55 protein-coding genes and 1 tRNA gene (2 of these 56 cut by a window edge) are annotated in these 55,589 nt (G+C 65.6%); 38 read left to right on the top strand and 18 right to left on the bottom strand.

Annotated features, from left to right (window positions below; all coding sequences use genetic code 11):
• Together F3I62_RS05775 and F3I62_RS05770 are read right to left on the bottom strand one after the other, a co-directional pair.
• Nucleotides 1–809 carry the 5' portion of an AmpG family muropeptide MFS transporter gene (locus F3I62_RS05775; RefSeq protein ID WP_160488726.1) on the bottom strand. The gene continues 802 nt to the left of window position 1, outside the view, so only the first 809 of its 1,611 coding nucleotides appear in the window; its start codon is at nt 807–809; its stop codon lies beyond the left edge, outside the window.
• Nucleotides 810–847: 38 nt separating this feature from the next.
• Nucleotides 848–1,240 carry an MGMT family protein gene (locus tag F3I62_RS05770; RefSeq protein WP_160488725.1) on the bottom strand — a complete coding sequence of 131 codons (393 nt, stop codon included), beginning with the start codon at nt 1,238–1,240 and terminating at the stop codon, nt 848–850.
• On the opposite strand from F3I62_RS05770, the gene F3I62_RS05765 reads away from it, so the two are divergent.
• On the top strand, nt 1,239–2,234 hold the full coding sequence (locus F3I62_RS05765) for a DUF481 domain-containing protein (RefSeq protein ID WP_160488724.1): 996 nt from the start codon (nt 1,239–1,241) through the stop codon (nt 2,232–2,234). The genes F3I62_RS05770 and F3I62_RS05765 overlap by 2 nt on opposite strands.
• A gap of 124 nt (nt 2,235–2,358) precedes the next feature.
• Nucleotides 2,359–3,366: a DUF481 domain-containing protein gene (locus F3I62_RS05760; RefSeq protein WP_256667654.1), complete on the top strand. Its 1,008-nt coding sequence runs from the start codon at nt 2,359–2,361 to the stop codon at nt 3,364–3,366.
• 181 nt (nt 3,367–3,547) lie between these two features.
• Here F3I62_RS05760 and F3I62_RS05755 read toward each other — a convergent pair whose 3' ends face one another.
• Nucleotides 3,548–4,306 carry an SDR family oxidoreductase gene (locus F3I62_RS05755; RefSeq protein ID WP_160488722.1) on the bottom strand — a complete coding sequence of 253 codons (759 nt, stop codon included), beginning with the start codon at nt 4,304–4,306 and terminating at the stop codon, nt 3,548–3,550.
• 108 nt (nt 4,307–4,414) lie between these two features.
• Between F3I62_RS05755 and F3I62_RS05750 the strand changes: the two genes are divergently transcribed.
• The 4 genes from F3I62_RS05750 (at nt 4,415) to groL (ending at nt 7,921) form a co-directional block, all read left to right on the top strand.
• A complete protein-coding gene (locus F3I62_RS05750; protein WP_160488721.1) occupies nt 4,415–5,146 on the top strand; it encodes a HugZ family protein in 732 nt (243 codons plus the stop codon).
• 63 nt (nt 5,147–5,209) lie between these two features.
• Entirely contained in the window at nt 5,210–5,659 is a 450-nt protein-coding gene (locus tag F3I62_RS05745; protein ID WP_160488720.1) for an FxsA family protein, read from the top strand.
• A 281-nt stretch (nt 5,660–5,940) separates the two neighbouring features.
• Complete coding sequence (locus F3I62_RS05740; RefSeq protein WP_160082334.1) at nt 5,941–6,234, top strand: co-chaperone GroES; 294 nt, start codon at nt 5,941–5,943, stop codon at nt 6,232–6,234.
• Nucleotides 6,235–6,280: 46 nt separating this feature from the next.
• Nucleotides 6,281–7,921 (top strand): chaperonin GroEL, encoded by a 1,641-nt coding sequence (gene groL / locus F3I62_RS05735; protein WP_160488719.1) that lies wholly within the window; start codon nt 6,281–6,283, stop codon nt 7,919–7,921.
• Between the two features lie 66 nt (nt 7,922–7,987).
• Here groL and F3I62_RS05730 read toward each other — a convergent pair whose 3' ends face one another.
• Nucleotides 7,988–8,713 (bottom strand): phosphatase PAP2 family protein, encoded by a 726-nt coding sequence (locus F3I62_RS05730; RefSeq protein ID WP_160488718.1) that lies wholly within the window; start codon nt 8,711–8,713, stop codon nt 7,988–7,990.
• A gap of 8 nt (nt 8,714–8,721) precedes the next feature.
• Nucleotides 8,722–10,668, bottom strand: a complete 1,947-nt coding sequence (locus tag F3I62_RS05725; RefSeq protein WP_160488717.1) for an LTA synthase family protein — start codon at nt 10,666–10,668, stop codon at nt 8,722–8,724.
• A 161-nt stretch (nt 10,669–10,829) separates the two neighbouring features.
• On the opposite strand from F3I62_RS05725, the gene F3I62_RS05720 reads away from it, so the two are divergent.
• The 3 genes from F3I62_RS05720 to F3I62_RS05710 all read left to right on the top strand — a co-directional run bounded on the left by F3I62_RS05720 (nt 10,830) and on the right by F3I62_RS05710 (nt 13,224).
• A complete protein-coding gene (locus F3I62_RS05720; protein ID WP_160488716.1) occupies nt 10,830–11,513 on the top strand; it encodes a response regulator transcription factor in 684 nt (227 codons plus the stop codon).
• Nucleotides 11,503–12,810, top strand: a complete 1,308-nt coding sequence (locus F3I62_RS05715) for a HAMP domain-containing sensor histidine kinase (protein ID WP_160488715.1) — start codon at nt 11,503–11,505, stop codon at nt 12,808–12,810. The genes F3I62_RS05720 and F3I62_RS05715 overlap by 11 nt, the downstream gene beginning before the upstream one ends.
• Nucleotides 12,811–12,984: 174 nt before the next feature.
• Nucleotides 12,985–13,224 (top strand): hypothetical protein, encoded by a 240-nt coding sequence (locus tag F3I62_RS05710; RefSeq protein ID WP_160488714.1) that lies wholly within the window; start codon nt 12,985–12,987, stop codon nt 13,222–13,224.
• A gap of 58 nt (nt 13,225–13,282) precedes the next feature.
• Here the strand turns inward: F3I62_RS05710 and F3I62_RS05705 are convergent, their stop codons facing one another.
• The 7 genes from F3I62_RS05705 to F3I62_RS05675 all read right to left on the bottom strand — a co-directional run bounded on the left by F3I62_RS05705 (nt 13,283) and on the right by F3I62_RS05675 (nt 24,653).
• Nucleotides 13,283–16,336 (bottom strand): multidrug efflux RND transporter permease subunit, encoded by a 3,054-nt coding sequence (locus tag F3I62_RS05705; protein ID WP_160488713.1) that lies wholly within the window; start codon nt 16,334–16,336, stop codon nt 13,283–13,285.
• A 23-nt stretch (nt 16,337–16,359) separates the two neighbouring features.
• A complete protein-coding gene (locus tag F3I62_RS05700) occupies nt 16,360–17,514 on the bottom strand; it encodes an efflux RND transporter periplasmic adaptor subunit (protein WP_160488712.1) in 1,155 nt (384 codons plus the stop codon).
• Nucleotides 17,515–17,702: 188 nt separating this feature from the next.
• Nucleotides 17,703–19,325 (bottom strand): methyl-accepting chemotaxis protein, encoded by a 1,623-nt coding sequence (locus F3I62_RS05695; RefSeq protein WP_160488711.1) that lies wholly within the window; start codon nt 19,323–19,325, stop codon nt 17,703–17,705.
• 180 nt (nt 19,326–19,505) lie between these two features.
• Nucleotides 19,506–20,600, bottom strand: coding sequence for a DUF1513 domain-containing protein (locus F3I62_RS05690; RefSeq protein WP_160488710.1), 1,095 nt, complete (start codon nt 20,598–20,600; stop codon nt 19,506–19,508).
• A complete protein-coding gene (locus F3I62_RS05685) occupies nt 20,601–21,662 on the bottom strand; it encodes an imelysin family protein (protein ID WP_160488709.1) in 1,062 nt (353 codons plus the stop codon).
• 10 nt (nt 21,663–21,672) lie between these two features.
• Complete coding sequence (locus F3I62_RS05680) at nt 21,673–23,088, bottom strand: di-heme oxidoredictase family protein (RefSeq protein ID WP_160488708.1); 1,416 nt, start codon at nt 23,086–23,088, stop codon at nt 21,673–21,675.
• Between the two features lie 236 nt (nt 23,089–23,324).
• Nucleotides 23,325–24,653: an imelysin family protein gene (locus F3I62_RS05675; RefSeq protein WP_160488707.1), complete on the bottom strand. Its 1,329-nt coding sequence runs from the start codon at nt 24,651–24,653 to the stop codon at nt 23,325–23,327.
• A 182-nt stretch (nt 24,654–24,835) separates the two neighbouring features.
• On the opposite strand from F3I62_RS05675, the gene F3I62_RS05670 reads away from it, so the two are divergent.
• Together F3I62_RS05670 and F3I62_RS05665 are read left to right on the top strand one after the other, a co-directional pair.
• Nucleotides 24,836–25,408 (top strand): LemA family protein, encoded by a 573-nt coding sequence (locus tag F3I62_RS05670; RefSeq protein ID WP_160488706.1) that lies wholly within the window; start codon nt 24,836–24,838, stop codon nt 25,406–25,408.
• 2 nt (nt 25,409–25,410) lie between these two features.
• Nucleotides 25,411–26,325, top strand: a complete 915-nt coding sequence (locus tag F3I62_RS05665; protein ID WP_160488705.1) for a GIDE domain-containing protein — start codon at nt 25,411–25,413, stop codon at nt 26,323–26,325.
• A 27-nt stretch (nt 26,326–26,352) separates the two neighbouring features.
• Here the strand turns inward: F3I62_RS05665 and F3I62_RS05660 are convergent, their stop codons facing one another.
• The 3 genes from F3I62_RS05660 to F3I62_RS05650 all read right to left on the bottom strand — a co-directional run bounded on the left by F3I62_RS05660 (nt 26,353) and on the right by F3I62_RS05650 (nt 27,550).
• Nucleotides 26,353–26,859, bottom strand: coding sequence for an RDD family protein (locus tag F3I62_RS05660; protein ID WP_160488704.1), 507 nt, complete (start codon nt 26,857–26,859; stop codon nt 26,353–26,355).
• 104 nt (nt 26,860–26,963) lie between these two features.
• Nucleotides 26,964–27,176, bottom strand: coding sequence for a cold-shock protein (locus F3I62_RS05655; protein ID WP_160082300.1), 213 nt, complete (start codon nt 27,174–27,176; stop codon nt 26,964–26,966).
• Between the two features lie 290 nt (nt 27,177–27,466).
• Nucleotides 27,467–27,550 (bottom strand) — tRNA-Leu (locus tag F3I62_RS05650).
• A gap of 109 nt (nt 27,551–27,659) precedes the next feature.
• Here F3I62_RS05650 and queA point away from each other — a divergent pair.
• From queA to F3I62_RS05620, 6 genes are all read left to right on the top strand, one after another.
• Nucleotides 27,660–28,709 (top strand): tRNA preQ1(34) S-adenosylmethionine ribosyltransferase-isomerase QueA, encoded by a 1,050-nt coding sequence (queA, locus tag F3I62_RS05645; protein ID WP_160488703.1) that lies wholly within the window; start codon nt 27,660–27,662, stop codon nt 28,707–28,709.
• Between the two features lie 5 nt (nt 28,710–28,714).
• Entirely contained in the window at nt 28,715–29,833 is a 1,119-nt protein-coding gene (tgt, locus tag F3I62_RS05640; protein ID WP_160489031.1) for a tRNA guanosine(34) transglycosylase Tgt, read from the top strand.
• Between the two features lie 166 nt (nt 29,834–29,999).
• Nucleotides 30,000–30,341, top strand: coding sequence for a preprotein translocase subunit YajC (yajC, locus tag F3I62_RS05635; protein ID WP_160082296.1), 342 nt, complete (start codon nt 30,000–30,002; stop codon nt 30,339–30,341).
• A 61-nt stretch (nt 30,342–30,402) separates the two neighbouring features.
• The gene (secD, locus tag F3I62_RS05630) at nt 30,403–32,271 is read left to right on the top strand and encodes a protein translocase subunit SecD (protein ID WP_160488702.1); all 1,869 of its coding nucleotides are present in this window, start codon (nt 30,403–30,405) and stop codon (nt 32,269–32,271) included.
• A gap of 9 nt (nt 32,272–32,280) precedes the next feature.
• Nucleotides 32,281–33,189, top strand: coding sequence for a protein translocase subunit SecF (gene secF, locus F3I62_RS05625; protein WP_160488701.1), 909 nt, complete (start codon nt 32,281–32,283; stop codon nt 33,187–33,189).
• Between the two features lie 178 nt (nt 33,190–33,367).
• Complete coding sequence (locus tag F3I62_RS05620) at nt 33,368–33,916, top strand: glycine zipper 2TM domain-containing protein (protein WP_160488700.1); 549 nt, start codon at nt 33,368–33,370, stop codon at nt 33,914–33,916.
• A gap of 62 nt (nt 33,917–33,978) precedes the next feature.
• Here the strand turns inward: F3I62_RS05620 and suhB are convergent, their stop codons facing one another.
• Nucleotides 33,979–34,794, bottom strand: coding sequence for an inositol-phosphate phosphatase (gene suhB, locus F3I62_RS05615; protein WP_160488699.1), 816 nt, complete (start codon nt 34,792–34,794; stop codon nt 33,979–33,981).
• Nucleotides 34,795–34,939: 145 nt separating this feature from the next.
• Between suhB and trmJ the strand changes: the two genes are divergently transcribed.
• The 21 genes from trmJ to F3I62_RS05510 all read left to right on the top strand — a co-directional run bounded on the left by trmJ (nt 34,940) and on the right by F3I62_RS05510 (nt 53,652).
• Entirely contained in the window at nt 34,940–35,719 is a 780-nt protein-coding gene (trmJ, locus tag F3I62_RS05610) for a tRNA (cytosine(32)/uridine(32)-2'-O)-methyltransferase TrmJ (protein WP_160488698.1), read from the top strand.
• On the top strand, nt 35,712–36,491 hold the full coding sequence (gene cysE / locus F3I62_RS05605; RefSeq protein WP_160489030.1) for a serine O-acetyltransferase: 780 nt from the start codon (nt 35,712–35,714) through the stop codon (nt 36,489–36,491). Before trmJ ends, cysE begins: the two co-directional genes overlap by 8 nt.
• Before the next feature lie 139 nt (nt 36,492–36,630).
• On the top strand, nt 36,631–37,122 hold the full coding sequence (gene iscR / locus F3I62_RS05600) for a Fe-S cluster assembly transcriptional regulator IscR (RefSeq protein WP_160082284.1): 492 nt from the start codon (nt 36,631–36,633) through the stop codon (nt 37,120–37,122).
• A gap of 32 nt (nt 37,123–37,154) precedes the next feature.
• Nucleotides 37,155–38,369, top strand: a complete 1,215-nt coding sequence (locus tag F3I62_RS05595; RefSeq protein ID WP_160488697.1) for an IscS subfamily cysteine desulfurase — start codon at nt 37,155–37,157, stop codon at nt 38,367–38,369.
• A gap of 49 nt (nt 38,370–38,418) precedes the next feature.
• Entirely contained in the window at nt 38,419–38,805 is a 387-nt protein-coding gene (iscU, locus tag F3I62_RS05590) for a Fe-S cluster assembly scaffold IscU (RefSeq protein WP_160082280.1), read from the top strand.
• Nucleotides 38,806–38,831: 26 nt separating this feature from the next.
• Nucleotides 38,832–39,155, top strand: coding sequence for an iron-sulfur cluster assembly protein IscA (gene iscA / locus F3I62_RS05585; RefSeq protein WP_160488696.1), 324 nt, complete (start codon nt 38,832–38,834; stop codon nt 39,153–39,155).
• 8 nt (nt 39,156–39,163) lie between these two features.
• On the top strand, nt 39,164–39,685 hold the full coding sequence (gene hscB / locus F3I62_RS05580) for a co-chaperone HscB (protein ID WP_160488695.1): 522 nt from the start codon (nt 39,164–39,166) through the stop codon (nt 39,683–39,685).
• A gap of 42 nt (nt 39,686–39,727) precedes the next feature.
• Nucleotides 39,728–41,593, top strand: a complete 1,866-nt coding sequence (gene hscA, locus F3I62_RS05575) for a Fe-S protein assembly chaperone HscA (RefSeq protein ID WP_160488694.1) — start codon at nt 39,728–39,730, stop codon at nt 41,591–41,593.
• Nucleotides 41,594–41,599: 6 nt separating this feature from the next.
• Nucleotides 41,600–41,938, top strand: a complete 339-nt coding sequence (fdx, locus tag F3I62_RS05570) for an ISC system 2Fe-2S type ferredoxin (RefSeq protein WP_160082271.1) — start codon at nt 41,600–41,602, stop codon at nt 41,936–41,938.
• 12 nt (nt 41,939–41,950) lie between these two features.
• Nucleotides 41,951–42,151: a Fe-S cluster assembly protein IscX gene (gene iscX / locus F3I62_RS05565; RefSeq protein WP_160488693.1), complete on the top strand. Its 201-nt coding sequence runs from the start codon at nt 41,951–41,953 to the stop codon at nt 42,149–42,151.
• A 94-nt stretch (nt 42,152–42,245) separates the two neighbouring features.
• Complete coding sequence (gene ndk / locus F3I62_RS05560; protein WP_090442892.1) at nt 42,246–42,677, top strand: nucleoside-diphosphate kinase; 432 nt, start codon at nt 42,246–42,248, stop codon at nt 42,675–42,677.
• Nucleotides 42,678–42,701: 24 nt separating this feature from the next.
• Nucleotides 42,702–43,847, top strand: a complete 1,146-nt coding sequence (gene rlmN / locus F3I62_RS05555) for a 23S rRNA (adenine(2503)-C(2))-methyltransferase RlmN (protein ID WP_160488692.1) — start codon at nt 42,702–42,704, stop codon at nt 43,845–43,847.
• A 12-nt stretch (nt 43,848–43,859) separates the two neighbouring features.
• On the top strand, nt 43,860–44,621 hold the full coding sequence (gene pilW / locus F3I62_RS05550) for a type IV pilus biogenesis/stability protein PilW (RefSeq protein WP_160489029.1): 762 nt from the start codon (nt 43,860–43,862) through the stop codon (nt 44,619–44,621).
• On the top strand, nt 44,621–45,742 hold the full coding sequence (locus F3I62_RS05545; protein WP_160488691.1) for a RodZ domain-containing protein: 1,122 nt from the start codon (nt 44,621–44,623) through the stop codon (nt 45,740–45,742). The genes pilW and F3I62_RS05545 overlap by 1 nt, the downstream gene beginning before the upstream one ends.
• A gap of 2 nt (nt 45,743–45,744) precedes the next feature.
• Complete coding sequence (gene ispG / locus F3I62_RS05540) at nt 45,745–46,857, top strand: flavodoxin-dependent (E)-4-hydroxy-3-methylbut-2-enyl-diphosphate synthase (protein WP_160488690.1); 1,113 nt, start codon at nt 45,745–45,747, stop codon at nt 46,855–46,857.
• A gap of 18 nt (nt 46,858–46,875) precedes the next feature.
• On the top strand, nt 46,876–48,165 hold the full coding sequence (gene hisS, locus F3I62_RS05535; protein ID WP_160488689.1) for a histidine--tRNA ligase: 1,290 nt from the start codon (nt 46,876–46,878) through the stop codon (nt 48,163–48,165).
• 35 nt (nt 48,166–48,200) lie between these two features.
• Entirely contained in the window at nt 48,201–48,833 is a 633-nt protein-coding gene (locus F3I62_RS05530) for a tetratricopeptide repeat protein (RefSeq protein WP_160488688.1), read from the top strand.
• Nucleotides 48,826–49,977, top strand: coding sequence for an outer membrane protein assembly factor BamB (bamB, locus tag F3I62_RS05525; protein ID WP_160488687.1), 1,152 nt, complete (start codon nt 48,826–48,828; stop codon nt 49,975–49,977). The genes F3I62_RS05530 and bamB overlap by 8 nt, the downstream gene beginning before the upstream one ends.
• A gap of 78 nt (nt 49,978–50,055) precedes the next feature.
• Entirely contained in the window at nt 50,056–51,519 is a 1,464-nt protein-coding gene (gene der / locus F3I62_RS05520; RefSeq protein ID WP_160488686.1) for a ribosome biogenesis GTPase Der, read from the top strand.
• Nucleotides 51,520–51,678: 159 nt separating this feature from the next.
• Nucleotides 51,679–52,827 carry a pyridoxal phosphate-dependent aminotransferase gene (locus tag F3I62_RS05515; protein WP_160488685.1) on the top strand — a complete coding sequence of 383 codons (1,149 nt, stop codon included), beginning with the start codon at nt 51,679–51,681 and terminating at the stop codon, nt 52,825–52,827.
• A gap of 36 nt (nt 52,828–52,863) precedes the next feature.
• Complete coding sequence (locus F3I62_RS05510; RefSeq protein ID WP_160488684.1) at nt 52,864–53,652, top strand: amidohydrolase; 789 nt, start codon at nt 52,864–52,866, stop codon at nt 53,650–53,652.
• 13 nt (nt 53,653–53,665) lie between these two features.
• On the opposite strand, the gene F3I62_RS05505 is transcribed toward F3I62_RS05510, so the two are convergent.
• Together F3I62_RS05505 and leuA are read right to left on the bottom strand one after the other, a co-directional pair.
• A complete protein-coding gene (locus tag F3I62_RS05505; RefSeq protein WP_160488683.1) occupies nt 53,666–54,421 on the bottom strand; it encodes an ABC transporter substrate-binding protein in 756 nt (251 codons plus the stop codon).
• 163 nt (nt 54,422–54,584) lie between these two features.
• A protein-coding gene (gene leuA, locus F3I62_RS05500; RefSeq protein WP_160488682.1) for a 2-isopropylmalate synthase crosses the window boundary here: on the bottom strand, nt 54,585–55,589 show its 3' portion. 666 nt of this gene lie beyond the right edge of the window; only the last 1,005 of its 1,671 coding nucleotides appear in the window; its start codon lies off the right edge, out of view; it ends in the stop codon at nt 54,585–54,587.

The raw sequence follows: 55,589 nt of genomic DNA, 5'->3' as shown, positions 1-55,589 counted from the left end.
AGCTCGGTCAGGCCCAGCTCGCCGCGCAGCATCGGCAGGATGTCGCTGTTGTAGAACTGGGTGAACATGGCCGGCACCGAGACCAGCAGCACGATCAGCACCAGCACCGAGGCCAGCTGGCGGTACAGGCCGTAGCGCGCCGCGGCGATCTGGGTCTGCAGCGGCACCGCCGGCTCGCGCATCCACAGGGTGGTGATCAGCCCCGGCAGCATGATCATGGCGAACAGCAGGTAGGTGCTGGCCCAGGCGCCATGCTGGTAGCCGGCGTCGGCGTTGCCGAACCAGCCGGCGAAGTACAGCGCGCCGGCCGTGCTGAGCAGCACGGCGACCCGGTAGCCGGCCATGTAGCTGGCGGCCAGGGCGGCCTGGCGGGTGTCGTCGACGATTTCCAGGCGGTAGGCGTCCACCGCGATGTCCTGGGTGGCGGAGGCGAAGGCCACCACCACCGCCACGCCGATCAGCCAGGCCAGGTGCTGCTGGGGGTCGCACAGGGCCATGCCGATCAGGCCGAAGACCACCAGCCCCTGCGACAGCACCAGCCAGGAACGGCGCCGGCCCAGGCGGCCGAGCAGCGGCAGGCGCCACTGGTCGAGCATCGGCGCCCAGACCCACTTGAAGGCATAGGCCAGGCCGATCAGGCTGGCGTAGCCGATGGTCTGCAGGGCCACGCCGGCCTCGCGCAGCCACACCGACAGGGTGGCGAACACCAGCATGTACGGCAGGCCGGCGGCGAAGCCGAGCAGCAGGAGGGCGAGGGCGGCCGGGTGGGCGTAGGTGGCGAGGGCGGCGCGCCAGGATTTACGGGGCATGGGCGTGGTCTGGGGATGAGCGAAACAAAGGGCGCACTCTAACCGCTGAACTCCATCGGGCGCCAGCCGTGGCGGCGCATATCCACGCGGTTGTTGCGGATGGTCAGGCCCTCTTCGCGCAGGCGCGCGCGCTGCTCGTCGCCGCTCGGGCTGCCGGCCGGCAGGCTCAGGCGGCCGCCGGCGCCGAGCACGCGGTGCCAGGGCAGGCGGGTGTCCGCAGGCAACTGGCTGAGGGTTCGTCCGACCCAGCGAGCGGCGCGGCCGAGGCCGGCCAGGGCGGCCAGTTCGCCATAGCTGGTCACCTTGCCGGCAGGGATCTGCGACAGCAGCAGGTACAGGGCGGCGCGCCGGCCCTCGGCGCTTGCCGGCGGCTCGGGGGCGGGGGCATGCTCTGCACCGATGCCCTGTCCTGCTGGTGGTTTCTGTCTCATGCTGCGCTTCCTGCTCTCGACTGTTCTCTTGGCTGCCGCGGCCTGTGCCCAGGCGGATACCGTGTGGCTGAACAACGGCGACCGCCTGACCGGCAAGATCCTCCTGCTCGACGGCGGCAAGCTGGCGCTGAAGACCCAGTATGCCGGGCGCGTGCTGATCGACTGGAAGGATATCGACACCCTGCGTTCGGACAAACCCCTGCTGCTGCGGCGCAACGGGCTGGACAGCCAGCACAGCCAGCAGTTGCAGGCCGCCGGCGCGGGCCTGGTGACGGTGGTTGACGGCGGCCGCGAGACGCTGCCGCTGGCCAGCATCACTCGCCTGGTGCCTCCGCGCCCGCTGCTGCAGGACCGCCTGTGGGAAGGCAACCTGGACGCCAAGCTCGACCTGGAGCGCAACGAGGACCGTACCGACGAGTTCAAGCTCAAGGGCGATACGCGGGTCGAGCACGGGCGCTGGCGCCATGTGTTGCACGGCCAGCTGGAGCACGAGACCAAGAACGACGAGAAGAAGGAAGACAACTGGGAACTGGAGTACGACCTCGACCGCTTCTTCACCGACCACTGGTTCTGGCGGGCCGGTTATGAGCAGGAGGAGGACCAGTTCGAGGACATCAATCGCCAGCGCATTCTCGGCAGCGGCCCCGGCTACCGCTTCTGGGAAGACGAGCTGGGGCGCTTCGACCTGATCGGCCAGTTCAACCGGGTGCGGCTGGATTCGCAGGGGGGCGAGCTGGCCTTCAACACCTGGTCGCTGGAATGGGACTACAAGCGCCTGTTGTGGGGCACGCGCCTGGAGTTCTACAGCAGCGCCGAGCTGCAGGTGCCGCAGATCGACGAGATCGACTACGTGCTCGACAGCGAGGCCGGCCTGCGTTACCGCCTGAACGACTGGGCCCGGCTGTCGCTGCTGTACGAGCTGGACCAGTTGCGCGGCCTGGGCAACACCTACTCGGAGCGGCGCTACCTGATCGGCTTGGGGGTCGGCTGGTAGCCGTCTGCGCCGGGGCAAAGAGGCTTTTCTGAACTCGCGCGGCGATTGCCAGTCTGTGCTTGCTCTGCCGGCGCGTACGCGGATAATGCCGGCCTTTTTGCCCACCCGAGCCGATTGTTTGCCGATGACTGTTTCCCGCTCCCTGCTGTGCCTGGCGCTGAGCGCCATCTCCTCCCCCCTGCTGGCCGATACCGTGTGGCTGAAGAACGGTGACAAGCTCACCGGCAGCATCGAACTGGTCGACGGCGGCAAGCTGCTGCTGAAGACCGACTACGCCGGCTCGATCACCCTCGATCTGCACAAGGTCGCTACCCTGGAAAGCGAGCGCGAGCTGCTGGTCAAGCAGGACGATTTCACCGGCGAGCGGGCCAAGTCGCTGAAGCCGGCGGGGGAGGGCCAGGTCGAGCTGGTCAACGGCGAGGCGCCGAAAGTGGTGGCGCTGAGTTCCATCGCCCAGATCCTGCCACCCAAGCCGCTGGTCCAGGACCTGCGCTGGAGCGGCAACATCGATTTCTCCGCCGACTACAAGCAGGCCGAGAGCGACGTGAAGGACTACGACATCGACCTCGCCACCCAGGCCCGCCACGGCGCCTGGCGCCATAGCTTCGGCGTCGAGTACGACCACGAACTCAAGGATGACGAGAAGAAGACCGACCGCACCGAGTTGGACTACGACCTCGACCGCTTCCTCACCAGGCAGTTCTTCTGGCAGGGCCAGCTCAAGTACACCCACGACCGCATGGAGGATCTGCGCATCCAGCGCACCGTCGGTACCGGCCCCGGCTACCAGTTCTGGGACGACACCCTCGGTGCCTTCTCCGTGGCCGGCTTGCTCAACCGCAACGACTTCGTCTTCGACAACGGCGAGAGCGAACACTTCAACTCGGCGGCTATGGAGTGGGACTACAAGCGCAAGCTGATCGGCCAGAACGTCGAGCTGTACAGCCAGGGCGAACTGGGTGCGCCCTTCATCGACGAGATCGACTACATCATCGATACCGAGGCCGGCGTGCGCTACAAGCTCAACAGCTGGGCGGCCCTGAGTCTCAAGGCCGAGTGGGACAAGGTCGCCAGCGAGAACGGCGATACCGACGAGCGCCGCTACATGCTCGGCCTGGGCGTCGGCTGGTAAGCCACCCACCCACAAAAAAGCCCCGCAAATGCGGGGCTTTTTATGAGGCCAAGTCTCGACTCTGCGAGCTAGAGCCAGGCAAGGCGAAATTGGGCGAGGGCGCGGAGTTTACAAGCCGTAAATGAGCAGCCCGAGCCCAATTTCAACGCAGTCTGGCCGACGCGCAGCAAGTCGAAACAGATCAGAGGCGCAGGCCGCCGTCCAGCTCCAGGATCCGACCGGTGTAGTAGTCGTTTTCCAGGATGTAGGCCACCGAGTGGGCGATCTCGGCCGGCTTGCCCATGCGCTTGAGCGGGATGCCGGAGCACATCTTCTCCAGGGCTTCCGGCTTCATGCTGCCGGTCATCTCTGTTTCGATGAAGCCCGGAGCGACGCCGGCGACACGGATGCCGTAGCGCGCCAGTTCCTTGGCCCAGACCACGGTGTCGGCGGCAACGCCGGCCTTGGCCGCGGAGTAGTTGGCCTGGCCGACGTTGCCGGCGCGGGAGATGGAGGAGATGTTGATGATCGCGCCCTGGTTCTTCAGCTCGATCATCTTCGCCGCGACTTCGCGGGTGCAGAGGAACACGCCGGTCAGGTTGACGTCGATCACCGACTGCCACTGGGCCAGGCTCAGCTTGGTCATCTCGCCGTCCTTGACCTTGATGGTCAGGCCGTCGCGCAGGATGCCGGCGTTGTTGACCAGGCCGTTGATCGCACCGAAGTCGTCGGCGATCTGCGCCACGGTGTGGGTGACCTGCTCTTCGTTGGCCACGTTGCAGAGGTAGGCGCGGGCGTCACCACCGGCGGCCTTGCAGGCGGTCACGGTTTCGTCGAGCTTTTCCTGATTCAGGTCGACCAGGGCCAGCTTGGCACCCTTGCCAGCCAGGTATTCGGCCATGGAGCGACCGAGGCCCTGGCCACCGCCGGTGATGATGATGACTTTGTCTTTGAGTTCCATAACACTACCCCTCTAAAGGTCTACAGGTGGCCTCGCTGGCGCTGCAAAGAGTTCTGCCGGGCGCCTGTCCGTTTTGTTTTCGACGGATTCTTAACGAGGAGTCATAAGTTGAGCGTGACAGCCGGCAAGCATGCCCGAGAATTGCTCCTCAAGGAATACCGCGGCGTGCTTTCGACCCACTCCAAGGCCATGCCGGGTTTCCCTTTCGGATCAGTGGTGCCCTACTGCCTGGACGAGCGGGGCTGCCCGCTGCTCCTGATCAGCCGCATCGCCCAGCACACCCACAATCTGCAGCAGGACGGCAAATGTTCGCTGCTGGTCGGCGAGCGCGGTGCCGAGGACGTGCAGGCGGTCGGGCGCCTGACCCTGCTGGCCGAGGCCGAGAAACTGGCAGAACCGCCGCAGATCGACGCCGCTGCCGCACGTTACTACCGCTATTTCCCCGAATCGCGCGATTACCACCGGGTGCACGATTTCGACTTCTGGCGCCTGCAGCCGGTGCGCTGGCGCTATATCGGCGGCTTCGGCGCGATCCACTGGCTGGACCAGGTCAACCTGGCCAACCCCTTCGCCGGCGAGAGCGAGCTGGGCATGCTCGAACACATGAACGCCGACCATGCCGCGGCCATCGCCCATTACGTCGAACTGGCCGGGCTGCCCGCCCACGAGCCGGCGCAGCTGGTCGGCATCGACAGCGAAGGCTTCCACCTGCGCATCGGCAAGAGCCTGCACTGGCTGGCCTTCCCAACATCCTGTAACAGTCCCGGCGCAGTGCGCCAGGCCCTGGTACAGCTGGCTCGCGCCGCAAGCTGGCCGACCGCCGGGCAGGTTTCAGCTTGAATTAAGCGCCACGCCCCATACTTCATCGGTATCGGAAGCCGTTCTTCCGCCAAGGAAATCCTGATGCGCGCTTTTCTCTTTCTGTTTCTGCTGTTCCCGCTGATCGAACTGGCCGTGCTGATCCAGGTCGGCAGTGCCATCGGCGTCCTGCCGACCCTGTTGCTGGTGATCGGCACGGCGATTCTCGGCAGCGTGCTGCTGCGCGTGGCCGGCCTGGCCACCGCCTGGCGCGCCCGCGAGAAGCTGGCCCGCGGCGAGATGCCCGAGCAGGAGATGTTCGAGGGCCTGCTGATCGCCGTCGGCGGCGGCCTGCTGCTGTTGCCGGGCTTCATCAGCGACGCGTTCGGCCTGCTCTGCCTGATCCCCTTCACCCGCCGCTGGATGATCGGCGGCCTGCGCCGGCGTGCCGCCGAGCAGGCCTTGCGCCAGCGTGCCTTCTTCGACGACCCCCAGGCCCGCTCCGGGCAGACACGGCCCAATGTGCTGGAAGGCGAATACCAGCGCCGCGACTGAGGCTGTGTGCAAAAAATTGCCGGGAGCAATGTGTAACGTCGCGCAGCGACGGCCCGAAGGGTGGCCGCCAGGGATGGCAGGCCATAAAAAAAATCACACCACAGCCCTTGAAATGCCCTTGATCGCCCCTATCTAGCTAGCACCGCAAGGTGTCTGCCGGTTTCGGCAGAACAGACTTCCGCGGCCCGCCCAGGCGTGCCGCGCCCGGCTCCGCCGGACTTTGCTAACCCGCCGGTGCAGTCACCGGCCTGCTTACAACAACTATCGGGAGAGATCGACCAATGAAGCTTCGTCCTCTGCATGACCGCGTCGTTATCCGCCGCAGCGAAGAAGAATCGAAAACCGCTGGTGGCATCGTGCTGCCGGGCTCCGCTGCCGAGAAGCCGAACCAGGGCGTGATCGTCGCCGTCGGTGCCGGCAAGACCCTGGACAACGGTGAAGTGCGTGCCCTGGCCGTCAAAGTCGGTGACAAGGTGGTATTTGGCCCGTACTCCGGCAGCAACACCGTCAAAGTCGACGGCGAAGACCTGCTGGTGATGAGCGAGAACGAAATCCTCGCCGTCCTCGAAGCCTGATTCCCGCGAATCTCCGTTCAACTCAAGAATTTAAGGAACAACCACCATGGCTGCTAAAGAAGTCAAATTCGGCGATTCCGCTCGCAAGAAGATGCTGGTCGGCGTTAACGTCCTGGCCGATGCCGTCAAAGCCACCCTCGGCCCGAAAGGCCGCAACGTGGTGCTCGAGCGCAGCTTCGGCGCGCCGCTGATCACCAAGGACGGCGTGTCCGTTGCCAAGGAAATCGAGCTGAAAGACCGCTTCGAGAACATGGGCGCCCAGCTGGTCAAGGACGTTGCGTCCAAGGCCAACGACGCGGCCGGTGACGGCACCACCACCGCCACCGTACTGGCTCAGGCCATCGTCAACGAAGGCCTGAAAGCCGTCGCTGCCGGCATGAACCCGATGGACCTCAAGCGCGGCATCGACAAGGCCACCATCGCCATCGTCGCCGAGCTGAAGAAGCTGTCCAAGCCGTGCACCGACACCAAGGCCATTGCCCAGGTCGGCACCATCTCCGCCAACTCCGACAACTCCATCGGCGACATCATTGCCGAAGCCATGGAAAAAGTCGGTAAAGAAGGCGTGATCACCGTTGAAGAAGGCTCGGGCCTGGAAAACGAACTGTCGGTCGTCGAAGGCATGCAGTTCGACCGTGGCTACCTGTCGCCGTACTTCATCAACAAGCCGGACACCATGGTCGCCGAGCTCGACGGCCCGCTGATCCTGCTGGTCGACAAGAAGATCTCCAACATCCGCGAACTGCTGCCGGTTCTCGAAGCCGTGGCCAAGTCCGGCCGTCCGCTGCTGATCGTGGCCGAAGACGTCGAAGGCGAAGCCCTGGCGACCCTGGTGGTCAACAACATGCGTGGCATCGTCAAAGTCGCGGCCGTCAAGGCTCCGGGCTTCGGCGACCGTCGCAAGGCCATGCTGCAGGACATCGCCATCCTCACCGGCGGTACCGTGATTTCCGAAGAAGTCGGCCTGAGCCTGGAAAGCGCCACCCTGGAACACCTGGGTAACGCCAAGCGCGTTCAGCTGAGCAAGGAAAACACCACCATCATCGACGGTGCCGGCCAGCAGGCTGATATCGAAGCCCGCGTGGCGCAGATCCGCAAGCAGGTCGAAGACACCACCTCCGACTACGACAAAGAGAAGCTGCAAGAGCGTCTGGCCAAGCTGGCTGGCGGTGTTGCCGTGATCAAGGTCGGTGCCGGTACCGAAGTGGAAATGAAAGAGAAGAAGGCCCGTGTCGAAGACGCCCTGCACGCCACCCGCGCAGCCGTCGAAGAAGGCGTGGTACCTGGCGGCGGTGTCGCCCTGGTGCGTGCCCTGCAGGCCATCAGCGAGCTGAAAGGCGACAACGACGACCAGAACGTCGGTATCGCTCTGCTGCGTCGCGCCGTTGAAGCGCCGCTGCGTCAGATCGTTTCCAACGCCGGTGGCGAGCCGAGCGTAGTGGTCGACAAGGTCAAGCAGGGTTCGGGCAACTACGGCTTCAACGCCGCGACCGACACCTACGGCGACATGATCGAGATGGGTATTCTCGATCCGGCCAAAGTCACCCGTTCCGCCCTGCAGGCCGCCGCTTCCATCGGCAGCCTGATGATCACCACCGAAGCCATGATCGCCGACATCGTCGACGACAAGGCCGCTCCGGCCATGCCGGACATGGGTGGCATGGGTGGCATGGGCGGCATGATGTAAGCCGACCGGCACCCAGCTGCAATAAAAAGCCCCGCCTAGTGCGGGGCTTTTTATTGCGTGGCTGTTTTAGTGGATCAGCTCAGCGTTGTTTGCCAAATGCGGCTGCGTCAGCGGGCGGTACAGCAGCAGGTCGTACAGGCCCAGGCAGATCAGCCAGCTGAGCAGGGCCGTCCACAGGTTGTGCGAGAGAAAGTGCGCGCCCTGGGCCATGCGTACCAGGGAAAACAGGCAGCCCAGGCCGATGGCGAAGACCAGCGCGCCATTGGCCAGGCGCGGGTAACGGTCGCGCCAGACGAAGAACAGCGCGAGCAGGGCAAACCCGGCCGCGGCATGCCCGCCTGGCCAGCACTTGCCGGCCTTCTCCACCGGCTGCGCGCGCGGCTCCAGCAGCCCGGAGAAATGCTCGACCCCGCCGTACTGCTCCAGGCTCCACGGGCAGTGCATCTGGGTGAGCTTCTTCAGCGGGGTGACGAAGCTGGTGGACAGGCCCATGGCCAGCACCAGGTAGCCGAGCTGGCGGCGCAACGGACGCAGGCGGGTTGGCAGCAGGCTGAGCAGGAAGCCACCAATGGCCAGCGCGCCGATGACGATGGTCAGCTGTTTGGCGCGGTCGTGCAGGACATCCTCGAGGAAGTCGTTGTGCCGGCCGATGAAGCCCTGGCCCTGGATGTAGAACAGGTCGGCCAGGGCGAAGTCCAGGCGGGTGGGTTCGACCAGCAGCATCAGCGCCAGGAGGGCGAGCGGTAGGCCGTACCACCAGCGGCGGTCGAAGGTGGGGGAATGGCTGGGCATGGCGGCGTTCATCTCGTGCTGAGTTGCAGGTCGGGTTGTGGGTTGCCCTTCCAGGCCAGCAGATGCTCCTTGAAGGCATGACTGGCGGCCTGGTAGTAGGCGATATCGCGCTGCAGCAGCGGGTCCTGGCTGTCGCTGCGGGTTTCGCGGCTGGCGCCGAGGGCATCGTCATGCCGGCGCATGTGCCGCTGTGGGCTGAGGATGGCCAGGTCCCGGCCGTCGAACAGGCCGAGGTGCTGGTAGTTGCCGAGCAGCACCCGGCGCGGTGCCGGATTGTCCTGCAGCAGGTTGCGGCCGAAGAAGGTCGACTGGTAGTCGAGATTGAGCAGGCCGAGCAGGGTCGGCGCCAGGTCGATCTGGCTGGCCAGCTGGTTGTCCTCGCGTGGCGCGACCAGCCCCGGCGCGTAGATGAACAGCGGGATGTGGTAGTTGGCCACCGGCAGGTCCTGGGCCCCGGCGCTGCCGGCGCAGTGGTCGGCGACGAAGACGAACAGGGTGTTGGCGAACCAGGGCTTGTGCCGCGCGGCGGCGAGGAACTGGCCGATGGCATGGTCGGTGTACTTCACCGCGCCTTCGCGGCCGTCGCCCGAGGCGATGTCGATGCGTCCGTCCGGGTAGGTGTAGGGGCGGTGGTTGGAGGTGGTCATCAGCTGCAGCAGGAACGGCTTGCCGGCGGCATGGTCGGCATCGGCGAGCCTGAGGGTCTGGGCGTAGAGGTCCTCGTCGGCCATGCCCCAGGCGTTCTTGAAGTGGATATCGGCCTCGGCCACGCTGCTCTGGTCGACCACCCGGTAGCCGTTGCCGCCGAAGAAGGCGTTCATGTTGTCGAAGTAGCCGCGCCCGCCATAGACGAACACGCTGTCGTAGCCCTGCGCGCTGAGCTGCTGGCCGAGGCTGGCATAGCCGCTCTCGCGGCCGACGCGCTTGACGATGGAGCGTCCCGGCGTCGGCGGCACCGACAGGGTGATGGCCTCCAGGCCACGGTCGGTACGGGTGCCGGTGGCGTAGAAGTTGTTGAAGAACAGGCTCTGCCGGCGCAGCGCATCGAGGTTGGGGGTCAGCCCGCGGCTGTCGCCGAAGCTGCCGAGGTACTTGGCCGACAGGCTCTCGATGGTGACCAGGACGATATTCAGCTGGCGCGGCTGGCCGGGGTTGTCGACCTGCCGGCGGATATCCAGCGGGTCGCTGCCGATGAAGCGGCTGCCCGGCTCGTTCAGTTCCGCGCGCAGGCGGGGGGCGACCTGGGCGTCGGGCAGGGTGGCGTAGAACTGCGGGTAGTCCAGCTCGTTGTTACGGAAGGCGGCGAAGAACTGGTAGGGCCCGTTGCTCGCCAGCTCGTGCTGGTAGGCATTGCCGCCCAGGCCGCGCGGGCTGTCCTGATCCAGCGCCAGCAGGCTCAGCGCGCTACAGGCCAGCAGCCCGGCGAGCGCGCCCAGGCGTGCCGAGCGACTCGGCAGGGGCGCCTGCAGGGCGGCTTGCAGCGGCCGCTGCAGAGCCAGGCCGAGCAGGGCGGCGAGGCCGGCCAGGGCGCCGAGCAGCAGGCCAAGCGGGTAGGACTCCAGCAGGTTGTTGAGCACCTCGTCGGAGTACACCAGGTAGTCCACGGCGATGAAGTTGAAGCGCACGCCGAACTCGTCCCAGAACAGCCATTCGGCCGTGGCGACGAACAGCATGGCGAACAGGCTGACCAGCAGCAGGGCGCGCAGCAGCCAGCGCTGCCCGGGCCGGCGCCACAGCCCGGGCGGGCAGAGCAGCAGGTACAGGCCCAGCGGCAGGGCGGCGTAGGCGAGGAAGCCGAGGTCGTAGAGCAGGCCGATGGCGAAGATCGCCAGCGGGTTGCCGGCCTCGTGCAGATGGTCGAACAGCAGCACGCCGCGGGTCAGCAGGAAGATCGCCAGCCAGCTGGCGAGCAGGAGCAGCAGGTAGCGCAGGGGCGCGCTGCGAAGCAGGGACATGGGTGCGGTTCCAGGCGGGGGAAATGCGCGGCAGTCTGCTCCCGGCTTTGTTGGCGGCCGGTGAATTCGCCGTGAAAAATGCGTCAAAGCGGCCGCAACGGCAGGGCGGCCGGGTTATCGTGAGCGCATCGAAAACGGCACAAGCCGAAGAGGAACAGACCATGCGCATCCTCCTGGTCGAGGACAACCGCGACATCCTGGCCAACATGGCCGACTACCTGGGGATCAAGGGCTACACGGTGGATTGTGCCCAGGACGGCCTGTCCGGCCTGCACCTGGCGGCCACCGAGCATTACGACCTGATCGTGCTGGACATCATGCTGCCCGGCATCGACGGCTACACCCTGTGCCAGCGCCTGCGCGAGGAGGCGCGCCGCGATACCCCGGTGATCATGCTCACCGCCCGCGACCAGCTGGACGACCGCCTCAAGGGCTTCAAGGCCGGCGCCGACGATTACCTGATCAAGCCGTTCGCCCTCTCCGAGCTGGCCGCGCGCATCGAGGCGGTGCTGCGCCGCAGCCTCGGCGGCGGCAAGCGCAGCCTGCAGGTCGGCGCGTTGAGCTATGACCTCGATACCCTGGAAGTCAGCCGTGACGGGCGCCCGCTCAAGCTCAACCCGGTGGGGCTCAAGCTGCTGGCCCTGCTGATGCAGAAGAGCCCGCATGTGGTGCGCCGCGAGGCACTGGAAGAGGCGCTGTGGGGCGATGACTGCCCGGACAGCGACAGCCTGCGCAGCCACGTGCACCAGTTGCGCCAGGTCATCGACAAGCCCTTCGCCCAGGCGCTGCTGCATACGGTGCATGGCGTCGGCTACCGCCTGGCGGAGCTGCACGATGGCGTTTAGGCACGGCCTGTTCAGGCAGAGCCTGTCGCGGCGCATCGTCATCGCCTTCATGCTGATGACCCTGCTGGTCGGCGGCACCTTCGCCATCGGTATCGTCGAGACCGTGCACCTGGTCGAGGAGCGGCTGATCTCCACCGAACTGGGCGGCGATCTCGGCCGCCTGCTGAAGATGGAGAGCAGCGAGGATTGGCGGCACAACCCCGAGCCAGGCCAGCGGTTCCATTTCAGCAACGGCCCCGGCGACTTTGCCATGCCGGCAGACCTGCAGGCGCTGCCACCCGGCTTCAGCGAGCTGTACCGGGGCGAGCGCTCCTACCACGCCTTCGTCCAGCTGGTGGATGGCCGCCGCTATGTGCTGCTGGAAGACCAGAGCGAGTTCGAGGACCGCGAGCAGCTGCTGTTCGCCGTGGTGCTCACCGGCTTCCTGATCAGCCTGGCGCTGTCCGGGCTGCTCGGCTGGCTGCTGGCGCGCAAGGTGATCGAGCCGGTGGTGCGCCTGTCCAGGCAGGTGCGTCACCCGGACCAGCTGCTCGACCGCGCGCCGTCGCTGGCGCCGGACTATGCCGGCGACGAGGTTGGCCAGCTGGCGGCCTCCTTCGACACCACCCTGGGCCTGCTGCGCCGCGCGCTGACCCGCGAGCGCCTGTTCACCAGCGACGTCAGCCATGAGCTGCGCACCCCGCTGATGGTGCTGGCCAGCTCCTGCGAGCTGTTGCTGGACAACCCGGCCCTGGACCCGCGTGCCCGCGGCCAGGTGCAGCGCATCGCCCGCGCCAGCGAGGAGATGCGCGACCTGGTGCAGACCTTCCTGCTGCTGGCGCGCTCGCGCAACGACGAGCCCGGCATGACGCCCCTGGCCAGCCTGGCCGAGGTGGCCGATGGTCTGGTGGAGCAATGGCGCCCGGCGATCGAGGCCAAGGGCCTGACCTTCCACTACCAGCGCGGTAGCGGCACCCTCATGCATTACAACGCGCCCCTGCTGCGTTCGGTAATGGGCAACCTGCTGCGCAACGCCCTGCACTACACCGAGCGCGGCGGCATCCACCTGTCCCTGCAGGTGCAGGGCTTCGTCGTCGAGGACAGCGGCGTGGGCATCCCGGAGAGCGAGCGCGAGGCGATGTTCCAGCCGTTCGTGCGTGGCGGCCAGGCCCGGGGCGAAGGCCTGGGCCTGGGCCTGTCGCTGGTGCAGCGGATCTGCGAGAGCCAGGGCTGGAGCGTCAACCTGAGCGGCGTCGAGCCGCAGGGCTGTCGTTTCGAGGTCAGTCTGGGCCAGCACGACGAGCTGCACGGGGCATGACGCTTTTTTCACAAGGCCGCCCATAACCTGCCTGTAACTTTACCCGGCTAGGCTGGTCACACCGTGGCTGGCTCGGCGTTCGGTTCGACCGCTCGTCTGTAGAGCCTGCAATCGGGGCTCAATGAACTAGGGTTTTGTGTAAGTGCTTGGCAGCATTTTCAAGGGGTTGCAGCGATGAAATTAGAAATTGCTCGAGGTCTTTTCCTCGTCGGCGCCCTCGGCGTAACCGCCCTGGCCGCCGCCGCGTGGCAGGAGCCCGAACCCGTGGTGCTGGATACCCAACACAGTTCGCGGCAGTACTGCCCGCAACCGGCGGTCGCCCGCAACAAGGCGTTGGTGCCGCAGGTCCGACCCGACAGCGACCTGTTGCTGGTGATGTTCGGTCTGTCGCAAAACCTGAACGCCAGCAACTGAGCCGCCCCGCCGAATGAAAAAAGCCCCGCACTGCGGGGCTTTTTCTTGGGCGTGCGACTCAGTGGGACGGCACGCTGGCTGCGGCCGGGCTGGCGTCCGGCTTGGCCAGCAGGGTGTAGACGCAGGGCAGGACGAACAGGGTGAACAGGGTGCCGATCGACATGCCGGTGGCAATCACCACGCCGATGTCGAAGCGGCTGGCCGCCCCGGCGCCAGTGGCGAAGATCAGCGGCACCATGCCGAAGACCATCGCCGCGGTGGTCATCAGCACCGGGCGCAGGCGAATCGAGGCGGCCTCCTCGATCGCTTCGCGCACGCCGAGGCCCTTGTCGCGGCGCAGCTGGTTGGCGAACTCGACGATCAGGATGCCGTGCTTGCTGATCAGGCCGATCAGGGTCACCAGGCCCACCTGGGTGTAGATGTTCATGCTGGAGAAACCGAGGAAGATCGGCAGCAGGGCGCCGCAGATCGACAGTGGCACGGTCACCAGGATCACCAGCGGGTCGCGGAAGCTCTCGAACTGCGCGGCCAGCACCAGGAAGATGATCGCCAGGGCCAGGGCGAAGGTGACGAACAGCGCGCTGCCTTCCTGCACGTACTGGCGCGAGGCACCGGCATAGTCGAAGGCATAGCCGCGCGGCGCCTCCTCGCGGGCGATCTGCGCGATGCTGTCCACCGCTTCACCGGTGCTGACGATCGGCACGCCCTCGATGATCGCCGAGTTGAGTTGCTGGAACTGCTTGAGCTTGGTCGGCCGCGCGCGGTCGCTGACCTTGATCAGCGTGCCCAGCGGCACCATCTGCCCGCTCTCGCTCTTCACGTAGTAGCTGCTCAGCCAGCCCGGGTTGTCGCGGTAGGCGCGCTCGACCTGGGCGATCACCTTGTAGCTGCGGCCGTCGATGGTGAAGCGGTTGATCTCGCCTTCGCCGAGCAGGGTGGCCAGGGTCAGCCCCAGGTCCTGCATGGATACGCCCATCTGCGCGGCCTTCTCGCGGTCGATATCGACCACCACTTCCGGCTTGTCGAAGGCCAGGTCGACGTTGAGGAAGGCGAACTTGCCCGACTCCATGGCCCGCGCCTTGACCCGGTCGGCCACCTGCAACAGCGACTCGTAGTCGTTCGGCGTGTTGATCACGAACTGGAACGGCAGGCCCTGGCCGGTGCCCGGCAGCGACGGCAGGTTGAAGCCGAAGACCTGCAGGCCGGGGATGGCATTGAGCCTGGCCTGGACCTCCGGCAGCAGCTCCATCTGGGTGCGTTCGCGTTCGTCCCAGGGCGTCAGCAGGAAGCCGCCGATCCCGGCCTGCACGCCATCGAAGCCGTTGATCTGGAACGACGAGTAGTACTCGGGGAAGCTCTTGAAGATCTCCACGAACTCGTCGGTGTAGGCGTTCAGGTAGTTCAGGTTGGTCGGCTGCGGCGCGTTGGCGAAGAGGAACACGATGCCCTGGTCCTCTTCCGGTGCCAGCTCGCTGTGGCTGAACTTGAGCAGCACCGGGATCAGGCCGAGGACGATCAGGGCGAACACCAGCACCACCGGGCGGGTATTCAGGGTACCGTGCAGGGCGTTCTGGTAGCGGCGCTTGAGCCGGTCGAAGATCTGGTCGAGCCGGTGTGCCAGGCCCGAGGGGTTTTCCTCGTGGCGCAGCAGCTTGGCGCACATCATCGGCGACAGGGTCAGGGCGACGATGCCGGAGATGATCACCGCGCCGGCCAGGGTCAGGGCGAATTCCTTGAACAGCGCGCCGGTGAGGCCTTCGAGGAAGCCGATCGGCGCATACACCGCGGCCAGGGTGATGGTCATCGAGACCACCGGCACGGCGATCTCCCGCGCCCCTTCGAGGGCCGCGTCGAACGGCGTCTTGCCTTCCTCGATATGGCGGTGGATGTTTTCCACCACGACGATGGCGTCGTCCACCACCAGGCCGATGGCCAGGACCATGGCCAGCAGGGTCAGCAGGTTGATCGAGTAGCCCATCAGCTGCATGAAGAACAGCACGCCGATCATCGACAGCGGAATGGTGATCACCGGGATCAGCACCGAGCGGAACGCGCCGAGGAACAGGAAGACCACGACGATGACGATCAGCACCGCCTCGATCAGGGTCTTCACCACCTCGTCGATGGACGCCTGGATGAAGCGGGTGGCGTCGTAGGCGATGGAGACTTTCAGGTTCGGCGGCAGCTGCGCTTCCAGCTCCGGGAGGATGGCGCGCACGTGCTTGATCACGTCCAGCGGGTTGGCGCTGGGCGTGCCCTTGATGGCGATGTACACCGAGGGCGTGCCGTCGAACGAGCTGATCGAGTCGTAGTTGGCCGCGCCCATCTCCACCCGGGCCACGTCGCGGACCAGCACGCGGGTGTCGCCGACGGTCTTCAGCGGGATGGCGGCGAAGGCTTCGGGGGTCTTCAGGTCGGTGCTGGCATTGATGCTGGTGACCACGTACTGGCCCTTCACTTCGCCGGCGGCGGCGAGGAAGTTGTACTGGCGCACGGCCTCGCTGAACTCGCCGGCGGTGACGCCATAGGCGGCCATCTTCACCGGGTCCAGCCACAGGCGCATGGCGAATACCTGGTTGCCGAGGATTTCCGCTTCGGCCATGCCCGGCAGGGTCGCCAGCTTGGGCTGGATGACCCGTGACAGGTAGTCGGTGATCTGCGGGTTGGACAGCTGCTCGCTGTAGAAGCTGACATACATCAGCGCGGTGGAGTCGGCCGCTTCCTTGGACAGCACCGGGTCTTCGGCATCCTGCGGCAGCTGGTTCTTCACTTCGCCGGCCTTGGCCAGCAGTTCGGTGAACAGGCGGTCGCTGTCGGCGCCAATGCGCGCGTAGATGGAGATCACCGAGAGGTTCTGCTGGCTCGACGAGGTCATGTAGTCGATGCCTTCGGCGCTGGCCAGGCTCTGCTGCAGCGGCTGGGTGATGTAGCCCTGGATGGTCTCGGCGTTCGCCCCGGGGTAGGCAGTGGTCACCGTGATCAGGGCGTTTTCCATCTGCGGGTACTGGCGGATCACCAGTTTGCTGAAGGCCTGGAAGCCCAGCAGGATGATCAGCAGGCTGACCACGGTGGCCAGTACCGGGCGACGGATGAACGGATCTGTAAAAGCCATGTTGGTTTCCTTGGCGCCGCGCCTTACTGGGCGGCGCTGGCTGGGGTGGCCGCTTCGACCGCCTGGGCCTGATCGGCGGCGATGCTCACGTGGGCGCCGTTGTCCAGCTTGAGCTGGCCGGCGGTGACCACCTGTTCGCCGGCCTTGAGGCCCTTGAGTACCACCACCTGGGCATCGCGGCGCTCGCCGGTCTCGACGAAGCGACGCTCGACCACCAGCTGGGCCTGGCCCTTGTCGTCTTTAACTACGGCACCCTTTTCGTCCTGCTTCTCGCCGATCACGTACACCGAGTTGCCGTACAGGGTGTAGGTGATGGCGGTTTCCGGCACCACGATCACCGGCTTTTCGCCGGGCAGGAGCACGTCCAGGTTGGCGAACATGCCCGGCAGCAGCTTGCTGTCGGGGTTCGGCAGCATGGCGCGCACCTGCAGGTTGCGCGTGGTTTCCTCGACCTTGGGGTTGATCGCGGCGATTTCGCCCTCGAACACCTCACCCGGATAGGCGGCGACGTTAAGGCGCACGCGCTGGCCGATGGCCAGCAGTGGCACGGCCTGTTCCGGCAGGAAGAAGTCGACGAACAGCTTGGACAGGTCCTGCAGGGTGGCCACCGGGTTGCCGGGGCTCAGGTAGTCGCCGGTATCGACCTGGCGGATGCCGATGGTGCCGGCGAAGGGCGCGAGGATGCGCTTCTTGTCCAGGCTGGCCTGCAGCTGGGCGACGCTGGCCTCGGCCTTGAGCAGTTCGGCGTTCAGGCGGTCGAACTCGCTCTTGGAGATGGCCTGTTTTACCGCCAGGTTCTTGCCGCGCTGGTACTCCACCTGGGCCAGGTTGCGCACGGCCAGGGCGGTGGCGAGGATGGCCTTTTCCACCTGGCTGTCCAGTTGCAGCAAGGGCTGGCCGAGGCTGACCTTCTCGCCGGACTGGAACAGCACCCGATGCACGGTGCCCTCGACTTCGGCGGTCAGATCGACGCCCTGGAACGCCTTGAGTGTGCCGATGGCCGGCAGGCGGCTCTGCCAGGGCTGCTCCCTGGCCGTGGCGGCGGACACGCTGATGGCCGGCTGCGGCGCGGCGAACATCTGCACCTGCTGGTAGATCGAATAGCCTTTGTAGGCGGCCAGGGCGAGCACCACGAGGATGACCGCGCCCAGCATGATAAACATGCGGCGGAGCAACATATTCCGGTTCCTTGGCAGGGCGAGAATGGCCTGGGAATAGGCGAAGCAGGCACCTTAGTACCAGCTGACCATCAAGTCAAAATCATCTCATTTGCAGGAAATTACCGCTGCCGATTGCCGCAACGCTGTGTCGCGGCAATCGCCCGTCCAGGCCTTGAACCGGCACCTCCCGGTGCCGGCGCGCGGGCTCAGGAGGCCAGGCTGCGGGTCACTGCGCCCAGCGCGCCGGAGAGCTGGTGCAGGTTCTGGCTGGCGGCCTGGGTGCGCTCGACGTTCTCCTGGTTGGAGCTGGCGATGGCGGTGATCTCGGTGAGGTTGCGCGAGATGTCCTCGGCCACCGAGGTCTGCTCCTCGGCGGCGGTGGCGATCTGCCGGTTCATGTCGCGGATGGCTTCCACCGCGCCGGTGATGCGCTGCAGCATGGCGCCGGCCTCGGTGACCTGGGTCACGCCTTCCTCGCTGCGGTTCTGTCCGCTCTCGATGGCGCGCACGGCGTTGAGCGCGCCGGTCTGCACCGTGTCGATGATCTGGTTGATCTCGGCGGTGGATTCGGCGGTGCGCTGGGCCAGGGTGCGCACCTCGTCGGCCACCACGGCGAAGCCGCGGCCCTGCTCGCCGGCGCGCGCGGCCTCGATGGCGGCGTTGAGGGCCAGCAGGTTGGTCTGCTCGGCGATGCCGCGGATCACTTCCAGGACCTTGCCGATGCGCCCGCTGTCGGCTTCCAGGCGGCGGATCACCTCGGCGGTGTTGGCGATTTCGCCGCGCATGCCGGTGATGGTCTGGATGGTCGCGTCCATCACGCGGCCGCCCTGGCGCGCCGAGCTGTCGGCATCGTCAGCGGCATGCGCGGCCTCGGCGGCGTGGCGGGCCACCTCCTGGGCGGTGGCGGACATCTCGTGCATGGCGGTGGCGACCTGGTCGGTGCGCTCGAACTGCTCGTTGATGCCCAGGGTCATGCGCGAGGCGATGCTGTTCAGCTCGCCGCTGGCACTGTCCAGGTTGCTGCTGCTCTGCTGCAGGCTCTGGGTGGTGCTGGCGAGGAAGTCGCGCAGGGTGTTGGCGGCGATGGCCAGCATGCCCAGCTCGTCGGCGCGGGTGGTTGCCACGCGCTGGCCGAAGTTGCCGTGGCTGAGCTGGTCGACGTGGGTGATCAGGTGGCGGATCGGGATGATCAGGTTGCGGTTGACCAGCCACAGGCCGAACAGGGCGATCACCACGCTGGCGGCCAGCAGCAACAGGCTGCCGATGAGGATGGTGCGGTCGGCGGCGGCGTTGATCTGCTTGGCCTGTTGCAGGCTGTGCTCGCGGAGCTGCTTGACCAGGGCGCTCATCTGCTCGCTGGCCGCGCGGTCGATGCCCTTGACCGCGGCATCGCCGACGGCGGCATCGCCAGCAGCGGCGATGAAGGCGTCGCGGCCCTTGCGGTAGTTGGCGCCGAGGCTCTGGTGCTCGCTGCGCAGGCGCTCGACCTGGGCTTTCAGGGCCGGATCATCGGCGGCGATCTGCGCCAGCTGGCCCAGGGTGTCCTGCACCTTGCGTTCCTGGGCCTCGAACTGGCCCCAGTACTTGTCCAGATTGGCGCTGTCGCGGCCGCGCAGCAGGACGTTCTTCCACTCCTGCACCTGGATCTTGAACTCGACGTTGGCCGCATCGATCAGGCGGGTGGCCTCCACCGGGCCGTCGAGCAGGCCGCGGTAGGCCTGCATGCCGCCGGAGAGGAAGCTGAAGCAGGCCAGGGCGGTGATCAGGATCAGCACCAGGCTACCGCCGAGCAGGGCGAGAATCTGCGCGCGCAGGGACTTTTGCAACATGGGGGGGACCTCTTCGGGGTAATGGCCACCGGTGCCTGTGTGGGCGCCGGGGCTGCGGATATCCTTATCACCCGGCAACGCAATGCCGGTGACAGCAGGCCGGCAGGGATGCGGGCGTGCGCTCATTATAGGTCGGCCTTGAGCCTGCACAGGGCCATGTGGGGCATCACGGCGCGGGGCTTAGGCCAGGCGCAGGTGGTTGTCCCACAACCCGGCCGGCAGCTGCAGCGGGTGGGCGGCGATCGGCGTGGTGCGGCAGTCGTACAGGCGGCAGCGGCCCTGACCGGAGGTGACGACGAAACCCTCGCTGACCGCGCCGACCCCGGCGCAATCCGGCAGCGGGGCGTCGAGCAGCAGCTCGCTGCTGTCCAGGTTCCAGATGAAGAAACGGTTGCCGCGCGGTGCGGTCAGGGCCAGTAGGCGCAAGTCGTCGTGGATGGCCAGGCTGGCGGTGTACTGGTGCATCGCCGCGCGCTGCGCCTCGCCCAGGGGGAAGGCCTGGAAGGGCTGGCCGGGGCGTTTGATCGCCAGCAGGGGCGCGGCGTCCAGCGGGTCGCCTTCGTACTGCTGGCCGGAGACGATGGTGCCGTCGCTGGCCACGGCCAGGTGGCGCACGCTGTTCATCTGCTGCGGCAGCTGTTCCTTGCTGAGCAGCGTGCCGTCGCGCCGCATCAGCACCAGGCTGGGCTCCATGGCCTGCAGGTTCATCATCACCCGGCTGTCGGCCTCGGTGCGGATGCCGCCGTTGGCCACCACCAGGCTTTCGCCGCCGGGCAGCCAGAGCAGTTGGTGCGGGCCGATGCCGTGGGTGGAGTGCTCGCCGATGCGCTGCAGCCGGTTGTTCTGCAGGCGATAGACGCCGAGCACGCCACGGCCCGGCTGCGAGGTGTCGTTCTCGGTGCTGTAGAACAGCTCGCCGGCCTGGTGGAACAGGCCGTGGCCGTAGAAGTGGCGCTCGTCCGCGGCGGCCAGGGTCTGCAGCAGGCGGCCGTCGCGGGTGTCGATCAGGTAGCTCTCGCGGCTCGGCCGGCGGCCGACGAACACGGCCAGCGGCTGGGTCGGGTGCGGTACCACGTCGTGGCAGCGTTCGGCGACCGGCGTGGCGAAGGCCTTGCTGCCGTCCAGGCGGTAACCGACGGCGTAGTGCTGGCCGTCGCCGTCGTCGCGGGCCGACAGCAGCAGGGGTTGCTGGCCGTGGCTGAGCAGTTTCCAGCCGCCCAGGGAGGCGGCGGCGAGGGCGGCGCCAGTGAGGCCGAGGAAGGCTCTGCGTTTCATTCAGTCACCATCGTGGGCGTTGAAGCCCAGCTGGATGCCGAGGGCCTTGGCCAGCTCGCCTTCGTGCAGGCGGTGCAGCTGGTCGAGGCTGTCGTAGAAGGCGTTCAGCTGCTGGCGGCCGGCGTCGTCGGCGAGCAGTTCACCGAGCGGGCGCTGCTGCGCGGCCAGCAACTGGCGGGTGCTGCCGTACTGGGCGTCCAGGCGCCGGGCCAGGTCGGCCTGCTCGCTGCCGAGCAGGACCTTGATCCCGTCGTTGTTGGCGCCGAGCCAGACGCGTTCGGCGCTGGCCAGGCTGGCGGCGAGGCTGGCCAGGCTGGCATTGCTGCGCCAGAACTCGGCCTGGTAGGGCTGCGCCAAGCCCTTGCTCTGCCGGCCTAGGGCGGTGCCGAGCTTCTTCTTCAGCCCGTCGAGGGCGCTGACCTGGGCGCGCAGCAGCTCGCCGACGGCTTCCGTGGCCTCCGCGTAGCGGGCATTGGGGAAGGCTTTGAGCTGGGCGGCCATGCCGTCCTGGGCCTGCCACTGGCCGAGTACCCTGGCGCTGAGCTGCGCCTGGTGTTCGCCGATGGCGATCAGCAGCGGGCAGTAACGGGCTTTCTGCGCGGCCTGGTCGAGGTCGATGGCGCCATCGAACAGCGCGTACTCGTAGGCGGTGAGCCCCTGGACCACCACGCTGGCCTGGTCCAGGTCGGCCTGGGTCAGCTGCGGCTTGCTCTTCAGCAGGCTCTCGACCTGGCGCTGCACCAGGTTCTTCTTGTCCGGCCAGAACTGCACCTGCCAGGCCTGGTTGCCTTCGGCCAGCGGGCCGACCAGCAGCGGCTGCAGGGCGGCCCAGCTGCCGATGCTGGTGTGCAGCGCCTGGCGTGCCGTGGCGAGGTCCTGGCTGGCGGCGCAGAAGGCCTTGGCGCTGGCGGCCAGTTGCTGGTTGCTTTTGTCCCAGCTGGCGTAGGCCGGCAGCAGGACGCCGTCGGTCAGCGCCGTGCTGGCCAGCTGCCTGGGATCTTGCGGGCTGCAGGCGGCCAGGACGAGGCCGAGCAGGGCGACAGCGAGGGGCGTGCGGATCATGCCGTTCTCCTTAGAGGGAATTGAGGAAGGCCAGCAGCGCGCTGCGCTGCTCGGCGTCGAAATCGAGGACCCGGTTCTTCGCCGCCTGCGCCTCGCCGCCGTGCCAGAGGATGGCCTCCAGCAGGTTGCGCGCGCGGCCGTCGTGCAGGTACTGGGTGTGGCCGTTGACCTCCTGGGTCAGGCCGATGCCCCACAGCGGCGCGGTGCGCCACTGGCGGCCGTTGGCCTGGAACTCGTCGCGGCCGTCGGCCAGGCCATCACCCATGTCATGCAGCAGCAGGTCGCTGTAGGGGCGGATCAGCTGGTTGGCCAGCTCCGGCTCGGCGGCTGCGGCGGTGGTGGTGGTGAAGCTCGGCGTGTGGCACTGCTGGCAGCCGGCCTGGTGGAACAGCTGCTTGCCGCGGCGCACCTCCAGGCGGTCGACGTCGCGCCGGGCCGGGACGCCGAGGTTGCGGGTGTAGAACAGCACGCTGGCGAGGATGCTGGCGCTGACTTCCGGCGCCCCGCCGTCGATTGTGGCGCGGCATTCCAGCTGGGCCGGGCTGCAGTTGTCCTGGCCGATCAGGCTGCTGGTCAGGCCCATGTCGTTGGCGAAGGCCTCGGCGTTCTGCTGGTTGAGGCCGGGCTGGCCGGCCTTCCAGCCGAAGCGGCCGAGCACGCTGCGCTGCTGGGCCCGGTCCCAGACCCGGTTGGGCACGCCGCGGATGCCGTCGGCGTTGCGATCCTCGGGGTCGGCATTGGCCAGGATGGCGGCTTCGGGGATGGCTTCGAGCAGGCCCAGGCCGATCATCGGCGGGGCGATGCGGGCGGAGAGCCGGGTCTGCGGGTGCAGCTCGCCATAGGCGAGGCGGCTGAGTTCCAGCTTGGGCTGGCGCAACTCGACCTGGCTGCCGTCGGCAAAGCGTACCGGCACGCTGCTGTAGCTCACCCGCACCCTGGCTTCCGGGGCATGCCCGGGGTTGCTCATGTCCTGCAGTTGGCCACCATAGACGGGCTCGGGGATCACGCCCTGGCGCTGCAGCAGCTCGGCATGGGCAGGCGAGTCGTCCGCGGGAATCGACAGGCGCACCAGCAGGGAGGCTGCCGTGCTGGCATCCGGTTCGGGCGGATGACCGCGGCCGTCCTTGATGTGGCAGTTCTGGCAGGCGTTGGTGTTGAACAGCGGACCCAGGCCGTCGCGTGCGGTGGTGGTCGACGGCGCGATGACCCAGGGGTTGCGGAAGAAACTGTTGCCCACGCTGAAGTCCAGGCGCCGCGACGGGCTCAGGTTGGCGGAGGGCTGGGAGAAGGCATTCTGGTCGGCCTGGCGCACCGTGGCACTGCCGGCGGAAAGGGCTTCGCCGGGCTCGGCCGGTGGCGGCGCCTGTTCACAGGCGGCCAGGCTGAGGGTCAGCGCAAGCACACAGGGGCGCAACGGGAAGGGCATCGAGCACGAACCTGAACGGAGAATCAGGCGGGCAATCTTAGCAGGCTAATGGAATTCGAATAAGAGGGATTTGCGTTTGCAGCCTGAGGCGCGCTGCCGCAGGTATCGATGGCGGGCATGAAAACTGCCGGAAGCACTGTTGATGTCGCGTGGCGACGGCCCGAACGGGGCGGGATGGCCGGCCATAAAAAAACGGATGCGCCTGGTGGGCGCATCCGCTGCCAGTGCCGAGGGTATCAGAACTGGTGGTCGGCGGTGTCCGGGTTCAGCTCGCTGATGCCCAGCTTGCCGGCGGCCTGTTCGATGGCGCCGGTCTGGGTGACCAGGGCGGCGATGGCGTCGCGGACGATCTGCTGGCCGTCCTTGTTGTCGGCGGCGATCAGCTGGTCGAAGTGCTGGCCGTTGTTGGCGCTGTCGACCAGGGCCTGCAGCTTGGCTTCGGTGGTTTGCAGGTCGGCCTTGAGGGTGCTGTCGGCGGCGGCGTCGACCTTGGCCACCAGGGACGACAGGCTCGGGCCGCTCAGGGTGGTGCCGTCGACCTTCTGGTACTCGCCCAGGTAGACGTTGCGGATGCCCTTGCCGTTGTAGAAGTGCGAGTTGTGGGTGTTGTCGCTGAAGCAGTCGTGCTCGTCTTCGGTGGAATTGGCTTCCAGGGCGACTTTCATGCGCTCGCCGGCCAGTTCGCCGAGGGACAGGCTGCCCATGCCGAACAGCATCTTGCGCAGGCCGTTCTCGGCCGACTCGGCTTCCAGCTTGGCGCGGTAATTGTCGGCGTTGCCGGCTTGCCACTGCACGACCATCGCGTCGAGGTCGCTGACCAGCAGGTCGGTGGCGGCCTTCAGGTAGGCGCGGCGGCGCTCGTTGTGCTCGCCGGTGGCGCCGGCACCGACGCTGAAGTCGCTGGCTGGGCGGGCGCCGGCGCCCGGGCCGGTGCCATTGAGGTCCTGGCCCCAGAGGAGGAACTCGATGGCGTGGTAGCCGGTGGCGACGTTGGCCTCGGAACCGCCCAGCTCGTTCAGGCTGGCCAGCAGTTCGGGGGTGAGGGTGGCGACGTCGAGCCGGTCTTCGCCGACCTGGATCGAGGTGTTGGCGATGATGTTGGCAGTGGCGCCCGGGTTGCCCTGGGTTTGCGCGGTGTCGGCGGCGACGTAGTCGATCAGGCCTTCGTCCAGCGGCCAGGCGTTCAGCTGGCCTTCCCAGTCGTCGACCACGGCGTTGCCGAAGCGGAACACTTCGGTCTGCATGTAGGGCGCGCGGGCGGCCAGCCAGGCCTGGCGGGCGGCCTGCAGGGTGGCGTCGCTGGGGTTGGCGAGCAGGGCGTCGATGGCCACCTGCAGGTTCTTGCCGGTGCTGGCGGCGTCGCTGAACACGGCCAGGGCCAGGTCGGCGTAGTGCCTGACCACGGCCTTGGCATCGGCATCGGCGACTTTCAAGGTGGCGGCGCTACTGGCGGCGGCCGGCGCGGTGGCTTGCGGCGCGGCGGCGTCTTTCTGCTCTTCGCCGCAACCGGCGAGGGCGATGGCGAGGGCCAGCAGGCTGGCGGTGGCCAGGGGCATACGAGTCATGGCGAGATCCTTTACCTGTGAAGATGGGAGTGCAGTGCAGTTGCACCTGGAAACCGCGCAATAATGCGAAAGATTTGCATTTTATGCAAAGGGCTAATTATTCCGCTGCCGTGTGACCTGCTGGGACTGTGCTCGCCGCGGCGCGCCGCTAGAATGCCGGCAGTCCACAAGGAGCGTTGCCCATGAGCCTGACCGTCGTTGCCATTCTGGTTGTCCTGTTCCTCGCCGCCGTCTGGGTGGTGAGCCTGTATAACGGCCTGGTGCGCCTCAAGCACGGGGTGAGCAAGGCCTGGTCGAACATCGATGTGCTGCTCAAGCAGCGCCACGACGAGCTGCCCAAGCTGGTGGAAACCTGCAAGCAGTACATGCAGCACGAGCGCACCACCCTGGAGCGGGTGATCGCCGCGCGCAATGCGGTGGCCAGCGCCCGCGAGCAGCACGATGTCGGCGCCCTCGGCCAGGCCGAGAGCGGCCTGCGTGCCGGCCTGGGGCAGCTGTTCGCCCTCGCCGAGAACTATCCGGATCTGAAGGCCAACGACAGCTTCCAGCACCTGCAGCAGCGCATCAGCGGCCTGGAGAACGCCATCGCCGATCGCCGCGAGCTGTACAACGAGGCGGTCAACCTGAACAACGTGCGCGTCGAGCAGTTCCCGGACGTGATCATCGCGCGCCTGTTCGCCTTCCAGGCGGCCGAGCTGCTGGAGTTCAGCGACGCAGAGAAGGCCGACGTCGACCTCAAGTCGCTGTTCAACTGACCATGGATGTCGGTGGACTGGCCATCAGCCTGGCCTTCAGCGTCGGTGCCTGTGTCGGCGGTGGCTGGTGGTGCCTGAAGCGGCTCGGCGAGGCGCGTTTCCTGCTGGATACGCCGACCTCCAAGCTGCGTTCGGCGGCGCAGGGCTATGTCGAGCTGTACGGCGTGCTGCACGAGCAGCCCGAGGTGCAGGTGATCGCGCCGCTGACCGGTACGCCCTGCCTGTGGTGGCGCTTCAAGATCGAGGAATACAGCGAAAGCGGCAAGAAGCGCTCCTGGCGGGTGGTCGAGAGTGGCAGCAGCGAAGGCTGGCTGCGCTTCGCCGACGGCACCGGCGAGTGCCTGATCAACCCGGCGGGGGCCGAGGTGCGCCCGGCAACCCGCCAGGTCTGGCGCGGCAGCCTGCGCCATCCGCGGATGCAGGAAGCGCCTTCGGGTGTGCTCGGCTGGCTGCTGTCCAGCGGCAGCGAGTACCGCTATACCGAGGAGCGCCTGCATGCCGGTGAGCCGCTGTATGCCATCGGTGATTTCCGCACGGCGGGCGGGGCCCAGGCCTTCGACCTGAGCGTGGCGCAGGGTGCCGTGGTGCGCGAATGGAAGGCGGATTTCGCCGGCCTGCTGCAGCGCTTCGACAGCAATGCCGATGGGCGGCTGGACGAGGCCGAGTGGGCGCGCATGCGCGAGTCGGCGCGCAGCGAGGCGCAGCGCCGCCAGCGCGAGCTGGGCGAGGCGCCGCTGCGCAACCAGTTGCAGCAACCGCGCGAGGCCCAGCCGTTCATTCTCTCCAGTCATGGCGAGGATGTGCTGGCGCGCGGCTTCTACTGGCAGGCGGCGGGCGGCGGGCTGCTCTGCCTGCTCGGCGCCCTGGCGACCACCTGGCTGGTCAGCAACGTGTTGCTGCCGGGGTTGGCGGTCTAGCGTCCGGCATGGGCGCCTGCTGGCGCCTCAGTGCTTGCCCTGCTTGTGGATGTTCTTTGGCAGCTGCACCACCCGGCTTTCCGAATAGATGTCGTGCCAGCTGCGTCCGTCCTTGTCCCACAGCATCCAGAGGAAGCCCAGGCCGCCCAGCAGCCAGGAAATGATGGCGATCAGAAAGCGCAGCAGTGCCTGCCACAGGCTGATCGCCGAGCCGTCGGCATTCTCGATGCGCAGGCCCCAGACCTGCATGCCGAGGGTCTGGCCGGTGTGGGTCCAGAACTTGGCGAAGAAGGCGAACAGGCTGAACAGCACGACGGTGGCCAGCAGCGGGTCGCGGTCCAGGGCCCCGGCCTGGGACATCGCCAGCAGCTGTTCGCTGCCGTAGATCAGGCGCAGCAGGCCGTGCTGGTAGAGCAGGGTCACCACCATCATCAGCGCCACGCACAGCAGGAAGTCATAGAAGATCGCGGCGAAACGGCGAGGCAGGCCGGCGGTGGGGAAATCCCCCTGGGGGCGCAGCATATGTTTGGGCATGGCGGGCTCGTGGCTGAACAACTGCGCGGATTGTACGGGCAACAAATCGCAGGCACAAAAAAGCCCCTGATGTCGCCATCAGGGGCTCTTCGGAGCAGCGAAACTTAGCCCAGAACCTGGACCTTGTCAGCCTGCATGCCTTTCTGGCCTTGAACGGCTTCGAAAGTAACCTTCTGGCCTTCTTTCAGGCTCTTGAAGCCATTACCTTCGATAGCGCGGAAGTGTACGAACAGATCCGGACCGCTCTCTGGGGTGATGAAGCCAAAGCCCTTCTCGTCGTTGAACCACTTAACGGTGCCGGTTTGACGATTCGACATGTCTTATTTCCTTGAAACTAGAGTTAATGACAGCCTCTTGCTTTGGCGAAGAGGGCTGGGACTGGTTGCAGAGAGTAAGAGAAGTCGAGCGGGTTTAGCGGATCTAGGATCTACTGCACCAGGTCACGATTCATAGCGACCCATGCAAACACAGTGGGCACACTCTAGCTAACAAAAGGGGGTTTGCCAAGCCCTGCGAAACGCTCACTTTCGTGGGTTTTTTCGGCTCTCTGCGGCAGGTATTTCGGGAGGGTTTCAGGCGTCTCGAACGAGTGCTGAAACGCGGTGACTGGTGCCCCGGGGGAGACTCGAACTCCCACTTCTTGCGAAAACGGATTTTGAATCCGCCGCGTCTACCATTCCGCCACCGGGGCACGATGGGCGCGCAGTATAGGGAGCCGGCCGGGGCCGGTCAATCGTGGCGCGTGGTCAGCGCAGGCACTTTCCGGTAAGCTCTGCGCCCCTGCAAGACGAACTCCCACCATGCGCGTTGCCGACTTTCATTTCGACCTTCCCGAAGCCCTGATCGCCTCCCACCCCCTGGCCGAACGCCGGGCCAGCCGTCTGCTGGTGCTGGATGGCGAGACCGGTGCGCTGAGCCATCGGCAATTTGTCGACCTGCTCGACTATCTGCGCCCCGGCGATCTGATGGTGTTCAACAACACCCGGGTGATCCCGGCGCGGCTGTTCGGCCAGAAGGCTTCTGGCGGCAAGCTGGAGATTCTGGTCGAGCGCGTGCTGGACAGCCATCGGGTGCTGGCCCATGTGCGTTCGAGCAAGTCGCCCAAGCCGGGTTCGTTGATCCATATAGAAGGTGGCGGCGAGGCCGAGATGGTCGCGCGCCACGCTGCGCTGTTCGAGCTGCGCTTTGCCGAGCCGGTGCTGCCGCTGCTGGAACGGGTCGGCCATATGCCGCTGCCGCCTTATATAGAGCGCGCCGACGATGCCGCCGACCGCGAGCGCTACCAGACCGTGTACGCGCAGAAGGCCGGTGCAGTGGCGGCGCCCACCGCCGGCCTGCATTTCGACGAGGAGCTGCTGGCGGCGATTCGCGCCAAGGGCGTGGATACCGCGTTCGTCACCCTGCATGTCGGTGCCGGGACTTTCCAGCCGGTGCGGGTGGAGCGCATCGAGGATCACCACATGCACCACGAGTGGCTGGAAGTCGGCCAGGAGGTGGTGGATGCCGTGGCCGCCTGCAAGGCGCGCGGCGGCCGGGTGGTCGCGGTGGGTACCACCAGCGTGCGCTCGCTGGAAACCGCGGCGCGCGATGGCGAGCTGAAGGCCTTCAGTGGTGACACCAATATCTTCATCTACCCGGGCCGGCCGTTTCACGTGGTCGATGCCCTGGTCACCAACTTCCACCTGCCCGAGTCGACCCTGCTGATGCTGGTGTCGGCCTTTGCCGGTTATCCCGAGACCATGGCCGCCTATGCCATGGCGGTGCAGCAGCAATACCGCTTCTTCAGTTACGGCGATGCCATGTTCATCACCCGCAATCCCGCCCCGCGCGGCCCCGAGGAAACCCTATGAGCCATATGTCCTTCGAGCTGCTGGCCACCGACGGCCGCGCCCGCCGTGGTCGCCTGACCTTTCCGCGTGGCGTGGTGGAAACCCCGGCCTTCATGCCGGTGGGCACCTACGGCACGGTCAAGGGCATGCTGCCGCGCGACATCGAGGCGATCGGCGCGCAGATCATTCTCGGCAACACCTTCCATCTGTGGCTGCGCCCGGGCACCGAGGTGATCAAGCAGCACGGCGACCTGCACAACTTCATGCAGTGGCAGGGGCCGATCCTCACCGACTCCGGCGGCTTCCAGGTGTTCAGCCTGGGTGCCATGCGCAAGATCAAGGAGGAGGGCGTGACCTTCGCCTCGCCGGTGGATGGGCGCAAGGTGTTCATGGGCCCGGAAGAGTCGATGCAGGTGCAGCGCGACCTGGGTTCGGACATCGTGATGATCTTCGACGAATGCACGCCGTACCCGGCCGATTTCGAGGTGGCCAGGCGCTCCATGGAGCTGTCGCTGCGCTGGGCCAAGCGCTCGAAGAATGCCCACGAGGGCAATCCGTCGGCGCTGTTCGGCATTGTCCAGGGTGGCATGCACGAAGAGCTGCGCATGCGCTCGCTGGAAGGGCTCTGCGAGATCGGTTTCGACGGCCTGGCCATCGGCGGCCTGTCGGTCGGCGAGCCGAAGGAAGAGATGATCCGCGTGCTGGATTTCCTGCCACCGCAGCTGCCGGCCGACAAGCCGCGCTACCTGATGGGGGTGGGCAAGCCGGAAGACCTGGTCGAGGGCGTGCGCCGCGGCGTGGACATGTTCGACTGCGTGATGCCGACGCGCAACGCGCGCAACGGCCACCTGTTCACCGATACCGGGGTGGTGAAGATCCGCAACGCGGTACACCGCAATGACGATTCGCCGCTCGATCCGACCTGCGATTGCTACACCTGCCAGAACTTCTCCCGCGCCTACCTCTATCACCTGGACAAGTGCGGCGAAATGCTGGGCAGCATGCTCAATACCATCCACAACTTGCGCCATTATCAGCGCCTGATGGCTGGTTTGCGCGAGGCAATTCAACAGGGTACATTGGCCGCCTTTGTCGATGCCTTCTATGCCCGGCGCGGGCTGCCCACGCCGCCGCTGGCGCCTTGAACGCAGCTATTTCGTGACCTGGAAACGCCCGCAAGGCGTTGAAATCGAACGAAATGCACCCATTAAGGCTGCACCTGCGCTGTGCTCGCGTCGCCTTGCCCGAATTGGCTTGCCTGTGCAGCCGCCAAAAAACAACAGTTTCAAGACCTCGTAATAGGAGTTTTCCATGAGCTTTCTGATTCCCGCCGCTTTTGCCGATGCCGCCGCGCCGGCTGCCGCCGCTGGTCCTGCCGGCAGCGGTTTCGAGTGGGTGTTCCTGGTTGGCTTCCTGGTCATCTTCTATCTGATGATCTGGCGTCCGCAGGCCAAGCGCGCCAAGGAGCACAAGAACCTGCTCGGCGGCCTGCAGAAGGGCGACGAAGTGGTGACCTCCGGCGGTCTGGCCGGCAAGGTGACCAAGGTGTCCGACGATTTCGTGGTGGTCGAAGTGTCCGACAACGTCGAGCTGAAGTTCCAGAAGCAGGCCATCGCGGCGACCCTGCCGAAGGGCACCCTGAAAGGCATCTAACGAACCACTCTTCACCAACGACGGGGCGCATCAAGCGCCCCGTGTCATAACGGGCGGCGTCATGCTCAATAAATACCCCTTGTGGAAGTACCTGCTGATCCTGGCTGTGCTGGTGGTCGGCTTCATCTACTCCGCACCCAACCTGTATCCGGACGATCCGGCCATCCAGATCAGTGGCACCAGCACCGCCTTGCAGGTGGGGCAGGCCGATCTGGATCGCGTGAGCAAGGCGCTCAACGATGCCGGCATCGCGGTCAAGGCCGCCAGCCTGGGTGAGAAGGGCAGCGGTGGTCTGCTGCGCCTGACCAAGCAGGCCGACCAGCTGCCGGCCAAGGAGCTGGTGCATCGCCTGCTTGGTGACGAGTATGTTGTGGCCCTGAACCTGGCACCGACCACGCCGCAGTGGCTGCGCAATATCGGCGCCGGCCCGATGAAGCTGGGTCTGGACCTGTCCGGTGGCGTGCACTTCCTCCTCGAAGTGGACATGGACAAGGCCGTGGGTGCACGCCTCAAGGTGTATGAGAGCGAGGTCAAGACCCTGCTGCGCAAGGAGCGCCTGCGCTATCGCAGCCTGCCGCAGCAGGACGGCGCGATCCAGCTCGGCTTCTCCGATGCCGAGCAGCTGGACAAGGCGCAGGGCCTGATCCGCAAGGACTTCATCGATTTCGAACAGACCGTTGCCGAGCGCAATGGCCTGCAGGTGCTGAGCCTGGTGCTGAGCCAGGCCAAGCTGGCGGAAATCCGCGAATACTCGATCAAGCAGAACCTGACCACCGTACGCAACCGGGTCAACGAACTCGGCGTCGCCGAGCCTCTGGTCCAGCGCCAGGGCGCCAACCGCATCGTGGTCGAGCTGCCGGGTGTGCAGGACACGGCCGAGGCCAAGCGTATCCTCGGCAAGACCGCCAACCTGGAGTTCCGCCTGCAGGCCGAAGTGGATGCGCCGCGCGCTTCCAGCGAGTTCTTCGAGTTCCGCGAGGAGGGCCGTCCGGCCGTGGCGCTGGAGCGCAGCCTGATCATCACCGGTGACCAGGTCACCGATGCCCAGGCCAGTTTCGACGAGAACGGTCGCCCGCAGGTCAATATCCGCCTGGACAACCACGGTGGCGAGTTGATGAACCGCGCCACCCGCAACAACGTCGGGCGCAGCATGGCGGTGATCTTCATCGAGCAGAAGCCGATGACCCGCTACGCCAAGCAGATGGTCGACGGGGTCGAGAAAGAGCAGGCGATCCAGAGCTTCAAGGAAGAGAAGAAGATCATCAGCCTGGCGACCATCCAGTCGCCGCTGGGCAGCCAGTTCCGCATCACCGGCCTGGACGGCCAGGGCGAGTCGTCCGAGCTGGCCCTGCTGCTGCGTGCCGGTGGTCTGGCGGCGCCGATGTACTTCGCCGAAGAACGCACCATCGGCCCGAGCCTGGGTGCCGACAACATCGCCAAGGGTATCGATGCATCGCTGTGGGGCATGCTCTTCGTGTCGCTGTTCATCCTCGCCATCTACCGCTTCTTCGGCGTGCTGGCGACCGCGGCCCTGGCCTTCAACATGGTCCTGCTGCTGGCGCTGATGTCGCTGCTCAGTGCCACTCTGACCTTGCCGGGTATCGCCGGTATCGTGCTGACCATGGGCATGGCGGTGGACGCCAACGTGCTGATCTTCTCGCGGATTCGCGAGGAAATCGCCAACGGCATGTCGGTGCAGCGCGCCATCCACGAAGGTTTCGACCGGGCCTACTCGGCGATTCTCGACTCCAACCTGACCACCCTGCTGGTCGGCGGCATCCTGTTCGCCATGGGCACCGGGCCGGTCAAGGGCTTCGCCGTGACCATGTCGCTGGGCATCGTCACCTCGATGTTCACCGCGATCATGGTGACCCGTGCCATGGTCAACCTGATCTTCGGCGGGCGTGACTACAAGAAGCTGTGGATTTAAGGGGCTGAGATGAAAACTATCAACTTCATGGGCGTGCGCAATATCGCGTTCGCCCTGACCATGGTGCTGACCCTGATCGCGCTGGGCAGCTGGTTCTTCAAGGGGCTGAACTTCGGCCTCGACTTCACCGGCGGTGCGCAGATCGAGCTGGCCTACACCAATCCGGCGGATCTGTCCCTGGTGCGCGACCAGCTGGCCGCGGCCGGCTTCGAGGATGCCGTGGTGCAGAGCTTCGGTGCCACCACCGACGTGGTGGTGCGCATGCAGGGCGATGACCCGCAGCTGGGCAGCAAGGTGGTAGAGGCGCTGCAGGCGGCCGATGCGGCCAACCCGGTGCAGGTGAAGAAGGTCGAGTTCGTCGGCCCTCAGGTCGGTGAAGAGCTGCGTGACCAGGGTGGCCTGGGCATGCTCCTGGCGCTTGGCGGCATCCTGCTGTACCTGGCCTTCCGCTTCCAGTGGAAGTTCGCCGTGGGCGCCATCGTCTCGCTGATCCACGACGTGGTGGTGACGCTGGGTATCCTGTCGTTCTTCCAGGTCACCTTCGACCTGACCGTGCTGGCTGCCGTGCTGGCGATCATCGGCTACTCGCTGAACGACACCATCGTGGTCTTCGACCGGGTGCGCGAGAACTTCCGTGTGCTGCGCAAGGCCAGCCTGATCGACAACATCAACATCTCCACCACGCAGACCCTGCTGCGTACCATGGCGACTTCGATCTCCACCCTGCTGGCGATCATCGCCCTGCTGGTGTTCGGTGGCGACAACCTGTTCGGTTTCTCCATTGCCCTGTTCGTCGGTGTGCTGGCGGGTACCTACTCGTCGATCTACATCGCCAACGTGGTGCTGATCTGGCTGAGCCTGACCAGTGAAGACCTGATTCCTCCGGTGGCTGCCGAGGAAGTGGATGAGCGGCCCTAAGCGCTCCTCGCTCGCACGAAGCCCGGCTGATGCCGGGCTTCGTGTTTCTGCGCTGTGACGCTGCTCCCATTTGTCGGTTATGCCGGGGTTGGCGGGGAACTCGGCCTGTGCCGATGTCTCCAAGGCTAGGAATAATGGCGCAAAATGCGCTGCGCGGAATGTGTCCCAGGAGGGCCGGATGAACAAGTCGATGATCGTGGGTGCAGTATTGGGGGCGGTGGGGGTGACTGCCGGCGGTGCTGTGGCGACCTATAACCTGGTCAAGGGTCCGCAGTATGCCGAGGTGCTCGCCGTACAGCCGGTCAATGAAACCATCAAGACGCCGCGCGAAGTCTGCAAGGATGTGGCCGTGACCCGGCAGAAGCCGGTCAAGGACCAGCACCAGATCGCCGGTACGGCCATCGGTGCGGTGGTTGGCGGCCTGCTCGGCAACCAGGTCGGTGGCGGCAGCGGCAAGAAGCTGGCGACCGTGGCTGGCGCGGTAGGCGGCGGCTACGCCGGCAACAAGGTGCAGGAAAACATGCAGGAAGGCGACACCTACACCACCACCGAGACCCGCTGCAGCACGGTGATGGACACCAGCGAGAAGCTGGTAGGCTATGACGTGAAGTATCAGCTCGATGGCAAGGTCGGCCAGGTGCGCATGGATCGCGATCCGGGCAGCCGCATTCCGCTCGATGAGCAGGGGCAGCTGGTGCTGGCCGATCCGGCCCAGCCCGTTCAGTAATTCTCCGGCAATAAAAAACCGCCCCGTGGGGCGGTTTTTTTGTGGGCTGGGAAAAAGCGCGGTTAGCGCTTCATCGACGGCGCCAGGTGTGGCTGGATGGCGGTCAGCACGGCCTTGAAGCACTTGGTGTTGCCGGCGACGATCTGGCCCTTCTCGAGGAACTCGTGGCCACCGCTGAAGTCGCTGACCAGGCCGCCCGCCTCCTGGATCAGCAGGGCGCCTGCGGCCATGTCCCATTCGGACAGGCCGAATTCCCAGAAGGCGTCGTAGCGGCCGGCGGCAACGTAGGCCAGGTCCAGGCTGGCGGCGCCGGCGCGGCGAATGCCGGCGGTCTGGCCCACCAGGCTGCGGAACATGCCCAGGTAGTTGTCGAGGTTGTCGATCTGCTCGTTGCGGAACGGGAAGCCGGTGCCGAGCAGGGCGCCGTCCAGGCTCTTGCGGGTGCTGACGCGCAGGCGGCGGCCATTGATGGCGGCGCCGCGGCCGCGGCTGGCAGTGAACTCTTCCTGGCGCACCGGGTCGAGGACCACGGCGTGCTCGAGGCGGCCGCGGTATTTGCAGGCGATGCTGACGGCGAAGTGCGGCACGCCGCGCAGGAAGTTGGTGGTGCCGTCCAGCGGGTCGATGATCCACTGGTAGTCGGCGCCATCACCGGTGCCCTGGATGATGCCGCTTTCCTCGCCCATGAAGCCGTGCGTCGGGTAAGCCTTCTGCAGGGCCTGGATGATGGTCTGCTCGGCGGCGCGGTCGACCTCGGACACGTAGTCGTGGGCATCTTTCTCGCTGACCGAGATGACGTCCAGGCGCTCGATGGAGCGGAAGATCAGTTCACCGGCGCTGCGGGCTGCGCGCAGCGCGATATTCAGCATGGGCTGCATGGGGAGATTCACCTGGGTCGTTAAAGAAAGCCGGCCATACTAGCAGAAAAGCCTGAATATGTAGCCTAGCCTTTGTCGCGCGTGGCGTAACTCTTGGTCGTTCTGTAAGATCGGCGACCCTTTCGTTTCTCGCCAGGAGCTCGCGGTGCTGCAGAATATTCGTGTGGTTCTGGTCAATACCAGCCATCCCGGCAATATCGGCGGGGCTGCGCGGGCCATGAAAAACATGGGCCTGTCGCGTCTGGTGCTGGTGGATCCCGAGGATTTTCCGAGCGGCGAGGCGGTGGCGCGCGCCTCCGGTGCTGTGGATATCCTCGAGGCGGCGCAGGTGGTCGCTACCCTCGAAGAGGCGCTGGTCGGCTGCAGCGTGGTACTGGGCACCAGTGCCCGTGACCGGCGCATTCCCTGGCCGCTGCTCGATCCGCGCGAGTGCGCGACGACCTGCCTGGAGCATGTCGGGCTGGGTGGCGAAGTGGCGCTGGTGTTCGGTCGCGAATATGCCGGCCTGACCAACGAAGAGCTGCAGCGCTGCCAGTTCCATGTGCACATCCCTTCCGATCCCGAATTCAGCTCGCTGAACCTGGCGACCGCCGTGCAGGTGCTGACCTACGAAGTGCGCATGGCGTGGCTGGCCGCGCAAGGCCAGCCGACCAAGATGAGCAAGCTGGAAACCACGGCGATGCTCAACACACAGCTGGTGACCGCGGACGAGCTGGAGCTGTTCTACGGTCATCTGGAGAGTACTCTGGTCGAGATAGGCTTCCTCGATCCGCAGAAGCCGCGGCATCTGATGTCGCGCCTGCGCCGCCTGTACGGTCGCAGCGCGATCAGTCGGCTGGAGATGAACATCCTGCGCGGTATCCTGACGGAAACCCAGAAAGTAGTGCGTGGCGAGCCCCACAAGCGGAGACAAGATGATGTTTGAGCGAGTGCGCGAAGATATCCAGAGCGTATTTCACCGTGATCCGGCGGCGCGCAATGCCTTCGAAGTGCTGACCTGCTACCCCGGCCTGCACGCGATCTGGCTGCATCGCCTGGCGCATGCGCTGTGGGGGGCTGGCTGGAAGTGGCTGGCGCGCGTGGTGTCGAACTTCGGGCGCTGGATGACCGGGATCGAGATCCATCCAGGGGCGAAGATCGGTCGGCGCTTCTTCATCGACCACGGCATGGGCATCGTCATCGGCGAAACCGCCGAGATCGGCAATGATGTGACCCTGTATCAGGGCGTGACCCTGGGTGGCACCAGCTGGAACAAGGGCAAGCGCCACCCGACCCTGGAAGATGGGGTGGTGGTGGGGGCCGGGGCCAAGGTGCTCGGGCCCTTCACCGTGGGTGCCGGGGCCAAGATCGGCTCCAATGCGGTGGTGACCAAGGCGGTGCCGGCCGGCGCCACCGCGGTCGGCATCCCTGGGCGGATCATCGCCAAGGCCGATGACGAGCAGGAGGCCAAGCGCCAGGCCATGGCCGAGAAGCTCGGCTTCGATGCCTATGGCGTCAGTCAGGACATGCCGGACCCGGTGGCGCGCGCCATTGGTCAGTTGCTGGATCATCTGCAGGCGGTCGACGGTCGTCTGGAGGGCATGTGTGCGGCGCTCAAGGCTCTGGGCAGCGACTATTGCGCCAAGGAGTTGCCGGCCCTGCGCGACGAGGATTTCGCCGGGGTGTGCAAGGAACAGGGCGACAAGCCGGCGGCCTGATGCCTAGTGCTGCGGGGTTTGGTATGATTTGCGCCCCTCGCCGAGGTTAATTCCTACTGTTTTGATCGGTCTTATAGTTGACCTAAATAGTAGGAAAAGGGGATACTTGCGGCAATTCAGCGAAACCGTGGTAACCACCATGCGCTTGACCACCAAAGGCCGTTACGCCGTCACCGCGATGCTCGATCTGGCGCTGCATGCCCAGCACGGGCCGGTGTCCCTTGCCGATATTTCCGAGCGCCAGGGTATTTCCCTGTCCTATCTCGAGCAGCTGTTCGCCAAGCTGCGTCGTGGCAACCTGGTCAGCAGCGTGCGCGGGCCGGGTGGTGGCTACCAGTTGTCGCGCGACATGCGCGTGATTCAGGTGGCTCAGGTGATCGATGCGGTCAATGAGTCGGTGGATGCCACGCGCTGCCAAGGCCTGGGTGATTGTCACTCCGGCGATACCTGCCTGACCCATCACCTGTGGTGCGACCTCAGTCAGCAGATTCATGAGTTCCTCAGTGGCATCAGCCTGGCTGACCTGGTGACTCGCCGAGAAGTGCAGGAAGTTGCCCTGCGTCAGGACCAGCTCCGCTGCAATGGCAGGACGCCACGCCTGGATAAGATCGAAGCGTCCGCCGTTGAGTGAGCAGGGCGTCTGCCTGAATTAGGAGAAATCTGATGAGATTGCCGATTTACCTCGATTATTCCGCTACCACTCCGGTTGACCCGCGCGTTGCACAGAAGATGAGCGAGTGCCTGCTGGTGGATGGCAACTTTGGCAACCCGGCTTCGCGCTCCCACCTGTTCGGCTGGAAGGCTGAGGAGGCGGTGGAGAATGCTCGCCGCCAGGTCGCCGAGCTGGTCAATGCCGACCCGCGCGAGATCGTCTGGACCTCCGGTGCCACCGAGTCCGACAACCTGGCGCTCAAGGGTGTTGCGCACTTCTACAGCAGCAAGGGCAAGCACATCATCACCTCGAAGATCGAGCACAAGGCGGTCCTCGACTCCGCTCGCCAGCTGGAGCGCGAGGGGTTCGAAGTGACCTACCTGGAGCCGGGCGAAGATGGCCTGGTGACCGCGGCCATGGTCGAGGCCGCGCTGCGTGACGACACCATTCTGGTTTCGATCATGCACGTGAACAACGAGATCGGCACGATCAACGACATCGGCGCCATCGGTGAGCTGACCCGCTCCCGGGGCGTGCTGTTCCATGTCGATGCGGCGCAGTCCACCGGCAAGGTGGAGATCGATCTGGAGAAGATCAAGGTCGACCTGATGTCCTTTTCCGCGCACAAAACCTACGGGCCCAAGGGCATCGGCGCGCTCTACGTACGGCGCAAGCCGCGCGTGCGCCTGGAAGCGCAGATGCATGGCGGCGGTCACGAGCGCGGCATGCGTTCCGGCACCCTGGCCACCCACCAGATCGTCGGCATGGGCGAGGCCTTCCGCATCGCCAAGGTTGAAATGGCCCAGGAAAACGAGCGCATCCGCGCCCTGCGTGACCGTTTCTACAAGCATGTCGAGGGCATGGAAGAGCTGTACATCAACGGCAGCATGACCCAGCGTGTGCCGCATAACCTCAACCTCAGCTTCAACTACGTCGAGGGTGAGTCGCTGGTCATGGCGCTCAAGGATCTGGCGGTTTCCTCCGGTTCAGCCTGTACCTCGGCCTCCCTGGAGCCGTCCTATGTGCTGCGTGCCCTGGGCCGCAACGACGAGCTGGCGCATAGCTCGATCCGCTTCACCTTCGGCCGCTTCACCACCGAGGAAGAGGTCGACTACGCCGCCTCGAAGATTCGCGATGCAGTGGGCAAGCTGCGTGAGCTGTCGCCGCTGTGGGATATGTTCAAAGAGGGTGTCGATCTGTCCAAGGTCGAATGGCAGGCGCACTGATTGTTTAGTCGCCTCCAAGAGCGGCACCTGATGAGAGAGGAATTGCACCATGGCTTACAGTGAAAAGGTCATCGACCACTACGAAAATCCGCGCAACGTCGGCAAGCTCGACGCCGAAGATCCGGATGTCGGCACCGGCATGGTCGGTGCGCCGGCTTGCGGCGACGTGATGCGCCTGCAGATCAAGGTCAACGAGCAGGGCGTCATCGAAGACGCCAAGTTCAAGACCTATGGCTGCGGTTCGGCGATCGCTTCCAGCTCCCTCGCCACCGAGTGGATGAAGGGTAAGACCCTGGACGAAGCCGAGACCATCAAGAATACCCAGCTGGCCGAAGAGCTGGCCCTGCCGCCAGTGAAGATCCACTGCTCGGTACTCGCCGAGGACGCCATCAAGGCGGCCGTGCGCGACTACAAGCAGAAGAAGGGTCTGCTCTGAGCCTCTCCAGTCTGTAAGGAGTTGTTATGGCGATTACCATGACCGAAGCGGCTGCGCAGCACGTGCAGCGTTCCCTCGAGGGGCGCGGCAAGGGTGCGGGCATTCGTCTGGGGGTGCGCACCACCGGCTGTTCGGGCCTGGCCTATGTGCTGGAGTTCGTCGATGAGCTGGCGGCCGAAGACCAGGTGTTCGAGAGTTTCGGGGTGAAAGTGATCATCGACCCGAAGAGCCTGGCCTATATCGATGGCACCGAACTGGACTTCGTGCGCGAAGGTCTCAACGAGGGCTTCAAGTTCAACAACCCTAACGTGCGTGGCGAATGCGGCTGCGGCGAGAGCTTCAACGTCTGAGGCCATTCGTGGGCAGTCCCTGTCATTTCGCTTTGTTTGACCTGCAACCGAGCTTTCGCCTGGATCAGGCGCAGTTGTCTGCGCGCTATCGCGAGCTGGCCAAGGCCGTGCACCCGGATCGTTTTGCCGATGCCTCCGAGCGCGAACAGCGCCTGGCGCTTGAGCATTCGGCCAGCCTCAACGAGGCCTACCAGACGCTCAAGAGTGCGCCGCGGCGCGCGCTCTATCTGCTCGCCCTGCGCGGGCGCGAGTTGCCGTTGGAGGTGACGGTGCAGGATCCGCAGTTCCTGCTGCAGCAGATGCAGTTGCGCGAGGAGCTGGAAGACCTGCACGACAGCGCCGATCTGGCGGGCGTGGCGGCCTTCAAGCGCCGCCTCAAGACGGCTCAGGACGAGCTCGATGAAGCTTTTGCGGCTTGCTGGGATGATGCTGCGCGTCGCGAGGAGGCCGAGCGCCTAGTGCGGCGCATGCAGTTTCTCGACAAGCTGTCCCACGAAGTGCGCCAGCTGGAAGAGCGCCTCGACGATTAACCGCCGTGCAGCCTGAGCTGCGCGCCTGACCTCCAGAGCATCATGGCCCTACTGCAGATCGCCGAGCCCGGCCAAAGCCCTCAGCCCCACCAGCGCCGCCTGGCCGTGGGGATCGATCTGGGCACCACCAATTCCCTGGTCGCTGCCGTGCGCAGCGGCCTGTCTGCGCCGCTGGCGGATGCCGAAGGCCAGGTCATTCTGCCGTCCGCGGTGCGCTACCACGCCGACCGCGTCGAGGTCGGCCAGGCCGCCAAGCTGGCGGCGCCGCTCGATCCGCTGAATACCGTGCTGTCGGTCAAACGCCTGATGGGGCGTGGCCTGAGCGACGTCAAGCAGCTGGGTGAGCAGTTGCCGTACCGCTTCGTCGGTGGCGAGTCGCACATGCCGTTCATCGACACGGTGCAGGGGGCCAAGAGCCCGGTCGAAGTGTCTGCCGAGATTCTCAAGGCGCTGCGTCAGCGCGCCGAGGAGGCGCTGGGTGGCGAGCTGGTTGGGGCGGTGATCACCGTGCCGGCCTATTTCGACGATGCCCAGCGTCAGGCCACCAAGGATGCCGCGCGTCTGGCCGGCCTGAATGTCCTGCGCCTGCTCAACGAGCCCACGGCGGCGGCGGTGGCCTACGGCCTCGACCAGCAGGCCGAGGGTGTTGTCGCCATCTACGACCTGGGTGGCGGCACCTTCGATATTTCCATCCTGCGCCTGACCCGCGGCGTGTTCGAGGTGATGGCCACCGGCGGCGACAGTGCCCTGGGTGGCGACGACTTCGATCACGCGATCGCCAACTGGGTCCTACAGCAGGCCGGTCTGTCCCTGGATCTCGATCCGGGTACCCAGCGCAGCCTGCTGCAGGCGGCCTGTGCGGCCAAGGAAGCGCTGACCGGCGCCGACTCGGTGGTCGTTGCCCATGCCGGCTGGCAGGGCGAGCTGACTCGCGCGCAGTTCGATGCGCTGATCGAGCCCATGCTGGCGCGCAGCCTCAAGGCCTGTCGGCGTGCGGTGCGCGATGCCGGCATCGAGCTGGAGGAAGTCGAGGCGGTGGTCATGGTCGGTGGCTCCACCCGCGTGCCGCGGGTGCGTGCCGCGGTGGGCGAGCTGTTTGCCCGCGAGCCGCTGACCGATATCGATCCGGATCAGGTGGTGGCCATCGGCGCGGCGATCCAGGCCGATACCCTGGCCGGCAACAAGCGTGGCAATGGCGAAGAGCTGCTGCTGCTCGACGTGATTCCGCTGTCCCTGGGGTTGGAAACCATGGGCGGCCTGATGGAGAAGATCATTCCGCGCAACACCACCATCCCGGTGGCGCGTGCGCAGGACTTCACCACCTACAAGGATGGCCAGACGGCCATGATGATTCATGTGCTGCAGGGTGAGCGCGAGCTGATCAGCGACTGCCGTTCCCTGGCGCGCTTCGAGCTGCGCGGCATTCCGCCGCTGGTGGCCGGCTCGGCGAAGATCCGCGTGACCTTCCAGGTCGATGCCGATGGCCTGCTGGGCGTAACGGCGCGCGAACTGGGCTCCGGAGTGGAGGCCAGCATTCAGGTCAAGCCGTCCTACGGTCTGACCGATGGCGAGATCGCCCGCATGCTGCAGGACTCCTTCCGCAATGCCGGTGGCGACAAGGCCGCCCGTGCGCTGCGCGAGCAGCAGGTCGAGGCCGAGCGCCTGCTTGAAGCGGTGCAGTCGGCCCTGGATGCCGATGGCGAGCGCCTGCTCGATGCCGATGAGCGCATGGCCATCGAGCTGTGCATGACCGAGCTGCGCGAGCTGGCTGGCGGCTCCGATGCACTGGCCGTCGAGCAGCAGGTCAAGCGCCTGTCGCAGATCACCGACGCTTTCGCCGCCCGGCGGATGGATGCCACGGTCAAGGCAGCCCTGTCCGGGCGTCGACTCAATGAAATCGAGGAATAACTGAGAATGCCGCAGATCATTGTTCTGCCCCATGCCGAACATTGCCCGGAAGGGGCCGTGTTCGAAGCGCAAGCTGGCGAGACTGTGCTGGATGCCGCGCTGCGCAATGGTATCGAGATCGAGCATGCCTGCGAGAAATCCTGCGCCTGTACCACCTGCCATGTGGTGATCCGCGAGGGCTTCAACTCGCTGGAGCCTTCCGATGAGCTGGAAGACGACATGCTGGACAAGGCCTGGGGGCTGGAGCCGAGCTCGCGCCTGTCCTGTCAGGCCGTGGTGGCGGATCAGGACCTGGTGGTCGAGATCCCCAGGTACACCATCAACCAGGTCTCCGAAGGTCACTAAGAGGAGCGAGTCATGAGTCTGAAATGGGCTGATGTGCTGGATATCGCCATTGAACTGGCCGAGAGCAGGCCGGATGTCGATCCGCGCTACGTCAATTTCGTCGACCTGCATGGCTGGGTGCTGTCCCTGCCGGACTTCGACGATGACCCACAGCGTGGTGGCGAGAAGGTTCTCGAGGCGATTCAGGCGGCCTGGATCGAAGAGTCCGAGTAGGGGCTGGCAGCCCCCGGCCTACGCATTTTTCCCTAACCCGCGTATAATTCGCGGGTTTACTTGTTCGCTTTAATCCTTGTTTCTGGAGTTTCACATGGCTGTTCAACGTACTTTCTCCATCATCAAGCCGGATGCCGTTGCCAAAAACGTTATCGGCGAGATCACCACCCGCTTCGAAAAAGCCGGCCTGCGCGTCGTTGCTTCGAAGATGGTTCAGCTGTCCGAGCGCGAAGCCGCTGGCTTCTACGCCGAGCACAGCGAGCGCGGCTTCTTCAAGGACCTGGTTGCCTTCATGACCTCTGGTCCGGTCATCGTCCAGGTTCTGGAAGGCGAAGACGCCGTCCTGAAAAACCGTGAGCTGATGGGCGCCACCAATCCGAAAGAAGCGGCTGCCGGCACCATTCGTGCCGATTTCGCCGTTTCCATCGACGAGAACGCCGTACACGGTTCCGACTCCGAGGCTTCCGCCGCTCGCGAGATCGCCTACTTCTTCGCCGCCACCGAGGTGTGCGCTCGCATTCGCTAATGGCGAACAGGCGAGGGTGAGTTCATGACTGAGACTGCCGGTAAAATCAATCTGCTGGGTCTGACCCAGCCTGAAATGGAGAGCTTCTTCGAGTCCATCGGAGACAAGCGCTTCCGTGCCGGTCAGGTCATGAAGTGGATTCACCACTTTGGCGTCGATGATTTCGACGCCATGAGCAATCTGGGCAAGGCCTTGCGCGAAAAGCTCAAGGCCTGTGCCGAAATTCGTGGTCCCGAGGTTGTCAGCCAGGACATTTCCGCCGATGGCACCCGCAAATGGGTGGTGCGCGTGGCGTCCGGCAGTTGCGTCGAGACCGTTTACATCCCGCAAGGCGGCCGTGGCACCCTGTGTGTGTCGTCCCAGGCTGGCTGCGCGCTGGATTGCAGTTTCTGCTCCACCGGCAAGCAGGGCTTCAACAGCGACCTGACCGCCGCGGAAATCATCGGCCAGGTGTGGATTGCCAACAAATCCTTCGGCACCGTGCCGGCCAAGATCGATCGGGCCGTCACCAACGTGGTGATGATGGGCATGGGCGAGCCCCTGCTCAACTTCGACAATGTGGTTGCCGCCATGCGCATCATGATGGACGACCTCGGCTATGGCATCTCCAAGCGCAAGGTAACGCTGTCCACCTCCGGCGTGGTGCCGATGATCGACAAGCTGGGCGAGGTCATCGACGTGTCCCTGGCCCTGTCGCTGCATGCGCCGAACGACGAGCTGCGCAGCCAGCTGGTACCGATCAACAAGAAGTATCCGCTGGATATGCTGCTGCCCGCGTGCCGTCGCTATATCGAAGGACTGGGCGAGAAACGCTTCCTAACCATCGAGTACACCCTGCTCAAGGACGTCAACGACCAGCCCGAGCATGCTGAGCAGATGATCGCACTTCTCAAGGATTTTCCTTGCAAGATCAATCTGATTCCGTTTAATCCCTTCCCCTTCTCCGGTTACGAGCGGCCGAGCAACAACGCCATTCGCCGTTTTCAGGACCTGCTCCACAAGGCCGGGCACAATGTCACCGTGCGCACCACCCGTGGTGACGATATCGATGCGGCCTGTGGTCAACTGGTAGGTCAGGTTCAGGACCGTACCCGGCGCAGCGAGCGTTATATCGCCGTGCGCCAGCTGGGCAGCGAGGCTGAAGAACCTCGCACCACCAATCGAACTTGAAAGGGGATGTTCATGATTTTGCGCGCTGCGCTGTTTCTGTCGCTTGCAGGCTTGCTGGCCGGTTGCGTGACTACTGGCGGCATGAAGGATCCGCTCAGCACTGACGAAGGGCGTGATCAGGCGCGGGACGCCTATATCCAGTTGGGTATCGGTCTGCTGAATCAGGGTACTACGGAAAAGGCCAAGGAACCGCTGAAGTCCGCCCTCGAACTGGATCCTTCCAGTGCCGAGGCGCATGCAGCCTTGGCCGTGGTCTTCCAGCGCGAGATGGAGTCCAATCTCGCGGAAGAACACTATCGCAAGGCCATTTCGCTGAGTTCGGGTGAGTCGCGCATACTGAACAACTATGGCGGCTTCCTCTTCGAGCAGAAGCGTTATCAGGAAGCCTACGATATTTACCTCAAGGCTTCCGAGGATACGCTCTACGCCGAGCGCTCCCGGGTTTTCGAGAATCTGGGTTTGACCGCTTTGCAGTTGGGCAAGCGTGACGATGCCGAGCATTATTTCGAGCGCTCTTTACGCTTGAACAGCCAGCGTCCGGTGTCCCTGTTACAGATGGCTCAGCTGAATTTCGACAAGAAACAGTACGTCCCGGCGCGTAGTTACTACGAAGGTTTCAGTCAGCTGTCTGGGCAGACGCCACAGAGCCTGCTGCTGGGTATCCGTCTTGCCAAGGTGTTCGATGAGCGTGACCGGGCTGCCAGCCTGGGCCTGCAAATGAAAAGACTCTATCCGGGTACCCCGGAATATCAGCAATACCTGTCGGAGCAGTGATGAAGACGTCGCATCCCGAAGCAGTAGCGGCGAGTCGTGTCAATCCGGGCGATACCCTGCGCAAGGCTCGCGAGAGCAAGGGCTGGGCGCTGACCGAGGTGGCGGCACAACTCCATTTGACCGAGCAGGCCCTGCATCAGCTGGAAACCGGTGCCTTCGACAAGCTGCCGGGGCATACCTTTGCCCGGGGCTATGTGCGCGCCTATGCCAAGTTGCTGGGGATGGACCAGGCGCCTTTGGTCAGCGAATTCGATCAGTTCACCGGCAGCGATGCCAGCGGCAGCAGCGTGCACAGCCTGGGTCGTATCGAGGAGCCGGTGCGCCTCTCGCAGAGCATCCTGAAAATCGTCAGCCTGTGCCTGTTGCTCGTCCTGGGTGTCGGGGCATTCTTCTGGTGGCAGGCCGGGGCCGGCAAGGTCAGCCTGGTGCCCGCCGACCTGGGGCTCGAGCATGTCGAGGTCGAAGGTGCGGATGGCACGACCGAGATCCATCCGCTGGGTGAGCTGGAAGACCAGGCGGTCGTCGCGGCGCAAGCGCCCGTCGAATTGCCGGTGCCGGTATTGCCCGGAGAGCAGGTCGGCGCGCCGGAGGCTGCTGCGGCCCCTGAGGGCGCCAGCTCCACCCCGCCTGTTGCCGATGCGCCGGCGGCTGCCCCGGTACTTGCCACGCCTCCTGCGGCTGCCCCGGTACTTGCCACGCCTCCTGCGGCTGCACCGGTGATGCCGTCGGCGGTTGCCGCAGCGGAAACATCCGCTCCCGCATCCTCCGCTCCGGCCCCGGCCCCGGCCCCGGCTCCGCTCAGCCCTGCTGTGCCTGCCGCCGCAGCGCCGGTGGCCGAGGTTCCGGCCGAGCCGGCTGCGGTTGTCGTGCCGGCCGCCGGCGAGGCCAAGGTCCATCTGCAGTTCACCGCCAACTGCTGGACCCAGCTGACCGATGCCAATGGCAAGGTGCTGCTCAGTGCGTTGAAGCGCCGTGGCGAAAGTGTCGAACTGATCGGCAAGGCTCCGCTGGAGCTGCGCCTGGGCTATGCCCGTGGAGCCGAAGTGCGCGTGGACGGCCAACTGGTCGATCTGGCCGCCTTCACTCACGGTGAAACCGCTCGCCTGAAGCTGGGTCAATAGATATGCATTGCGAATCCCCGATCAAACGTCGCCTGTCCCGCAAGATTTGGGTCGGCTCGGTACCGGTTGGTGGCGATGCGCCGATCTCGGTGCAGAGCATGACCAACACCGACACCTGCGACGTGGCCGCCACCGTCGGCCAGATACTCCGCCTGGAAGAGGCCGGCGCCGACATCGTCCGCGTCTCGGTGCCAGACATGCAGGCCGCCGAGGCTTTCGGCAAGATCAAGCAGCAGGTGCATGTGCCGCTGGTGGCCGACATCCATTTCGACTACCAGATCGCCCTGCGCGTGGCCGAGCTGGGCGTCGACTGCCTGCGCATCAATCCGGGCAATATCGGCCGCGAAGGCCGTGTGCGCGCGGTGGTCGAAGCCGCCCGCGACAAGGGCATCCCGATCCGTATCGGGGTCAATGCCGGCTCGCTGGAAAAGGACCTGCAGAAGAAATACGGCGAACCGACCCCAGAAGCGCTGGTCGAGTCGGCGCTGCGCCATGTCGAGCACCTGGATCGCCTGAACTTTCCCGACTTCAAGGTCAGCGTGAAGGCCTCCGACGTGTTCATGGCCGTCGAGGCCTACCGTCTGCTGGCCAAGCAGATCGAGCAGCCGCTGCACCTGGGTATCACCGAGGCTGGCGGCCTGCGCTCCGGTACCGTGAAGTCGGCGGTGGGCCTGGGCATGCTGCTGATGGACGGCATCGGCGACACCATCCGCATCTCCCTGGCCGCCGATCCGGTGGAAGAGATCAAGGTCGGTTACGACATCCTCAAGTCCCTGCGCCTGCGCTCGCGTGGCATCAACTTCATCGCCTGCCCGAGCTGCTCGCGGCAGAACTTCGATGTGGTGAAGACCATGAACGAGCTGGAAAGCCGCGTCGAAGACCTGCTCGTACCGCTGGATGTTGCGGTGATCGGCTGCGTGGTCAACGGCCCCGGCGAGGCCAAGGAAGCGCATATCGGCCTGACCGGCGGTACGCCGAACAACCTCATCTATATCGACGGCAAGCCGGCACACAAGCTGACCAATGAAAACCTGGTGGACCAGCTGGAAAAGCTGATCCGCCAGAAAGCAGCCGAGAAGGTCGAGGCCGAGGCGGCTGTGATCGCCCGCGGCTGACCGCACTAAGGAATATTTGTGAGCAAGACCCTGCAAGCCATCCGCGGCATGAACGACATCCTGCCGGAGCAGACGCCGACCTGGCGCTATCTGGAAAACACCCTGGCGGGATTGCTGGAGGGCTACGGCTACAAGGAAATCCGCCTGCCAGTGCTCGAGTTCACCGAACTGTTCGCCCGCGGCATCGGCGAAGGCACCGATGTGGTCGACAAGGAGATGTACACCTTCCTCGACCGCAACCAAGAGTCCCTGACCCTGCGTCCGGAAGGCACTGCCGGTTGCGTGCGGGCGGTGCTGGAGCATGGCCTGACCGGCGGCGGCCAGGTACAGAAACTCTGGTACGCCGGGCCGATGTACCGCTACGAGAAGCCACAAAAAGGCCGCTATCGCCAGTTCCACCAGGTCGGCGTGGAGGTGTTCAACCTGCCCGGTCCGGATATCGATGCCGAGCTGATCGTGCTCACCGCGCGCCTGTGGCAGCAGCTGGGGCTGGCCGATTCGGTCACCCTGCAGCTCAACAGCCTGGGCTCCAGCGATGCCCGTGCGGTCTATCGCGATGCCCTGGTGGCCTATCTGCAGGAGCGCTTCGAGCAGCTCGACGAGGACAGCCAGCGTCGCCTGACCACCAACCCGCTGCGCATTCTCGACAGCAAGAACGCCCAGACCCAGGCGCTGCTCGCCGATGCGCCGACCCTGCATGACTACCTCGACGAGGAGTCGCGCGTGCATTTCGAGGGGCTCAAGGCGCGCCTGGATGCGGTCGGTATCGGTTACCAGATCAACCCGAAGCTGGTGCGTGGCCTGGATTACTACGGCCGCACCGTGTTCGAGTGGGTCACCGACAAGCTCGGCTCGCAAGGCACCGTGTGTGCCGGTGGGCGTTACGACGGGCTGATCAGCCAGTTCGGCGGCAAGCCGACCCCCGGCGTCGGCTTCGCCATGGGCGTCGAGCGTCTGGTGCTGTTGCTGGAAACCCTCGATCTGGTCCCCGCGCATCTGCACAGCCCGGCCGATCTCTACCTGTGTGCCTTCGGCGAGCCGGCCGAGCTGGCCGCCCTGGCCCTGGCCGAGCGCCTGCGTGACGCCTTGCCGGGCCTGCGCCTGGTGGTCAACGCCGGTGCCGGCAGCTTCAAGAGCCAGTTCAAGAAGGCCGACAAGAGCGGCGCGCGCTTCGCCCTGATTCTGGGTGAGGACGAACTGGCCAGCCGCGTGGTAGGTTGCAAACCTTTGCGCGACGACAGCGAACAACAAACCATTGCCTGGGATGCGCTTGCGCAGCACCTTGCCACCTGCCTGGCGCAGGCTTGAAGCCTTCAAAGAATTAAGGAGTAACCGGGGTGAGCATGACCGAAGAAGAACAGATTGCGCAGATCAAGGACTGGTGGCAGCGCAATGGCAAACCCCTGCTAACGGGCGGCGCGCTGGCGCTGGCGCTGGTATTCGGCTGGAACGCCTGGCAGAGCTACCAGACCAAGCAGGCGCAAAGCGCCTCGCTGATCTACCAGCAACTGCTGGAGACCAGTCTGACCGGCAGCACCCCGGATGCCGGCAAGGTCGCCGAGCTGGCAGGCAAGCTGAAGAGCGAGTACGCCGGCACTCACTACGCCCAGTACGCCTCGCTGTTCGTGGCCAAGGTCGCCGTGGAAGCCGGCAAGCTGGATGATGCCGCAGCCGAACTCAAGGCGCTGAGCGACAAGCCGGTCGATGCGACCGTGGCCGAACTGGCCCGTCAGCGCCTGGCCCGTGTCCTGGCCGCCCAGGGCAAGGCCGAAGATGCGCTCAAACTGCTCGAAGGCGAAGCCGCCAAGGTCTGGCAGGCCAGCCGTGAAGAGCTCAAGGGCGATCTGCTGGTGCAGCTTGGCCGTACCGACGATGCCCATGCCGCCTACCTGAAGGCCAAGGCCGCACTGGCCGACGATGCCGCCGTAGGCAGCCTGCAAATGAAACTCGACGACCTGGCGAAAGGGGATGCGTGACGTGATGCGCTGGAAGAATGCCGCCGTGCTGGCCCTGGCCGTTCTGGCCGTGGGGTGCAGCAGCAACAGCAAGAAGGAACTGCCGCCCGCCGAACTCCCTGAGTTCCAGGAAGAGGTCGAACTGCAGAGCCAGTGGAGCCGCTCCATCGGTGATGGTCAGGGTGAGCTGTACAACCTGCTGACCCCGGCCGTGGATGGCGAGCGTCTATTCGCCGCCGATGCCGAGGGCATCGTGATGGCTCTCGACCGCCTGAATGGCGACGTGTTCTGGAAAGTCGACCTGGAGCTGCCGGTATCCGGCGGCGTCGGTGCCGGTTACGGCCTGGTGCTGGTCGGCACCCTGAAAGGCGAAGTAATCGCCCTCGACGCCAGCTCCGGTGAAGAGCGCTGGCGTGCCCGGGTGAGCAGCGAAGTGCTGTCCGCTCCGGCGACCAATGGCGACGTGGTTGTGGTGCAGACCCAGGACGACCGTCTGATCGGCCTGGATGCCAGCACCGGCGAACAACGCTGGATCTACGAGAACAGCCCGGCCGTGCTGACCCTGCGTGGCACCAGCAGCCCGGTGGTGACCAACCGCCTGGCCATCGCCGGCCTGTCCACCGGCAAGGTGATTGCCCTGGATATCCAGCGCGGCATCCCGGTGTGGGAGCAGCGTGTGGCCGTACCCCAAGGTCGCTCCGAGCTGGAGCGGGTGGTCGACATCGACGGCAGCCTGCTGCTCTCCGGTGGCACCCTGTACGTGGTGACCTATCAGGGCAAGGTGGCCGGTATCGACATCGAAAGTGGGCGCCAGCTGTGGCAGCGTGAGGCGTCCAGCTACGTGGGCCTGGCCCAGGGCTTCGGCAACGTCTATGTCAGCCAGGCCGGTGGCAGCGTCGAGAGCATCGACGAGCGCTCCACCTCGGCCCTGTGGAACAACGATGCCCTGGCTCGTCGCCAGCTGTCCGCGCCGGAAGTGTTTTCCAGCTACGTGGCGGTGGGTGACCTGGAAGGCTACCTGCACCTGCTGAGCCAGGTGGACGGCCACTTCGTCGGCCGCGAGAAGATCGACGGCGACGGCCTGCGGGCTCGTCCGCTGGTGGTCGGTGACTGGATTTACGCCTACGGCAACAGCGGGAAACTGGTCGCGCTGACCATCCGCTAAGCTGTTTTGCAATGTCCGGCCGCTGCCGTTTACGGCAGCGGCCTTTGTGTTTTCTGGATTTAGCTGTGGAGGAGCCCAATGGTTCCGGTAATCGCCCTGGTGGGCCGTCCCAATGTGGGCAAGTCGACCCTGTTCAACCGCCTGACCCGCACCCGCGATGCGATCGTCGGCGATCTGTCCGGCCTGACCCGTGATCGCCAGTATGGCGAGGCCAAGTGGGAAGGGCGCAGCTACATCCTGGTCGATACCGGCGGCATCTCCGGTGACGAGGAAGGCATCGACGAGAAGATGGCCGAGCAGTCGCTGCTGGCGATCGAGGAAGCCGACGTGGTGCTGTTCCTGGTCGATGCCCGGGCGGGCATGACCGCCGGCGACCAGATGATTGGCGAACACCTGCGCAAGCGCAACAAGCGCAGCTACCTGGTGGTGAACAAGATCGACAACATCGATCCGGACATCGCCCGTGCCGAGTTCAGCCCCATGGGCATGGGCGAGGCCCTGCCGATTGCCGGCGCCCATGGCCGCGGCATCACCCAGCTGCTGGAGGCGGCGCTCGGTGAGTTCCCCCGCGACGAGGACGACGGCGCCATCGATGAGGAAGTCGCCGAAGGCGAGGAAGCCAAGCGCATTCCGGGCCCGAGCGAGAAGGACGGGATCAAGATCGCCATCATCGGCCGGCCCAACGTCGGCAAGTCGACCCTGGTCAACCGCATGCTCGGCGAGGACCGCGTGGTCGTCTATGACCAGCCGGGTACCACCCGCGACAGCATCTACATCCCGTTCGAGCGTAACGACGAGAAGTACACGCTGATCGACACCGCCGGCGTGCGCAAGCGCGGCAAGATCCACGAGGAAGTGGAAAAGTTCTCGGTGGTGAAGACTCTGCAGGCGATCAAGGACGCCAACGTGGTGATCTTCGTCATGGACGCCCGTGAAGGCGTGGTCGACCACGACCTCAACCTGCTCGGCTTCGCCCTGGAGGCCGGGCGCGCCCTGGTCATCGCCCTGAACAAGTGGGACGGCATGGAGCCGGGCGAGCGCGACTACGTGAAGACCGAGCTGGAGCGCCGGCTGTTCTTCGTCGACTTCGCCGACATCCACTTCATCTCCGCCCTGCACGGTACCGGCGTGGGCAACCTGTACAAGTCGGTGCAGGCCTCGTTCAAGTCGGCGATCACCCGCTGGCCGACCAACCGCCTGACCCAGATCCTCGAGGACGCGGTGCAGGAGCACCAGCCGCCGATGGTCAGCGGTCGACGGATCAAGCTGCGCTATGCCCACCTCGGTGGTGCCAACCCGCCGCTGATCGTGATCCACGGCAACCAGGTCGAGGCGGTGCCGAAGTCCTATACCCGCTACCTGGAAAACACCTACCGCCGCGTCCTCAAGCTGGTCGGCACGCCGATCCGCATCGAGTACAAGGGCGGTGAGAACCCCTACGAGGGCAAGAAGAACACCCTCACCGACCGCCAGGTGAACAAGAAGCGCCGCCTGATGAGCCACCACAAGAAGGCCGAGAAGAAGCGTCGCGACAAGAAGTAACGCTCGCCAGGCGGGCCTGTTCCCGTCAGGCGGGGATCCAGGCGTGAAAAGGCGCAGAAGGCATAAGCTTCTGCGCCTTTTTCATAAGCGCGGCTGCTGCATCCGGCCCGGGCCATGGGCTATCCTCGCCGCTCGCGCCCGTCAGCAGGAATAGGCCTGATGCTCACCAGCAAGTTGCCGCATGTCGGCACCACCATCTTCACCCGCATGTCCCAGCTCGCCGTGGAAAGCGGCGCGCTCAACCTGTCCCAGGGCTTCCCCGATTTCGATGGGCCGCAGGCCCTGCGTGAGGCGGTCGGCCGGCATATCGCCGCCGGGCACAATCAATACGCACCGATGACCGGCCTGCCGGCCCTGCGCGAGCAGGTGGCGGCGAAGATCGCCCGCTGCTATGGGCGCACGGTCAGCGCCGATAGCGAGGTGACCATCACTCCCGGCGCCACCCAGGCGATCTTCTGCGCGATCCAGGCGCTGATCCAGGCGGGCGACGAGGTGATCGTCTTCGATCCCTGCTACGACAGCTACGAGCCTTCCGTGGTGCTGGCCGGCGGGCGTTGTGTGCACGTGCCGCTGGCCCTGCCGGACTTCGCCATCGACTGGCAGCGTCTGCAGGATGCGCTGAGCCCGTGCACCCGCCTGATCATCCTCAACAGCCCGCACAACCCCAGCGGCGCCCTGATCGGCGCGGCGGACCTGGAGCGCCTGGCCGCGCTGATCCGTGGCCGCGACATCTACCTGCTGAGTGACGAGGTCTACGAACACCTGGTGTTCGACGGCGTGCGCCACGCCAGCGTGCTGGCCCACGAGGAACTGTACCAGCGCGCCTTGGTGGTCAGTTCCTTCGGCAAGACCTACCACGTCACCGGCTGGAAGACCGGCTATGTGGTGGCGCCGCCGGCGCTGTCCGCCGAGCTGCGCAAGGTGCACCAGTACGTCAGCTTCTGCGGGGTGACCCCGCTGCAATGGGCGCTGGCCGACTTCATGGCCGAACACCCGGAGCACGTCAGCGAGTTGCCGGCCTTCTACCAGAGCAAGCGCGACCTGTTCTGCGACCTGCTGGGCGGCTCGCGCTTCGCCTTCACGCCGACCGCGGGCACCTATTTCCAGCTGGCCGACTACTCGGCGATCCGCCCGGAGCTGGACGATGTGGCCATGGCCGAATGGCTGACCCGTGAGCACGGGGTGGCGGCCATCCCGGTCTCGGTGTTCTACCAGCAGCCGCCGGCCGACCTGCGCCTGGTGCGCTTCTGTTTCGCCAAGCGCGAGGACACCCTGCGCCAGGCCGCCGACAAACTCTGCGCGGTGTAACCTGGCAGGGTGTCCCCAACGGTTTGAGGAGTTGCGATGAGCCATAAGCCCGATCTCGAACTGGCGCTGATCCAGACCGAACTGGTCTGGCAGGATCCGGCGGCCAACCGCGCGCACTTTGCCGAGCTGCTGGTCGAGGCGCGCGCCGCCGATCTGGTGATCCTGCCGGAAATGTTCAGCACCGGTTTCTCCATGCACTCCTCGGCTCTGGCCGAAGCGGAGGACGGGCCGACCAGCGCCTGGCTGCTGGAGCAGGCCGAGCGCATCGGCTCGGTGATCTGCGGCAGCCTGATCATCCAGGCCGCCGACGGCAGCTACCGCAACCGCCTGCTGTGGGCGCGCCCGGACGGCACGCTGGCCCATTACGACAAGCGTCACCTGTTTCGCATGGCCGGCGAGCACAAGCACTACGCGGCCGGCGAGCAGCAGGTGGTGCTGGAGCTGAACGGCTGGCGGGTGCGCCCGCTGATCTGCTACGACCTGCGCTTCCCGGTATGGAGCCGCGATCCCGGCGGCACCGACCTGCTGCTGTACACCGCCAACTGGCCGGCTGCGCGGCGCCAGCACTGGAATCGCCTGCTGCCGGCGCGGGCCATCGAGAACCTGTGCTACGTGGCCGCGGTCAACCGCATCGGCAGCGATGGCAACGCTCATCCCTACAGCGGCGACAGCCAGGTGCTGGACTTCCAGGGCGACGCCTTGCTGGCGCCGGGCGAGGCCGGCGGGGTGTTCCGCACCCGGCTCAGCGCGGCCGCCCTGGCCACCTATCGCCAGCGCTTTCCGGCCCACCTGGACGCCGATCCGTTCAGCCTGGACGAAGCCTGATCGGCGCGAGGCGCTACTGCTGCAGGTAGTGGTCGTAGATCTGCTGGTAGCGCCCGCTGCTTTTCAGCTGTTCGAGGCCGGCGTCGAAGTCGTCGCGGATCTGCCGGTCGCGAAATAGCGGGCGGTAATCCTCGGGGTCTTCCTCGACGAAGTGGTGCAGCTCGGTGGCCTGGGCCTTGAACAGGCTGGTGCGTTCGAGCAGCAGCTCGAAGTAGCGGAAGATGCTCTGGTCGCTGAGCACCACGTCGTAGCGCGCCTTGTTCAGGCCGAGCACCTGCAGCTCCTGGTTGTTCTGCTCGAAGTACAGCCCGGCCTGCTGGGTCTGCGCCAGCCACTCCGGGTAGCGCTGGGCCGCGCCGGGAAAGGCCACCACGCTGAGTCCGGCCAGGTCCTGCGGGCGCTGGATGCGCAGCTTGCGCTTTTTCAGGGTGATGAACACGTTCTGGTAGATCACCGCCGGTTGGCCATAATGGGCGCCGGCCTGGCTGAGATCCTGGCCCAGGTCGGTCATCGCCGCATCCACTTCGCCCTGGCGAAAGCTCAGCGGTACGCGGGCCAGCGGGTAGTAGTGCGGCTTGAGGCGGTGGCCCCTGAAGGCCAGGGCTTCGCCGATGATCTCCAGTTCGATGCCGCTGTCGCTTTCCGGGAAGCAGAAGGGCGGAATCTTCTCGCCGAAGGCCATCACCACCTCGGCCGCGCTGCCGTAGCCGCTGCCGCCCAGCAGGGCCGTGGCCAGGACGAGGCGGGCCAGCAGGTTGGGCTTGCTCATCGTGGGCTCTCCGCGTTGCTGCTGTCGTGCAGTCTAGGAGCTGGCGCTGGGGGTGTGAAATAAAAAAGGGGAGCGCTGGGCTCCCCTGGTTAGCTGTTGCGGCGGTTGCCGGTGCGCCGACTCGCCGTGACGGGCGCGGGACAAGCCGCGCCTACGCCGGCGTTCAGGCCGCCTGGGCCTCGGCCTGGCTCATGGCGCGGTTGAGGGCGCTGAACAGGGCGCGGAAGGTCGCGGTGGTCAGGTTCTCGTCGATGCCGATGCCATGCAGCGGGCGCCCGCCGTTGAGACGGATCTCGATGTAGGCCACGGCCTGGGCGTTGGTGCCGGCGCTGATGGCGTGCTCGTGGTAATCCATGATCTCCACATTCATCGGCAGGGCGGCGACCAGGGCTTCCAGCGGGCCCTTGCCGGTTCCGTGCTTGCGGCGCAGCTCGCCGTTGAAGTTGACGTCCACATCGACGTTGCAGATGCCGTTCTCTTCCTGCAGGCGATGGCTCTTCAGCACGTAGGGGCTGGTGGCCTTGAGGTACTCGTTTTCCAGCAGGCCGTAGATCTGCGCGGCGGTCATCTCCAGACCGAGGCGGTCGGTTTCCTTCTGCACCACCTGGCTGAACTCGATCTGCATGCGGCGCGGCAGGCTGATGCCGTACTCCTGCTCGAGAAGGAAGGTGATGCCGCCCTTGCCGGACTGGCTGTTGACGCGGATCACCGCCTCGTAGTCGCGGCCGATGTCGGCCGGGTCGATCGGCAGGTACGGCACTTCCCACACGCCTTGCGGGTCCTGCTGGGCGAAGCCCTTGCGGATCGCGTCCTGGTGCGAGCCGGAGAAAGCGGTGTGGACCAGGTCGCCGACGTACGGATGCCGCGGGTGCACCGGCAGCTGGTTGCATTCCTCGACCACCTTGCGCACCGAGTCGATGTCGGAGAAGTCCAGCTCGGGGTCGACGCCCTGGGTGTAGAGGTTGAGCGCCACGGTGACCAGGTCGACGTTGCCGGTGCGTTCGCCGTTGCCGAACAGGCAGCCTTCCACGCGGTCACCGCCGGCCATCAGGCCCAGTTCGGTGGCGGCCACGCCGGTGCCGCGATCGTTGTGGGTATGCAGGCTGATCAGCACGCTGTCGCGCTTGTCGATGTGGCGGCAGAACCACTCGATCTGGTCGGCGTAGAC

Source organism: Pseudomonas sp. R-28-1W-6, from assembly GCF_009799925.1.
Lineage (GTDB): Bacteria > Pseudomonadota > Gammaproteobacteria > Pseudomonadales > Pseudomonadaceae > Aquipseudomonas.
Note: the sequence above shows the minus strand (reverse complement) of the source record. Positions and strands in the feature narration are given on the sequence as shown.

Coding starts and splice junctions, on each gene's coding strand:
- F3I62_RS05765 (WP_160488724.1), top strand. CDS start 1,239: ATGCTGCGCTTCCTGCTCTCGACTGTTCTCTTGGCTGCCGCGGCCTGT.
- F3I62_RS05770 (WP_160488725.1), bottom strand. CDS start 1,240: ATGAGACAGAAACCACCAGCAGGACAGGGCATCGGTGCAGAGCATGCC.
- F3I62_RS05760 (WP_256667654.1), top strand. CDS start 2,359: ATGACTGTTTCCCGCTCCCTGCTGTGCCTGGCGCTGAGCGCCATCTCC.
- F3I62_RS05755 (WP_160488722.1), bottom strand. CDS start 4,306: ATGGAACTCAAAGACAAAGTCATCATCATCACCGGCGGTGGCCAGGGC.
- F3I62_RS05745 (WP_160488720.1), top strand. CDS start 5,210: ATGCGCGCTTTTCTCTTTCTGTTTCTGCTGTTCCCGCTGATCGAACTG.
- F3I62_RS05740 (WP_160082334.1), top strand. CDS start 5,941: ATGAAGCTTCGTCCTCTGCATGACCGCGTCGTTATCCGCCGCAGCGAA.
- groL (WP_160488719.1), top strand. CDS start 6,281: ATGGCTGCTAAAGAAGTCAAATTCGGCGATTCCGCTCGCAAGAAGATG.
- F3I62_RS05730 (WP_160488718.1), bottom strand. CDS start 8,713: ATGCCCAGCCATTCCCCCACCTTCGACCGCCGCTGGTGGTACGGCCTA.
- F3I62_RS05725 (WP_160488717.1), bottom strand. CDS start 10,668: ATGTCCCTGCTTCGCAGCGCGCCCCTGCGCTACCTGCTGCTCCTGCTC.
- F3I62_RS05720 (WP_160488716.1), top strand. CDS start 10,830: ATGCGCATCCTCCTGGTCGAGGACAACCGCGACATCCTGGCCAACATG.
- F3I62_RS05715 (WP_160488715.1), top strand. CDS start 11,503: ATGGCGTTTAGGCACGGCCTGTTCAGGCAGAGCCTGTCGCGGCGCATC.
- F3I62_RS05710 (WP_160488714.1), top strand. CDS start 12,985: ATGAAATTAGAAATTGCTCGAGGTCTTTTCCTCGTCGGCGCCCTCGGC.
- F3I62_RS05705 (WP_160488713.1), bottom strand. CDS start 16,336: ATGGCTTTTACAGATCCGTTCATCCGTCGCCCGGTACTGGCCACCGTG.
- F3I62_RS05700 (WP_160488712.1), bottom strand. CDS start 17,514: ATGTTGCTCCGCCGCATGTTTATCATGCTGGGCGCGGTCATCCTCGTG.
- F3I62_RS05695 (WP_160488711.1), bottom strand. CDS start 19,325: ATGTTGCAAAAGTCCCTGCGCGCGCAGATTCTCGCCCTGCTCGGCGGT.
- F3I62_RS05690 (WP_160488710.1), bottom strand. CDS start 20,600: ATGAAACGCAGAGCCTTCCTCGGCCTCACTGGCGCCGCCCTCGCCGCC.
- F3I62_RS05685 (WP_160488709.1), bottom strand. CDS start 21,662: ATGATCCGCACGCCCCTCGCTGTCGCCCTGCTCGGCCTCGTCCTGGCC.
- F3I62_RS05680 (WP_160488708.1), bottom strand. CDS start 23,088: ATGCCCTTCCCGTTGCGCCCCTGTGTGCTTGCGCTGACCCTCAGCCTG.
- F3I62_RS05675 (WP_160488707.1), bottom strand. CDS start 24,653: ATGACTCGTATGCCCCTGGCCACCGCCAGCCTGCTGGCCCTCGCCATC.
- F3I62_RS05670 (WP_160488706.1), top strand. CDS start 24,836: ATGAGCCTGACCGTCGTTGCCATTCTGGTTGTCCTGTTCCTCGCCGCC.
- F3I62_RS05665 (WP_160488705.1), top strand. CDS start 25,411: ATGGATGTCGGTGGACTGGCCATCAGCCTGGCCTTCAGCGTCGGTGCC.
- F3I62_RS05660 (WP_160488704.1), bottom strand. CDS start 26,859: ATGCCCAAACATATGCTGCGCCCCCAGGGGGATTTCCCCACCGCCGGC.
- F3I62_RS05655 (WP_160082300.1), bottom strand. CDS start 27,176: ATGTCGAATCGTCAAACCGGCACCGTTAAGTGGTTCAACGACGAGAAG.
- queA (WP_160488703.1), top strand. CDS start 27,660: ATGCGCGTTGCCGACTTTCATTTCGACCTTCCCGAAGCCCTGATCGCC.
- tgt (WP_160489031.1), top strand. CDS start 28,715: ATGTCCTTCGAGCTGCTGGCCACCGACGGCCGCGCCCGCCGTGGTCGC.
- yajC (WP_160082296.1), top strand. CDS start 30,000: ATGAGCTTTCTGATTCCCGCCGCTTTTGCCGATGCCGCCGCGCCGGCT.
- secD (WP_160488702.1), top strand. CDS start 30,403: ATGCTCAATAAATACCCCTTGTGGAAGTACCTGCTGATCCTGGCTGTG.
- secF (WP_160488701.1), top strand. CDS start 32,281: ATGAAAACTATCAACTTCATGGGCGTGCGCAATATCGCGTTCGCCCTG.
- F3I62_RS05620 (WP_160488700.1), top strand. CDS start 33,368: ATGAACAAGTCGATGATCGTGGGTGCAGTATTGGGGGCGGTGGGGGTG.
- suhB (WP_160488699.1), bottom strand. CDS start 34,794: ATGCAGCCCATGCTGAATATCGCGCTGCGCGCAGCCCGCAGCGCCGGT.
- cysE (WP_160489030.1), top strand. CDS start 35,712: ATGTTTGAGCGAGTGCGCGAAGATATCCAGAGCGTATTTCACCGTGAT.
- iscR (WP_160082284.1), top strand. CDS start 36,631: ATGCGCTTGACCACCAAAGGCCGTTACGCCGTCACCGCGATGCTCGAT.
- F3I62_RS05595 (WP_160488697.1), top strand. CDS start 37,155: ATGAGATTGCCGATTTACCTCGATTATTCCGCTACCACTCCGGTTGAC.
- iscU (WP_160082280.1), top strand. CDS start 38,419: ATGGCTTACAGTGAAAAGGTCATCGACCACTACGAAAATCCGCGCAAC.
- iscA (WP_160488696.1), top strand. CDS start 38,832: ATGGCGATTACCATGACCGAAGCGGCTGCGCAGCACGTGCAGCGTTCC.
- hscA (WP_160488694.1), top strand. CDS start 39,728: ATGGCCCTACTGCAGATCGCCGAGCCCGGCCAAAGCCCTCAGCCCCAC.
- fdx (WP_160082271.1), top strand. CDS start 41,600: ATGCCGCAGATCATTGTTCTGCCCCATGCCGAACATTGCCCGGAAGGG.
- iscX (WP_160488693.1), top strand. CDS start 41,951: ATGAGTCTGAAATGGGCTGATGTGCTGGATATCGCCATTGAACTGGCC.
- ndk (WP_090442892.1), top strand. CDS start 42,246: ATGGCTGTTCAACGTACTTTCTCCATCATCAAGCCGGATGCCGTTGCC.
- rlmN (WP_160488692.1), top strand. CDS start 42,702: ATGACTGAGACTGCCGGTAAAATCAATCTGCTGGGTCTGACCCAGCCT.
- pilW (WP_160489029.1), top strand. CDS start 43,860: ATGATTTTGCGCGCTGCGCTGTTTCTGTCGCTTGCAGGCTTGCTGGCC.
- F3I62_RS05545 (WP_160488691.1), top strand. CDS start 44,621: ATGAAGACGTCGCATCCCGAAGCAGTAGCGGCGAGTCGTGTCAATCCG.
- ispG (WP_160488690.1), top strand. CDS start 45,745: ATGCATTGCGAATCCCCGATCAAACGTCGCCTGTCCCGCAAGATTTGG.
- F3I62_RS05530 (WP_160488688.1), top strand. CDS start 48,201: ATGACCGAAGAAGAACAGATTGCGCAGATCAAGGACTGGTGGCAGCGC.
- bamB (WP_160488687.1), top strand. CDS start 48,826: ATGCGTGACGTGATGCGCTGGAAGAATGCCGCCGTGCTGGCCCTGGCC.
- der (WP_160488686.1), top strand. CDS start 50,056: ATGGTTCCGGTAATCGCCCTGGTGGGCCGTCCCAATGTGGGCAAGTCG.
- F3I62_RS05515 (WP_160488685.1), top strand. CDS start 51,679: ATGCTCACCAGCAAGTTGCCGCATGTCGGCACCACCATCTTCACCCGC.
- F3I62_RS05510 (WP_160488684.1), top strand. CDS start 52,864: ATGAGCCATAAGCCCGATCTCGAACTGGCGCTGATCCAGACCGAACTG.
- F3I62_RS05505 (WP_160488683.1), bottom strand. CDS start 54,421: ATGAGCAAGCCCAACCTGCTGGCCCGCCTCGTCCTGGCCACGGCCCTG.